Here is a 57090-nt window from a genome sequence, read left to right as displayed (position 1 = left end):
GGGGTGTAGGCGCCCGCCACACCGGTTCCGAGCAGGCCCGACGTGTCGTAGGTCTCGATGCCGCCGTCGGGGTCACCGGTCGTCCAGAGCGTCAGGTAGACGTAGTCGGGCGACGTGTCGAGGTCGCGCGAGACCTTCGCCCAGACTCCCTGGCACTCCGGCGACCACATCAGCCGCACCGCGACCGACCCGTCCGCCTCGGTCACCTGCTGAAGGATCTCGGCGTCGGCGTCGCATCCCATCTGGATGGGGTCCTTGCCCGAGCAGGCGGCCCGCCAGCAGCCGGTCGCGGCCGCCGGGGACGCCTGAATTCCCTGGAAAAATCCCGCCAGCAGCGTCAACGCGACCGCTGCCGGCGCCCCTCTACGTATGCCGTGCACACACATTCCCTTCACAATTCTTCGCGGCATTGCTCAGAAGGCGCCGCGAATGACGTGATCAACACGGTGAGAATACGCCAACACGTAGCGGAGCAAACCGCGTTGACGCCGCCTTGACCTGCGGTGATGCCGAAGGCGGACATGTCATGGCAGCACACCCCATCAGTGACACTCGCCCCCCAGAGCGGGATGTGTCAGGCGGCTTTTCCGCAGCGTGGAAAAGGGAAATTTGCCTGCTGCTTCGACCATTCGGAGCGGCGCGGCAGAATTGCTCCCCACAGGGCGGTTGCCATGTGCCCGAAATCCGGGCACGACTGTTCGGGTGGGGTGCGGGGACCACGGTCCCGGGCGTGGACGAGCGGACGGTCTGCTTCCAGGATGCCGAGCCGGGCAGGACGGTCGAGGGCCCGCAGTACGGGACCGTCCGTCTGAAGCCGGGCGCCGCCCGACGCCCCCCGTCACGAGTGGGCGTGCGCCACGCTGCGTCCCGCCCCGACGCCGTGGCGGAGGGCTCAGCCGGCGCCCGGCATCACGGCGCCGCCCTTGAGCCGTTCGATGTCGGAGGCGCGGACCTGGATCACGAAGAGGGCGACCAGGGCTCCGACGACGGCGAAGATCGCCGCCGTGACGAAGCCCGCGGAGACGCCGGAGGTGAGGACCTGGTCGCTCCACGGCGGTGGGAGCTGGCCGGTCCTGGCGAACTGGGCCTTCTCCAGCGGGCCGGCCTGGGAGAGGAAGGCGGGGACCTGCTTGTCCGCCTCGTTGCGGCTGGCCGTGCCGAAGACGGTCACCAGGATCGACAGGCCGAGCGAACCGCCCACCTGTTGCATGGCGTTCAGCAGGCCGGACGCGGCGCCGGATTCCCGTTGTTCGACGTTCGACAGCGCCATGATGGTCAGCGAGACGAACATCAGGCCCATGCCGAGGCCGAAGACGAGGATCGGTCCGAGGATGCTGCCCGCGTAGGTGGAGTTCACGTCGGTGAGCGTCAGCCAGGACAGGCCGGCCGCGGCGAGCACCGAGCCCGTCACCATGAAGGGCTTCGGGCCGTACCGGGGCAGCAGGTTGGACGTGAGGCCGGCGCCGACCGCGATGATCGCGCTGACCGGCAGGAACGCGAGGCCCGTCGTCAGGGGGCTGAAGCCCAGCACCTGCTGCACGAAGAGGGTGAGGAAGAAGAACATCCCGAAGATGGCCGCCGCCAGGCAGAGCATGATGACGTAGGTGCCCGAGCGGTTGCGGTCGGCGAACATGTGCAGGGGCGTGATGGGTTGCTGGGAGCGCCGCTCGATGAGGACGAACGCGACCAGGAGGACGACCGCGGCGGCGAACGAGCCGATCGTGTAGGGGTCGCTCCAGCCTTCCTGCGCGGCCCGGATGAACCCGTACACCAGCGCCACCATGCCGAGCGTCGAGGTCAGCGCGCCGGCGAGGTCGAAGTGGCCGGGGTGCCGCGCGGACTCCTTGACGTGGCGCGGGGTGAGCAGCGCGATCAGCAGGGCGATCGGGACGTTGACGAAGAAGATCCAGCGCCAGTCGAGCCATTGGACGAGCATGCCGCCGGCCACCAGTCCGATCGCGCCGCCACCGGCCGAGACGCCCGCGAAGACGCCGAAGGCCCGGTTGCGTTCCGGGCCTTCGTCGAACGTCGTGGTGATGAGGGAGAGCGAGGTCGGCGAGGCTATCGCGCCGCCGACGCCCTGGAGCGCCCGGGCCGCGAGGAGTTGCCACTCGCTCTGCGCGAGCCCGCAGAAGAGGGAGGCGAGTCCGAAGAGCAGCACGCCGAAGATGAAGACGCGTCGTCGGCCCAGGATGTCGCCGGTGCGCCCGCCGAGGAGCAGCAGGCCGCCGAAGGTCAGGGTGTAGGCGTTGACGACCCAGGACAGGCTGGTGGTCGAGAAGTCCAGCGCCGTCTGGATGTGCGGGAGCGCGATGTTCACGATGGTGATGTCGAGGACGACCATCAGCTGACAGGAGGCGATCACGAAGAGGGCGATGCCCTTGCCGTCACCCCCCTTCTTCGGGGTGGCGGTCTGTTCAGGTGTCGTCGGCTTGGGTGTACTCATGTGGCGCCTCGGACCTCGCCTGGTGAGTGAGCCGTGGGCCGGTCAGTCCACCTTTCGACCCTAAGCCCGGTCCGCGGGGGTGACCAGTTGATCAAGCGGGCGCGGGTTCGTCGAGGACCGCGAAGCCGTCGAGCTCCACCAGGGCCTGCTCGTCCCAGAGGCGTACGACTCCGATGACGGCCATCGCCGGGTAGTCGCGGCCCGCCAACCGGCGCCAGATCCGTCCCAGTTCGTGCGCGTGGTCGCGGTAGCCGGGGACGTCGGTGGTGTAGACGGTGACGCGGGCGAGGTCGGCGGGGGTGCCGCCGGCGTGCCGCAGGGCGGTGAGCAGATGGGCGAGGGCGGTGGTGAACTGCTCGGTGAGGCCCTCCCCCACCACTTCGCCCTCGGTGTCGAGGGCGGTCTGTCCGGCGAGGAAGACGAGCCGGGTTCCGGTGGCGGTGACGGCGTGGGAGAAGCCGGTGGGCGGGGAGAGTTCGGCGGGGTTGTGGCGGTGCAGGCTCATGCGGTGGCCCCCTTCGACTTCAGGGCGTACGGGCCCTCCGCGGGCCGTTGCCCGCCGGACGACGCCTCGGTGGGAGGCACCTCGGTGGACGGCGCCTCGCCGGGCGGCGCCTTCGCGTACAGCTCCTTCGCGATGATCGTGCGCTGCACCTCCGTCGCGCCCTCGTAGATCCGGGGTGCGCGGACCTCCCGGTAGAGGTGTTCCAGGAGGTGGCCGCGCTGGAGGGCGAGGGCGCCGTGCAGCTGGACGGCGGCGTCGACGACGTACTGGGCGGTCTCGGTGGCGAGGAGCTTGGCCATGGCGGAGCGGCGGGGGACGTCGGGGTCGCCCTCGTCGTACGCCACGGCCGCCGCGTACACCAGGAGGCGGGCGGCCTCGGTCCGGGTCGCCATCTCGGCGACGCGGTGCGAGACGGCCTGGAGGTCGGCGAGGACGCCGCCGAAGGCGGGGCGGGCGGCGGTGTGGGCGAGGGCCGCGTCGAGGGCGGCCTGGGCCATGCCGACGGCGAAGGCGCCGACGCTGGGCCGGAAGAGGTTGAGGGTGTTCATGGCGACGCGGAAGCCCCGGTCCGGCGCGCCGAGGAGGTCCTCGGGGCCGACGGGGACGCCGTCGAAGGTGAGGGTGCCGAGGGCGTGCGGGGCGAGCATGTCGAGCGGCTCCCCGCCGAGGCCCGGTCGGTCGGCGGGGACGAGGAAGGCGGTGACGCCGCGGGCTCCGGCGCCCCGGGTGGTGCGGGCGAAGACGGTGGCGAAGTCGGCCTCGGGAGCGTTGGAGATCCAGCGCTTCTCGCCGTGCAGGCGCCAGCCGCCGCGTCCGTCGGGGACGGCGTCGAGGGCGAGGGCGGCGGCGTCGGAGCCGGCGTCCGGCTCGGAGAGGGCGAAGGCGGCGACGGCGCGTCCGGCGGTGGCCTCGGGGAGCCAGCGGGCGCGCTGGGCGGGGGTGCCGAAGGCGGCGACGGGGTGGGTGCCGAGGCCCTGGAGGGCGAGGGCGGTCTCGGCCTCGGTGCAGGTGCGGGCGAGGGATTCGCGCAGGAGGCAGAGGTCGAGGGCACCGGCCTCGAAGAGGCGGGCGAGGAGGCCGAGCTCGCCGAGGGCGGCGACGAGGGGGCGGTTGACCCTGCCGGGTTCGCCCCGGTCGGCGAGGGGCTTGAGGCGCTCGGCGGCGAGGGCGCTGAGCTCCGCACACCAGGTGGTCTGGGCCGGATCGAGCGAGAATGCGGGCATGTGGGCCCTCTCCGACGCCCTCCGGCGCCCTTGTCGCGAACCGTTGACTGTCGTCACCGACACGATACGCTCGTGGAGCGATGGACGACCCCACCACGACAGGGGGACGGACTCATGGAGCTGACGCCCTCGGCCCACCTCGACACCTTCGCCCGTGACCGGCTGCCGCCGTCCGATCGCTGGCCGCGCCTCGTCTTCGACCTTCCCGAGCTCCGCTACCCCGACCGGCTCAACTGCGGCGCGGAACTCCTCGACCGCACGGTGGAGCGGTTCGGCGCCGACCGGCCCGCCTTCCACGACGGCGAGGGCGGGGTCTGGAGCTACGGGGAGCTGCGCGACCGGGTGGACCGCATCGCCCACGTCCTCACCACCGACCTGCGGGTGCTGCCCGGCAACCGGGTCCTCCTGCGCGGCCCCACCACCCCCTGGCTCGCCGCCTGCTGGCTCGCCGTGATGAAGGCCGGCGGCGTCGCCGTCACCGTCCTGGCCCAGCAGCGGGCCCCCGAACTGGCCGTGATGGCCGAAGCCGCCCGGTGCACCCACGCGCTCTGCGACGCCCGGGCGCTCGACGAGCTCCTCGCGGCCCGGATACCCGGGCTGCGGATCACCCCCTTCGGCGGGGACGGACCGGACGACCTGCTGGGCCTCGCCGACCGCCACCCCGGCCCGTACGAGGCGGTGGAGACCGCCGCCGACGACGTGGCCCTGATCGCCTTCACCTCCGGCACGACCGGGCGGCCCAAGGGCTGCGTCCACTTCCACCGGGACGTCCTGGCCGTCGCCGACACCTTCTCCGCGCACGTCCTGCGCCCGCTGCCCGACGACGTCTTCGCCGGTTCGCCGCCGCTCGCCTTCACCTTCGGCCTCGGCGGGCTCGTCGTCTTCCCCCTGCGGGCCGGGGCGAGCGCGGTCCTCCTCGAACAGGCCGGGCCCAAACAGCTGCTCGCGGCGATCGAGCGGCACCGGGTGACGGTGCTCTTCACCGCCCCGACGGCCTACCGGGTCATGCTGGAGGAGCTGACCCAGGGCACCGCCCCGGAGGTGGCCTCGCTGCGCCGCTGCGTCTCGGCCGGCGAGAACCTGCCGGAGGCGACCTGGACGGCCTGGTACGCGCGGACCGGGCTGCGCCTGATCAACGGCATCGGCGCCACCGAGCTGCTGCACATCTTCATCTCCGCCGCCGACGGCGACATCCGCCCCGGCACCACGGGCCGCCCCGTGCCCGGCTGGCAGGCCAGGATCGTCGACCGCGACGGCAAGGGCGTCCCGGACGGCGAGGAGGGGCTGCTCGCGGTGCGCGGCCCGGTGGGCTGCCGCTATCTGGCCGACCCCCGCCAGGAGGAGTACGTGCGGGACGGCTGGAACCTCACGGGCGACACGTACGTCCGCGAGCCCGACGGCTGGTTCCGCTACGTCTCACGGGCCGACGACATGATCATCTCGGCCGGCTACAACATCGCCGGGCCCCAGGTCGAGGAGGTCCTCCTCGACCACCCCGACGTGGTGGAGACGGCGGTGGTCGGCCGCCCGGACGAACTGCGCGGCCAGGTCGTCGTGGCGTACACGGTGGTGCGGGACGGGGTGCCGCGCGACGCGAGCACCGCCGCCGCGCTGCGGGCCTTCGTCCGCGCCCGCATCGCCCCGTACAAATCGCCCCGGGAGATCGTCTTCCTCGACGCGCTGCCGCGCACGGCGACGGGCAAGCTCCAGCGCTTCCTGCTGCGGGCCCCGGCGTGACCGGCATGACGTGTCCACCACCCCCTAAAGTGATCACGTGGTCGAGCAGCACACCCCCCGGTCCCTGATCGTCTCCTTCTACGGCGCCTACGGCCGTGCGTCCGACGGGTCGCCGGTGCCGGTGGCCGCGCTCGTCCGGCTGCTCGGCGCGCTCGGCGTCGACGCCCCCTCGGTGCGTTCCTCGGTGTCGCGGCTCAAGCGGCGCGGTCTGCTGCTGCCGGGCCGGACGGCGGGCGGCGCCGCCGGATACGCCCTCTCGGAGGACGCCCGGCGGCTCCTGGACGACGGCGACCGCCGGATCTACGCCCGTACGGAGCCGAAGCTGTCCGAGGGCTGGGTCCTGGCCGTCTTCTCGGTGCCCGAGGCCGAGCGGCACAAGCGGCACCTGCTGCGCTCCCGGCTCGCCCGGCTGGGCTTCGGCACGGCGGCGCCGGGCGTCTGGATCGCACCCGCCCGACTGCACGAGGAGACCCGGAACGCCCTGGAGCGCCTGGAGCTCTCCCCGTACGTGGACCTCTTCCGCGGCGACCACCTGGGGTACGCGGCGACGGCCGAGGCGGTGGCCCGCTGGTGGGACCTGCCGGCGATCGCCGGGCTCCACGAGGCGTTCCTCGCGGCGCACGAGCCGGTCCTGCGGGCCTGGCGGGCGGCCCCGGCGGGCGCCGGGGACGCCTACCGGGACTACCTCCTCGCCCTGGACTCCTGGCGCCGGCTGCCCTACGCGGACCCGGTGCTCCCGGCGGAGCTCCTGCCGGACGACTGGCCGGGCCGCCGCTCGGCGGAGGTCTTCGCGGCCCTGCACGAGCTGCTGCGGGACCGGGGCGCGCAGTACGTGGCCCCGGTCCTGTCGGACACTCCCTAGGACCGTACGGCCAGGGCCCGCACCAGGCAGGCGAGGCCCGCTGTGCCCAGGACCGCGCGGACGAGGTTCCACGCCACCCACGGCGTCTCGAAGGCGGCCCGGGCGGCGGACGGGTCCCGGGTCGCGGCGAGGGCGTCGTCGAGCGGCACGTTCGCCGCCGAGGTGACCACGAGGACCGCCACGCCGAGGACGAATCCGGCGAGCGTCCAGAGCCGGGCCCGGCCGGCGCGGTGCTGCCGGGCGGCCACCGCGGTGAGGACCGGCACCCCGAAGAACGGGGTGAGGAACACCGGGTTCTGGATCACGTCGTCGATGTTCCGCATCACCTCGACGTGGACCCGGTCGTCGCTGCGCGCCAGCGCCGGCATCACCGGGCAGACGTACGCGAACCACATCCCCGCGACCAGTCCGGTCGCCACCGTCGCCGCGCCGGGGACCACCCCGGCGCCCTTCCCGCCCCTGTTCTGCGTCATGCCCCCGTTCGAGGGCGGGGGCGGCGGGCGGACCATGGTCACGCGTCGCACCCGCATGCGCGAGCGTCCGGGGTCCTCAGTCCCGGCGGCCGGTGGGCGGGCGGCGGCTGCCCGCGCGGTACGGGGCGGGCCAGGGGGCGGCCGGGCCCGCGTACCCCTGTTCGGCCGCCGCGTGCAGGGTCCAGTGCGGGTCGTAGAGGTGCGGACGGGCGAGAGCGCAGAGGTCGGCGCGGCCCGCGAGGAGCAGGGAGTTGACGTCGTCCCAGGAGGAGATCGCGCCGACCGCGATCACCGGGACGCCGAGCTCGTTGCGGATGCGGTCGGCGTACGGGGTCTGGTACGAGCGGCCGTAGGCGGGCTCCTCGTCGGGGACGACCTGCCCGGTGGAGACGTCGATCGCGTCGGCGCCGTGGTCCGCGAAGGCGCGGGCGATCGCGACCGCGTCGGCGGCGGTCGTGCCGCCCTCGGCCCAGTCGGTGGCCGAGACGCGGACGGTCACGGGCCGGTCGGCCGGCCAGGCCTCGCGCACCGCGTCGAAGACTTCGAGGGGGTAGCGGAGCCGGGCCGTGAGGTCGCCGCCGTAGGCGTCGGTGCGGTGGTTGGTGAGCGGGGAGAGGAAGCCGGAGAGCAGGTAGCCGTGGGCGCAGTGCAGTTCGAGGAGGTCGAAGCCGCTGCGGGCGGCCCGGCGGGCGGCGGCGGTGAACTGCTCGCGCACGGCGGTGAGTCCGGCGCGGTCGAGGGCGGCCGGGGTCTGGTTGACGCCGGGGCGGTACGGGAGGGGCGAGGCGGCGACGAGCGGCCAGTTGCCCTCCGGGAGGGGCTGGTCGATGCCCTCCCACATGCGGCGGGTGGAGCCCTTGCGGCCCGAGTGGCCGAGCTGGACGCCCAGCGCGGTGCCGGGCGCCGAGGTGTGGACGAAGTCGGCGATCCGGGCCCAGGCGGCGGCCTGGTCGTCGGTCCAGAGGCCGGTGCAGCCGGGGGTGATGCGGCCCTCGGGGCTCACGCAGACCATCTCGGTCATGACGAGCCCGGCGCCGCCCAGGGCCCTGGAGCCGAGGTGGACGAGGTGGAAGTCGCCGGGGACGCCGTCCTCGGCGACGTACAGGTCCATGGGCGAGACGACGACCCGGTTCCGCAGGGTCAGTCCGCGCAGCCGGAAGGGGGTGAACATGGGCGGGGTGCCGGGCGGACAGCCGAAGTCCTCCTCCACGGCGGCGGTGAAGGCGGGGTCGCGCAGCCGCAGGTTGGCGTGGGTGACGCGGCGGCTGCGGGTGAGCAGGTCGAAGGCGAAGCGGCGGGGCGGGCGGTCGACGTGCCCGGCGAGCTCCTCGAACCAGCGGAGGCTGGCGCCGGCCGCGCGCTGGGTGGACTCGACGACGGGACGGCGCTCCGTCTCGTACGCGCTCAGCGCCTCGTCGAGGTCCGGGTGGGCGCCGACGGCGGCGACGAGGGCGACGGCGTCCTCGACGGCCAGTTTGGTGCCGGAGCCGATGGAGAAGTGGGCGGTGTGGGCGGCGTCGCCGATGAGCACGGTGTTGCCGTACGACCAGCGGGCGTTGGCGACGGTGCGGAAGGCGGTCCAGGCGGAGGCGTTCGAGCGGAGCTCCCGGCCGCCGAGCGCCTCGGCGAAGACCTTGGCGCAGCGGGCGGTGGACTCGGCCTCGTCGAGCTCGTGGAAGCCGGCGGCCCGCCAGACCTCTTCGCGCATCTCGACGATGACGGTGGAGGATCCGCTGGAGAAGGGGTAGGCGTGGAGCTGCATCACGCCGTGCTCGGTCTCGGCGATGTCGAAGCGGAAGGCCTCGAAGGGGAAGTCGGCGGCCAGCCAGATGTAACGGCAGCGGTGGGTGGTGATCCGGGGCCGGAAGTGCGCGGCGTGGGTCTCGCGGGTGCGGCTGTGGACCCCGTCGGCGGCGACGACCAGGTCGTGCTCGGCGGCGAGGACGGCGGCGGGCGGGGCCTCGGTGCGGAAGCGGAGCCGTACGCCGAGTTCGGCGCAGCGGGCGTGCAGGATCTCCAGGAGCCGGCGGCGGCCGAGGGCGGCGAAGCCGTGGCCGGTGGAGGTGGTGCGGTGGCCCCGGTGGACGACGTCGATGTCGTCCCAGCGGACGAGCTCGTCGCGGAGCGCCCCGTACACGACGGGGTCGGCGTCCCGGATGCCGCCGAGGGTCTCGTCGGAGAGGACGACGCCGAAGCCGAAGGTGTCGGAGGGGGCGTTCCGCTCCCAGACGGTGACCTCGCGGGCCGGGTCCTGCCGGACGAGGAGCGCGGCGGCGTAGAGCCCGCCGGGCCCGCCGCCGACGACGGCGACGCTCCGGGGGCCCCGGCCGGGCACGGTCAGCACCCCCGCCACTTCGGGGGGCGTTTCCCGGTGAAGGCGGCGTGGAACTCGGCGTAGTCCTCGCCGTTCATCAGGAGCGCCTGGGTGGCCGCGTCCAGTTCGACGGCGGCGGCGAGCGGCATGTCGAGCTCGGCGGTGAGCAGGGCCTTGGTCTGGGCGAGGGCGAGGGCGGGGCCGTCCGCGAGGCGGCGGGCGAGGGCTGCGGCCCGCTCCCCCGCCGCGCCCTCCTCGGTGAGTTCGCTGAGCAGGCCGATGCGCTCGGCCTCGGCGGCGTGGACGGGCTCGCCCAGCATGAGGAGACGGGTGGCGTGGCCGAGTCCGACGACCCGGGGCAGCAGGTAGGCGGCGCCCATGTCGCCGCCGGAGAGGCCGACCCGGGTGAAGAGGAAGGAGAAGCGGGTGGTGGGGTCGGCGATCCGGAAGTCGGCGGCGAGCGCGAGGACGGCTCCGGCGCCGGCGGCGACGCCGTGGAGGGCCGCGACGACGGGGAAGGGGCATTCCCGGAGGGCGCGGACCACCTGGCCGGTCATCCGGTTGAAGTCGAGGAGCCGGGCGGTGTCGAGGGCGAGGGTGGCGCCGATGATCTCGTCGACGTCGCCGCCCGAGCAGAAGCCGCGGCCTTCGCCGCCGAGGACGAGGGCGCGGACGGCACGCTCGCGGGAGAGCTCGGCGAGGAGGTCGCGCAGGTCGGCGTAGGCGCCGAAGGTGAGGGCGTTGAGTTTCGCGGGGCGGGCCAGGGTGACGGTGGCCACGCCCTGGTCGATGTCGAGGTGCAGGTGCTGCCAGCGTGCCGTGCGGGGCGCGGAGCCGGTAAAGGGGCTCATTCGAGGGGCCTCCTTCCTCCGCGAGGAGGGTATCACCGTACTGTGACTGTCGTCACGAGTGCGCGATAAGGCCGGGGGGTGCGGAGCCGACCCCCCTCAAGGTCCCGGACGGCCGATGACCGAGGTCCCCGCCACGAGGGCGGGGGTGCCCTGGGAAACGGATTTTGCACCTCGTAAGGTTGAAACCAGGACGTCTCGGGGCGCCCCACCCGTTCGTCCCGTCCGCCCCCGCCCGCCCCGACGGTGAAGGGAGCCCGCCGCACATGCTCGAAACCACCACCGGACCGGTCGCCTCCTGGCGCGTCCGGCTGCCCCACACCACCGCCGCCGTGCCGATCGCCCGCGCCCTCGTCCGCACCGCCTTCACCGACGCCGCCCCCGGGGCCGGGGGCCGCCCCGACGGCGACACGGCGGAGCTCCTCACCGCGGAGCTCGTCGCCAACGCCGTCGAGCACACCGCCGGCACCGGCCCCATCGAGCTGGTCGTCGAACTGCTCCCCGCGCCGGGCGGCTGCCGGATCGAGGTCCACGACTCCCGACCCGCCCGCCCCGGCGACCTCGTCTGCCCCGACCCGGCGGTCGGGGTCGACCCCTGGCAGGAGCACGGCCGCGGCCTCCTCCTGCTCCGGGCGCTCAGCAGCGACTGCGGCCACCGCCCCACCGCGCACGGCAAGGCGGTCTGGTTCACGCTCCCGGGGATACCGGCCCAGCGGCGACGCCGGGCGAGCTGACGGGCGGGGGCGCCGCCCCTTCGCGCGGCGGGAGGGAGGTGTCGTCCCCGCCGGACGGGAGGGAGGTGCTACTCCCCCGCCGGGCGGCCCAGCGTCGCGACCAGCACCGCCTTGATGGTGTGCATCCGGTTCTCGGCCTCGTCGAAGACGACCGAGTGCACCGACTCGAAGACCTCGTCCGAGACCTCCAGCTCGGTCAGGCCGTGCCGGGCGTGGATGTCCCGGCCGACCGCCGTGCCCAGGTCGTGGAAGGCGGGCAGACAGTGCAGGAACTTGACGTCCGGGTTCCCCGTGGCGCGCAGCACGTCCATCGTCACCGCGTACGGGGCGAGGGCGGCGATCCGCTCGTCCCAGACCTCCTTGGGCTCGCCCATCGAGACCCAGACGTCGGTGACGACGAAGTCGGCGCCCGCGACGCCCTCGGACACGTCCTCGGTGAGCGTGATCCTGGCGCCGCTGGTCTCGGCGAGCTTGCGGGCCGCGGCGACGACGTCCTCGGCCGGCCAGTACGCCTCGGGGGCGACGATCCGGACGTCCATGCCGAGCAGGGCGCCGGTGACCAGGTAGGAGTTGCCCATGTTGAAGCGGGCGTCGCCCAGGTAGGCGAAGGCGACCTCTTCGAGCGGCTTGTCCGTGTGCTCGGTCATGGTGAGCACGTCGGCCAGCATCTGGGTGGGGTGCCAGTCGTCGGTGAGCCCGTTGAAGACCGGCACGCCCGCGAAGGCGGCGAGCTCCTCGACCGCGGCCTGGCTGTCCCCGCGGTACTCGATGCCGTCGAACATCCGGCCGAGGACGCGGGCGGTGTCCTTGACCGACTCCTTGTGGCCGATCTGGGAGCCCGAGGGGTCGAGGTAGGTGGTGGAGGCGCCCTGGTCGGCGGCGGCGACCTCGAAGGCGCAGCGGGTGCGGGTCGAGGTCTTCTCGAAGATCAGGGCGACGTTCCTGCCGCGCAGCCGCTGCACCTCGGTGCCCGCCTTCTTGGCGGCCTTGAGCTCGGCGGCGAGCGCGATCAGGCCGCGGAACTCCTCGGCGGTGAAGTCCAGCTCCTTGAGGAAGTGGCGGCCGATGAGGTCTGTGGCCATGGGACGCGCTCCTGTGGGTACGGTCGGGGGACGACGGTCGGGACTCTGGAAGTGTATACGCAGCCCAACATTTCTATACAGCCCCCTCTCCCGTGACCTTCGCCCCTCGGACGGCCCGGCCCGTACTCCTCGGGCGGCGCCCCGGCCGTGGGCCCCGGCCGTGCTCCTCAGGAGGCGTCCCGCTCCACCGGGCAGCTCATGCAGCGCGGGCCGCCCCGCCCCCGCCCCAGCTCGCTGCCGGGGATCTCGATCACCTCGATGCCCTGCTTGCGCAGGTGCGTGTTCGTCGTGACGTTCCGCTCGTACGCGACGACCACCCCCGGCTCCACGGCCAGCACGTTGCACCCGTCGTCCCACTGCTCGCGCTCGGCCGCGTGCACGTCCTGGGTCGCCGTGAGCACCCGGATGTCCTGGAGCCCGAGGGCCGCCGCGATGGCGTGGTGCATCCGCTCCGGCGGATGGTCGGTGACCCGGAGGGACTGCCCCGCGTCCCCCGGCTCGATCGTGTACGAACGGAGCATGCCGAGGCCCGCGTACTGCGTGAAGGTGTCCTGGTCGACCATGGTCATCACCGTGTCCAGGTGCATGAACGCCCGTCGCTTCGGCATGTCCAGGGCGACGATCGCGCGCGCCGAGCCCGCCGCGAACATCCCCCGCGCCAGCATCTCCACCGCCTGCGGCGTCGTCCGCTCGCTCATCCCGATCAGCACCGCGCCGTTGCCGATGACCAGGACGTCCCCGCCCTCGATCGTCGACGGATAGTCCGCCTGCCCCTCCGACCAGTGGTGGAAGGGACCCGCCTCCGCGCCCGTGAACAGCGGATGGTGCTTGTAGATCGCCTCGAAGTGCACCGTCTCCCGCTGCCGCGCCGGCCAGCGCATGGCGTTGATGGACACGCCGTCGTAGATCCAGGCCGAGGTGTCCCGGGTGAACAGGTGGTTCGGCAGCGGGCCGAGGAGGAAGTCGTCCAGGTCCATGGTGTGGAAGCGGACCGAGGTCGGCTCCCGGTGCGCCGCCAGGAACTCCCGCTTCGTCATCCCGCCGACGAGCGCCTCGCCGAGCGCGGCCGCGTCCAGCGAGTCGAAGGCCGCGCGGAGGTGGTCGGCGGCGAGCGGCCCGTACTCCTTCTCGTCGAAGACCCGGTCGAGGACCAGCGCGCGGGCCGTCGGCACCTCCAGGGCCTCGCGCAGCAGGTCGCCGAAGAGGTGCACCTCCACCCCCCGGTCGCGCAGCACGTCGGCGAAGCCGTCGTGCTCCTGCCGGGCCCGCCGCACCCACAGCACGTCGTCGAAGAGGAGGGCGTCCTTGTTGGACGGAGTGAGCCGCTTCAGCTCCAGATCGGGCCGGTGCAGGATGACGCGGCGCAGCCGCCCGGTCTCGGAGTCGACATGGAATCCCATGCGTCCATCCTGACGGAGCCGGGCGGCCCCGGCCCGCCTTTCGCCGTGCTCTCCCCGGCTCCCCTCGCGGTCAGGTGACCCACTGGGCCACCCCGATCAGCACGATCGCGACCAGCAGACCCCCGATCAGGAACGCGGCCCGGCGCAGGAAACGGCGGGTGTAGCCGTTGCCGGGGTCGTCCGGGTGGGCGGGCGCGGGGCCCGGGGGGACCGGGGCGGCCGGGCGGGGCGCGGTGCGCGGCAGGCCGTACGCCTCCTTCAGGAGCGTCAGCCAGACCGCGTCCGGCAGCCCCGGGCTCTCCCCGTCGACGATCAGCCAGAACGCCTCCCGGGCGGACGGCTCCGGGCTCGTACGCAGCCGCGACAGCAGCTCGGCGACCGTGCCGGCCGGGGCGTCGCCGCCGCCGAGCAGGGGGCGGACCGCCCAGCGGTGCAGCTCGGCGGCGTTCGCCGCGCGCTGCTCCTCCGGCGGCTCGGAGGGATCGTCCCGCGCGGTGGGCGGCGGGGCGGCCCACAGCTCCCGGGCGATCGCCACCTCGCAGAGCTCCCGGCGCATCGGGTGCCCCCAGGACGGCAGGCGCCGGGCGACCTCCCGGAGCAGGACGGTGACGACGGCGTAGGCCTGGGGCCGGCGCAGCGCGTCGAGGAGCTCCCGGTCGCCGCCCCTCACGACGAGCTCCCGCGCCTCCTCCACGCTCCGTGCGGTCGGCAGCTTGTGCACGAGCGAGGTCGCGGCCTCCCGCCCCCGCCCCCGGGGCCGTCGCCGCACGCCCTTGCCGGGCCCGGTCCACTGCGGCCCGACGGCCGGGAGCACGGGCCGGGGGCAGGCGGCGGCACCGGCCGCCTGCGGCTCGTCGACGGGCCGAGGGACGGGCGGGGACACGGGGGTGGGCGGAGGCGCGGGGGCGGGCGGGGGCCCGGGGGCGGGCGAGGGTACGGGGGCGGGCGGGGGTACGGGGGCGGGCGGGGGTACGGGGGCGGGCGGGGGTACGGGCGGGGGCGGAAGCTCGTGGGTGTACGCGGACGTGGCCCGGGGCGCCGGACCGGGCTCCGCGGCCGACGGCCCCGGGGAGTCCGAGGAGCCCTGGCCCCAGGGGTCCCGTACGTCCTCGTCCCGAGCGTTCGGGACCCGCTCGTCCCGCACGCTCGGCGCGTGCCGGTCCCCGACGTACCGGGGGTCCTCGTACCGGGGGTCCTCGTACCGGGAGTCCTCGCGCCGAGGGGGCCGGGCCCGCTCGTCCCGGGGGGTCCGGTCCCCGGTGCTGTGCGTGGTCTCGGCGCGGGGGGCCGGAGCGGGGGGCGGGGTCGGACGGTGGGTCCGGCGGGGGGCGGACGTGCGGGGGTCGACGGCGTCCAGGCGGTCGGCGGCCCGGGACGCCGTCTCCAGGAGGGCGTCCCGGTGGGCGCCGGCGGCGGTGCGGAGGGTCCTGCCGATCACGTGGTCGCGGCCCTTCCCCTCCTCGACCTCCCACAGGTGGTGGCGGACGAGCCGGGCCGCGACCTCCTCCGCCCGGTCGCCGCACCGCTCGCGCGGGTCGACGCGGCGCCGCTCGGTGTTGCGGCTCGCCGCGCCGGACCAGCGGCCGACGAACACGAAGCGGAGCGAGGACAGTTCGGCCGTGTCGTGGGTGGCGAAGGTCAACGGGCGTCTGGTGAGCGCGCCGAGCATGCCGTGCAGTCCCCACAGCACCGGGCAGGCGGTGTCGCCCCGTTCGTCGAGGACGGTGAACAGGCCGTCGGGGTGGCGCAGGAACTCCGCGACCACGCCGACGAGTTCCTCGCCCGCGTGCGGCAGGAGCCGGTCGAGCTCCGTCGGTCCCCCGCGGTTCGCGGCGGGGAGGAGGGCCTCCGCCGGGACCACCGGCAGCGGCCCGCGGGCCTCGGCGGCGCGCGCGGTGGCGGCGCCGTCCCAGTCCCAGCCGTGGAGCCCGAGGCAGACGGCGGGGCCGAGGAGGGCGGGCGCGCCGACGAGGGCGTGGCAGAGCACGGACGTCCTGCCGTCGGCGTCCGTGAAGGGCGCACGCCGGACGAGCATCACGTGGTCGCGCCGCCGGAGCCGGATCAGGGCCGGCCGGGTCTCGTCCCCGCTGGCCCGCAGGACGGGGCCGGAGAGCTGGAAGAGGCTCTCGGTCTCGTCGCGGGGCCCGGACCAGGCGACGGGCCCGAAGCCGGTGTTGCCGGTGAGGTTCTCGCTGTCCCAGCGGAAGACGATCTGGTCGGCCTCGTTCTCCGTCCGCGTCATCGGACGATCCCCTCCCTGGGTTCCGCCCCGGGCAGCAGCCCGCACAGGGCGAAGAGCGACAGCAGCGGCGCGAGGACCCGGCGCGGCCGGGCCCCGTGCGGGAACCGGTCGCCGCGTGCCTGCCCACCGGTCGCGGCGACGAAGTGCAGGGTGCACTCGGCGCAGTCGTCGAAGGGTTTGAGCCAGGCGGCGCCGGCGTGGTGGGCGAGGAAGGCGTACGCGTCCCGGCTCTCCTCGCGGAGCGCGGCGGGGTCGTGGCGGCCGGGCAGCGCCCGGCCGAGCCAGCGGTCGACGACCGGTTCGAAGCGGACGAGGTCGCTCTTGTTGACGGCGAGTGCGGCGGGCGCGGCGACGAGTCCGCCGCGCTGCCGGGGGATGCGGTTGAGCACGGTGGCGAAGGCCTCGTCGCCGAGGTCGCGCCGCCGCAGCCCGCTCTGTTCGCGCACCGGGTCGAGTCCGGGCAGCCGGAGGGCGCGCAGCGGGTCCAGGACGAAGACGAAGGCGTCGACGCCCATGAGGAAGCGGCCGACCTCCCCGTCCTGGGCGAGGTCCTCGCCGGCGAGGTCGAAGAAGACGACGGGGCGGGCCGGCGCGCCGCCCGCCGAGACGAGCAGGCCGTCGGCGAACCGCGCGAAGGTCTGCTGTCCGGTGCGGCCGAGCTGCCGCCCCTCCTTGAGCCTCTGGACCCGTTCGCGCACGAAGGTCCGGTGCGCCTCGGGGTTGAGCGGCCGGCATTTGAGTCCGTACGGTTCGAGGCCGCCGAGCTCGACCTCGCCGAGCATGGCGGCGAGGAGGTGGGTCTTGCCGACGGAGGAGCTGCCGACGAGGGCGACGGAGAGCGGTTCGCCGTTGGTGAGGTAGGGGACGGGCAGTTCGTGCTCCTCGTCGCCGTCCACGGTGTGCGGGCACAGGTGGTAGGCCTTGCGCAGGGCGTCCGCGACGTGGCCGGGACGGCGCTCGGCGCTGAGGTCGAGCGGGATCCGGTTGCCCTTGGCGTCGATGGTGACGAGCAGCCGTTCGTCGTACTCGACGGGGAGCAGGCAGTGCGGGCACATGCGGCCGCGCGGCGGGGGCGGCGCCGGTTCGGGCGTCGCGGCGGGGGCGGCGGGCCGGAAGGCGTCGCCTCCGCCGCCGAAGATCCGGTCGCGGAGGGAGGGGCGCGCCGGCCGGGGGGCCGACGGGGGCGGTTCCTCCCCGTCCCGGTGGGGCCCGCCGGGCGGGACGCCGCCGGAGACCGCGCGTTTCCTGGCGATCTGGTGGTCGTACTCGGTGCGCCACCGGTCGAGCGGGTCGGCCGCCCCGACGCCGGTGGCGAGCGGGTCGGGGACGTGCAGCAGCCGCATGAGTTCGGCCGGGCGGGGCCGGTCCGCCGCGCGCGCGGCGAAGAGTCCGCTCTGTCCGAGGGCGGCGAGGCGGCGGTAGTCGGCGAGGTCGGCCGGGGGCCCCTCGCCCCGGTCGGGGCGGCCGGCGAGGAGGTAGTAGGCGAGTTCGGCGACGGACCACAGGTCGTCGCGCGGATCGGCGGCGCCCCGGCCCGCGCGCTGTTCGGGCGAGGCCCAGGGGGCGCCGCCGAAGGGTTCGCGGGCCTCCCCGGCGCGCTGGGCGGCGTACGGTTCGCAGAGCCGGACCCGGACGCCGTCCCACCGTACGGTGTCGGGCGCGATGGCCCGGTGCACGAGGTCGGCCTCGGCCAGGAGCCTCACGGCCATGGCGAGTTGGCCGGTGACGCGCTCCTGGTCCTCGGCGCCGAGCCGGCCGGCCCACTCGGACAGCGGGCGTCCGGTCGGCGGCCGGTAGAGCACGAAGGGCTCGGCGGCGGTCAGGTCGAAGCCGACGATCCTGGCGAAGACCGCGCCGAACCTCGCTCCGCCGTAGCGGCGTTCGAGGGCGACGGCGGCCGCCGTCTCCCGTTCGAGGAGGGCGTGGGCGTGCGGGTCGCCCTGCGCGGACGACGGCAGCCGGTACTGGAGGACGTGCGAGCCCGCGCCCAGGGTCGCCCGGCGCGCGAGGACGCCGGGGCGGCCGGGCGGCCGGTGGTCCTCGCCGTAGCGCACGGCGAAGCGCACCGGCGCCTCGCGGACGGTGAGGAACTCCAGCTCCTGGTAGTACGGATGGGTCGGCGGGGTCGGCTCGCTCAGGTGGTCGGGGTGGTCCGGCCCGATCGGATGGTCCGGGCCGGTCGGATGGTCCGGGCCGGTCGGATGGTCCGGGCCGGTCGGGTCGCTCGGGTGGCTCGGGTCGGTCACGGCTCTCCCGCCTCCTCGGCGCGGACGGTGTGCACGACGTCCGCGCGCAGCGGTACGAGACGGAGGATGCCGGCGTGCCGCCCCGCGCCGGTCCACACCACGTCCTCGGCGGTGCCCCGCCAGATGTCGTCCCCGGCGGCGCCGCGCCGCATCGCCTCGGGCACGAAGCGGACCTGACGGGCGGCGAGCGGATCGTGGGAGAGCAGCCGCAGGTGCTCGGGACCGCACAGCGCGACCGTGCGGCCGGGGTCGTCCTCCGCCAGGAGCAGCCGGGCCACCGCGTCGGCGGCGACGCCGGTGAGGCGGGCCGCGTCGGGCCGGTCGGAACGGTCGGTGGACATCGCGAGGGAGGTGAGCGCGTCGGGGTCGCCGAGGCCCTCGTACCGGGGCGGCGGCGAGGCGGCCACGTCCCGCTCCAGACGGAGCCGGGTCTCGTCCAGGAGCTCGGAGAGCCGCTGCTCGTGACCGGCGCGCGCGAGGGCGCCGGGATCGCGCTCGACGCCCGCCCAGCACCGGTCGAGGATCAGGACGGTCCCGGCGACCAGGTCGCCGACCAGGGTGTCGACGAGCGCGGGGCCCCCGTCCCCGTACCGCCGCTCCAGCCAGCTCGGCGCGGGGCCGGACGGGGATCCGTCGACGGGCCCCCCGGCGTCCCGGCCGGGCGGGTCGTACGGCGACGGGGGCGGGGGCTCGGGGGCGGCGGGCCCGGACGCCTCCCCGGCCGGGCCGGACCAGAGGCCGTCCTCCGCGCCGTCCCCCCAGGCCTCCGTCCCCTCCCCCCAGTCGTCCCCGTCGTCCCGCCAGTCCTCCCAGCTCCAGGACGCCGCCCCGGTCTCCCGGGCCTGCGGCGGCCCGGCCTCCGGACGGTCGCCCTTCCGCACCGCGTGCGGCTGCCCGTGCGCGTCGGCGGTCTCCGCGAGGCCCCGCAGCAGCCCGGCGACGGCTCCCGCCCCGGCCGAGCAGTGGTGCCGCACCTCGGCGAAGAGCCAGTCGTGGACGGCGGTCGTGGCCACCAGGTCCTGGATCTCCCGCAGGATCCGCCAGGCCTCCTCCGGGTCCGCGCGCGCCCACCACTCGTCCACGGCCCGGGTCCAGTCGCGCAGCGCGAGGAGCACGACGGCCGTCACGGACACGACCGCCGCCACCGCCCCCGCCCAGACGGGTGGGTCCAGGAACGACCCGAGGCCCGCCCCGACGAGGCCGCCGAGCAGTCCGCCGAGAAGCCGGGGCGCCGCGCCCGTGGCACCGCCGCCGTCGATCCGCCCGTCGGCCGAACGGTTGGGCCTGCGCCGCAGCATCAGGTGCGCCAGCCCGGCGGCGAGGACGCCGACGGCCGGACCGAGGAACCAGCCGAGCACCGGCCAGACCCCGGCGAGCAGCGCGAGGAGCCCGGTGACGGCGAAGGCCACGGGGCGCGGGCCGCCCGCCGTGAAGGGGTACCGGGCGCCGAGCCGCCGCAGCCGCTCGGGACCGCAGATCGCGTCGAGCCGGGCGAGGCGGGCCGCGCTGCCCACGGGCGCGGTGCGCGCGGACAGCGCGGACAGCCGGGCCGCCACGGACCGCAGCGGCAGCCCCTTGCCGATCAGGTCGTGGGTGAGGTCGCGCAGCGCCGGCACGATCCCGGCCCGGGAGATCTCCCGGGGCAGCTCCGGCAGTTCGACGCCCCGGTCGCGCAGCACCCCCCGGTGCTCGGCCGTGAGCCGGGTGCCGCCCGCCGCGCCGAACGCGTCCGCGACGGCGGTGCGGAACCGCTCCAGCTCCTCCGTCACCCGCTCCAGGGCCGCCGGCAGGTCGACGCTCCGGCCGGCCCCGGTGAGGAGGCCGGCCGGCCCGCGGACCCGGTGGTGGCCCTCGACGGCCTCGCCGACCGCCGCGTCGCAGGCGGCGAGCCCGGCTCCCGCCCGGCCCCGGGGCGGCAGCCACCGGTGCCCGGACAGGGAGCGCGGCACGCCCTCGTCGAGGAGGAGCGCGAGCGCGCCGGGCACCTGCTCGGCGGAGACGGCCCCGGCCGGGACGTCCGGTCCGGCCAGTCCCTCCACGGCCTGCCGCCAGGCCCGGGCCCTGGCCTCGTCGGTGAGGTCGTGCTCCAGGACCCGCGCGGCGGGCACGGCGACGCCGTGCACCACTTCGCCGAGGGCGCGCAGGACGGCGTCGAAGACCTCCGGCGTGGACAGGACGTCGACGAGCGGGCGCAGCACCGCCTCGCCCGGCACGCCGTCCTCCGCGGAGTCGAAGACCCACAGGACGCCGGCGGCGGGCGGGCGGAGGGTGAGGGAGCGGCTCAGGGTCCGTTCGCCCCGGGCGCCGACCGCCAGGCAGACGACGTGTGCGGGCCCGTAGGAGGAGAGGCGCTCGTAGAGCAGCTGGTGGGCGACGAGCCGGTCGGCCCCGTCGACGACGAGGAAGCGCCGCTCGCCGCCGGGCTGGGGGACGTCCAGGGCGGCACGGACGGCGGCCTCGGCGTCGTGCGTCCCCGAGGGCGGTGTCCGCAGGTCGAGGCAGACGGCGTGGCCGGGCAGCGGCCGTTCGGGCAGGACGGGAAGGACGCGTGGGCTCACTCCGCCTCACCGGCCCGGGCACGGCGGTACGGCTCGTCGTCGGCCCCGAAGTCCGGGCCGTGGTCCACCTCGTACGCGGGTCCGTAGTCCTCTTCGTACGCGGGTCCGCAGTCCTCTTCGTACGCGGGTCCGTAGTCCTCCTCGTACGCGGGTCCGTAGTCCTCCTCGTACGACGGGTCGTGGTCCGGCTCGGGCTCCAGCTCCCAGTCGCCCTCGTAGGGGGACGACGCCGAGGGGGCGGGGCGGTACGCGTGCCCGGCTCCCTCCCCGCGCCGACGCCAGGACGCGTAACCGTCGTCGTCCCGGGTCCGGGGCCCGTGGCGGGTCCCCTCCTCGTGTCGGGTGCGCGGCTCGTGGCCCGGGCGCGGTTCGGGTCCGGTGCGCGGCCCGGGCTCCTGGCGGGCCCGCGGGAGGGGGCCGGGCCGCCGGCCCTGCGGACGGTCCGGGGGCTGTCCCTCGCCCCGGCGCGGTGCGTGGCGGTCGTAGAGGGCGCGGAGGTTCGCCCGGGTCGCGTGGGCCGCGCTCGGGAAGCGCATGCCGAGGGCGCCCGGATAGGTGACCTGCCAGAAGTGGCGGAGCGGGGCCAGCCATTCGCCGTCCGCCGGGCCGTACTCGGCGGCCATCCGGTCGATCAGGCGGAGCTGGCGCGGGGCGACGTCCTCGACGAAGTGGGTGAAGAGCCGTGACGGGGGCTCCGGGACGTGGGCGAGGCCCTTGGGCAGGGCGCGCATGAGCCGTTCGCAGAACTGCTCGATGATCTGCCCGTCGTCGAGCAGCGCCGAGCGCTCGTACGCGCGCAGCAGCCCCGCCCAGCTGGAGAGCGAGCCGTCGAAGCCCTCCAGGCGCAGCGACATGGTCGCGGACTCGCCGTCCTGGAGGCTGATCCGGACGAGGCGGGGCGAGTCGGCCGGGCCCTCGGTGGCGATGTGGCCGTTCCACATCGCGCAGAGCAGCCGGTGGAGGATGCGCTGCCGGTCCGGTTCGGTGGAGACGAGCCAGTCGTCCCGGTAGCCGAGCCGCTGGCGCCAGTGCAGGAAGTCGTCCTCGCCGCCCGAGTCGCGGGCCTCGGACCAGAGGCTGAGCACGCCGCGGACCTCGGAGATGTCGGTGAGGTTCATGCCGCTGCGGAAGAAGACGACGGTGATGGAGTCGGTGTCGACGGCCCGGCACTCGGGGAACACCCGGGCGGGCAGGTTGAGTTCCTGCGCGAGGAAGTCGGCGGCCCGGCCGTCCGACTCGCTCGCCGGGTGCACGATGAGGATCTTGAGCGGGCCGCTGCCGTCCGGGATGAAGCCGACGGGGAGGAGCCCGGCGAGCCGGGAACGGAACTGGTCCAGCCAGCGCGGGTCGACCTTCGCCTCGGCGGTCTCGTCGCCCGCGGCGGCCCGCAGCAGCAGCTCCATGGAGGGCAGCAGCGGTCGGGCGAAGACGTCCTCGTTGGCCTCGCCGAAGAGGCGCTTGACCCGCCGCTCGACGACCTGCTTGATCTCCTTCACCGCCGCCCCGGAGGAGCGGCGGACCGCGTCGAGGGCGCGCCGCCAGTCGTCGGGACCGACGAGCCGGTCGAGGAGCGTCGCGGCGTCGGTGGTCTCGGGGAGGCCCTCGCTCTGGGCGAGCCGGTCGACGACGTCGTCGTAGAAGGCGCGCAGGGTGTTCTGCGGGGGCAGCAGGTAGGCGATGCCCGCGCGGTCGTCGCGGTAGAGCTCGCGGCGGCGGTCGGCGAAGGACTTCGCCTCGTCCTGCTCGTGGGCCCGGAGCACCTTGGCGAGTTCGGCGACCTCGTTGGTGACGCGGTTGAGGGAGGGCCTCCACTGGGCCTCGCCGGCCTGCCAGCCGCGGTGCCACAGGACGCGGGCGCGCCATTGGTACCAGGCCTGTTGCGCGGCGAGCGTGTCCTGGACGTCGGGGTCGGTCCACCGCGCCGGTACGACTCCGCCGACGCTGCGCCTGATGTGGGGGATGTGGGGGGCGGCGGTCTGGACGTTCGGGGGCCGTTCGGGGTCGTTGCGCCGGTTGTCGAGCATGCCGGTGAAGCCCTCCCTGGCCACCCGGTCGGGGTGGCCGGGAAGTCCGGCGAGGACGGTTTCGAGCTGGAACGGGCCGATCAGGCCGAGGAGTTCACGGGCTCCCGCCCCCGGTCTGAAGTCCTCGGTGAGGCGGGGGACCTCGCGGGAGAGGTGGACGTCGAGGCGCTGGAGGGAGTCCTCCATGTCGCCGAGGCGCCGCCGGAGTTCCTGGGTGATGTCACGGCTGCCCCGGGGCAGTTGTTCGGGCAGGGGCACGTCCGGCGCCTCGCGGCTCCACAGGCGGCCGATGCCGGAGCGGGTGAAGAGGTCCCGGACGAGGTCCTGTCCGTCCCGGGCGGGGCGCCGGGCGCGTTCGGACATGCCGCGGACGGCCTGGGCGAGGAGCCGGGCGGCGACGATCTCGGCGAGGTCGTCGACGGGGACGGTGAGGGAGGCGGCGAGGCTGGTGGACATGCCCCGGTAGCCGATGCCGGTACGGGCCGGGGTCGCGCGCTCCACGCTCTTGTTGATGAAGCTGGCGGCGAAGGACTGGTAGTCGTCCTCCGCGCGGTTCACCGAGCCGCTGTCCTCGCCGAGTTCGGTGCCGATGAGCGACATCACCATGGCGGTGATGGAGCGGCGGAGGTCCTCGGTGCCGATGACGGCCGGCTTGGAGAAGAGGAAGGCGGTCTGCATGGTGGCGGGGCGCAGGGCGACGACCCCGTCGCCCGGGTAGGTGACGCTGAGCCGGCCGTGCTCCTCGACGTCGCCGACGGTGTCGAGGGCGTCGGGCACGTTCTGGTCGTCGACGAGCCGCGAGAGGTCCACGAGGGCCCGGGCGGCGTTGAGTTCGGCCTCGCGGCCGCCGCCGGCCTCGGGCGGGAAGGCGGAGGGCATGACGACGAGCGGGTAGATCTTGACGCCGGGCACCTTGGCGTTGCGGAACTCGTGTCCGATGAGGTGGATGAAGTCGTAGAAGATGCCGGCGCCGGTGCCGCCGGCGACGGAGAAGGCGACGAAGACGTCGCAGCCCCGGATGCGGCCGCCGCCGACCCGCTTGAGGTCGCCGGCCGCCTGTCCGATGGCGCCGATCGCCTCGCGGAGCTGCCGCAGGACGGGTTCGAGGCCGGAGCGCACGGTCGCGAAGAGCGCGGCGCGCCCGACGGTCGGCAGCTGCCCGGCGCCGCTGTTGAGGGGGGCGACGCGCGGCTGGCGGGCCTGGGGCGGCAGCCAGTGCCGGGTCTCCTCGGGGACGGAGACGCGCAGCATCCGGGTCACCTCGGGCGAGGAGTCGAAGTCGGTGGGCAGCAGGTCGCGGACCATGCGGGAGGTGCGGGCGAAGGCGGCGCCCTCGGCGCCCTTGGCCCGGAACTGGGGCTGGCCCAGCAGTTCGCCCTCGCTGAAGTCGGCGTAGACGAACTGGAGGCAGTCGGGCAGTTGGAAGGGCAGCCGGCGGCCGCCGTCGACGAGGTCGGTGCCGTCGGGTCCGCACAGCTCCCGGCGCAGCTGCCGTTCGAGTTCGCTGCCGATCCTGCCGCCGGTGCCGCCGAGGCCGACGAAGAGCATGGGCTGGTAGATCTTCATGTCGTCTCTCCTCGGTGCCCGTTCAGAAGTTCACGTCGTAGGCGTCGGCCCCGTCGGCGGCTCCGGTGGTCCCGGGTGCGGATCCGGCCCCGGCCTCCCTGCCCGCGTCCGTGCCCCGCCCGGTGGCCGCGCCCCGCCCGGTGCCGGTGCCGGGCCGCCGGGCGGCCCGGGGGCGCCGGGACCACGGGAGGTCGCGGGCCCCCGGGGAGGGCGTCCGTCCGCCCCGTACCACGAGTTCGTGCTCGCCCAGGCCGATCGGCTCCCCGCCCCGCACCGGCACCTGGCCGCCGCCCCGGGGCCGCAGCAGCAGTTCGCCGGAGCCGGTGCGGCGCAGCACGTGGGCGGTGGCGGCGGCGGTGCCGCGGACGCCGCGGAGCGTCGGCGGTCCCCCGTACGGCTCGTCGACGGTGAAGGCGAAGGTCCCGCCCTCGCTCTGCCCCCTGCGGATGACCAGGTCGTACAGGGACCGGCCGTCGTCGCGCAGTTCCAGCGTGACCCCGGTGAGGTCGCGGCGGCGGCGCCGGGCGGCGAGCCGGATGCCGGTGAGGGCGGCGAGGACGAGGAGGGCGACGGCGCCGCCGGTGACGACCTTCCACCAGCGGTCCCACCAGGTGGGCGGCGCAGTCACGAGGACGTCCAGGAAGGCGGTGTCGAGGACGGTGTCGCCGTCGCCGGTGTCCACGACCGCGATCCGGCCGCCCAGTTCGCCGAGGGCCGTGCCCGCGGCGAGGGTCACCGTGAAGGGGATGCGGGTGGTCTTGCCCGCGGACGCGGTCACCGGGGTCGGGGCGACGGTGAGCTCGGCGCCGGGCGCCCGGTCCTGGAGGGCGAGCCGCAGGGTGTGCGGCGCGGAGTCGTTGTTGGTGACGTCGAGGGTGCCCCGGACGGTGCCGCCCGGGTGCACGGTGGCGCGGTCGACGACGAGGCCCGCGGTCAGCACCGGCACGTCCGGGCCGCGCTGGGCGTGCACCGGGCGCCGGTCGGAGGTGATGCCGGGCGCCGCCATGCGCGTGACGAGCTCCAGGTCGCCGGTGGCCCCGGCGGGCAGGGTGAACGTGCCGGTGAACCGGACGTCCCCGGCCTTCGCGTCGGGGGCCCGGCCGTCGTCGGCGAGCCGGAAGGCGAAGGGCGCGAAGCCCGCCCCGGCCACCTCGGCCGAGGCCGTGAGACCGGCCAGCTGCGCGGGGTCCGTGATGACGACCCCGCGCCGGGTCTGCATCCGCACCTGCACGGTGACCTTCTCCCCCGCGCGCGGGGACGCCGGGTCGAGGGTGACGTCGGAGCGGAGGCGGCCCTGCCAGATGGCCCGGACGGCGACCTCCCGGTCGCCGTGGCCCTCGGGCGCCTCGATGTGCACGCGCCAGCGGCCGGGCAGCGGGTCCTTCACGCGCAGCGCCTCGACCGGTCCGTCCTGGCCGCTCACCTCGAAGGTCGAGCCGTCGAACCCGCCCCGCACGGGCACCTTGCGGCCCGCCGGGTCGTAGTACGTGACCCGCACCTTCGGGTCGTGCTTGGCGACCGTGAGGGAGCCGTCGGTGGCGATCGGCGGGATGGTCACGGTCAGGTCGGCGGGCGGCTTCCCGACGGTGCCCGGGGCGATCCGGGCGCAGCGGGCGGCGGCGAAGGTCTCCTGGAGCGCCTTGTCGATCTCGGCGGAGGTGCCGACGACGCGCATGCGGGGGACGGAGCCGGGGACGTCGGAGCAGGCGCCCCGGTAGCCGCCCTCGGCCATCGCGGTCAGCGCGGAGCGGTCGATCTCGCCGCCGAAGCCGAGCGGCCAGATCTGGACGCCGGCCGCCCGGGCGCGGGCGAGCTCCTCGGTGAGCCGCCGCGCCCCGTTGGACTGGCGGGTGTCCCGGTCGGCGCCGTACTCGGGGCTGTCGACGACGTCCAGCCTGCCGTCGGTGAGCAGGAAGACGACCTTCGGCGCGGCCGGGGCCTTCGCGGTGGCGGGCCGGGCCTCCGTGAGGCGGGTGACGGCCTGCCGGATCGCGGCCGGGAAGTCGGTGCCCGGGCCCGTGCGGGCGGCGTCGCGGTGGCCCAGCCGCTGGACGCACGCGCTGAGGCGCTCGCGGCCCGCCGCGTCGGCGACGGTGAGCGGGCAGACCTCGTTCACGGGCGACTGGCCGGGCTTCTCGGAGCTGCCGAAGCCGATGACGGCGGCGCGGGAGCGGTCCGATATCTCGCCCTGGCTGAGCAGCGCGGCCGCCTCCGTCTCGCGCGCCAGGTCCTTCTCGGCCAGGCTCGCCGACTGGTCGACGACGACGGCGAAGTCGAGCGGGTCGGGGCCCTCGGCGGGGTCGGCGGCGGTACGGGCGGGGCCGGGCGCCCCGGCGGCGGTGTCGGCGGCGGCCGTGGCGGGGGGCGCCGTGAGCGGGCCGGGGAGCGCGAGGAGCGCTCCGGCGAGGAGCAGGGCGCTCCCCTTGCTGGTCCAGTGCATCGTCTCTCTCACCACAGTTCGCTGAAGAGGGCCAGGAGGGCGCCGAGCGCGAGCGCGGACACGCCCAGGCGCAGCCACCGGTACTTCGCCGCGAGCACGAGTCCGTGCACCCCGGCCTGTTCGAGGAGCCAGTCGGTGGCGTCCGCGCCGGACGCGCCGAGCTGTTCCCGCAGCACGGTCGCGGACGGGCCGGCCGTCAGCCCGCGCAGGAACGTGCGGTCCGCGCCGATCCGGGTGCGCGGCAGGACTACCGAGACGAGCATCAGGACACCGGCCGTCCACAGCGCGCCCGCCGCGAGGAGGAGCGCGAGTCCGGTGCCGGCCGTGGGCAGCGGGGCGCGGTCCCCGGAGAACACGACCGCCAGGAAGGCGAGGGCGCCGGAGAGCAGGATGGCGGCCTTGGTGTCGGCCCGGCCGATGTCCTCCCGCACGGTGGCGAGGAGCCGCTCGGCCATGAACCGCATCTCTCCGGCCGGCACGGGGACGGGGATCCGGTCGGGGGCGGGGACGGGGGCGGGCACGGGGATCCGGTCGGGGGCGGGCGCGGAGGCCCGGCCGGGCCCTGGGGCGGAGACGCGGTCCGGTCCGGGGGCCGGGACGTGGTCGGGGGGCCGGTTCGGGGTGCTCATTCGTCGTCCCAGTCGTCGAACTCGGAGCTGGGCCGGGCGGGCCCGGCGTCCCGGCGCGGCCGGTCGCGGCCCTCGCGGTCGTACGGGTCGTCCCGGTCGTACCGGTCGTTCCGCTCGTAGGAGTCCGGCTCGTACCGGTCGCGGCCGTCGTCGAACCCGTCGTCGTGACGGCCCCGCGACCGCCCCCGTCCCCTCTCGCGCTCCCGTTCCCGTGCGCGCTCCCGCTCCCGTTCCCGCTCGGAGCCCGACTCGACGCGGGTCGGCTCGTAGACCCGGGCGTCGCGCGGGGCCTCCCCGTGCTCCTCGTCCCGGCGGCCGCGCGGGGCGTCCCGGTGGTCCTCGTCCCAGTCCGGGTCGCTCGGCTCGGGGACGGCCTCCTCCAGGGCGCGCCGGCGCCGCGAGGTGTCGCCCGAGGGGTTGAGGACCCGGTCGGTGATGCCGCCGAGGACGCTGCCGGTCTGGGACCGCAGGTACATCAGCACCTGGTACATCTGCTCGCCGATGTCGTGCCGTTCCAGGACGCCGGTGTCCAGGAGCCGGCTGAAGACCCTCAGGTAGTCCTCCTGGCCCTCGCGCCGCTCCCGCTGGAGCTGGGTGCGTATCTCCCACTGCTTGTCGGGGTGCATCGCCATGTGGTGCGCGATCTGGGCGAGGTCCCCGCGCCGGAAGAGGGCCTCCATCTCGCGGGCGCGCTCGGCGACCCGGGCGCGGTCCGCCTCCTCCCTGCGCCGCTCGGCCTCGGCGGCGCGCGCGTCGGCCTCCATCGTGACGTCGATCCGGTCGCGTCGGGAGACCTCGGCCTTGACGGAGGCGTCGAGGTCGATGAAGACGAGGACCCGGGTCCGCAGCCCGATGTCCCGGCCGAAGTCGAGGCGCCCGGCGGCGAGTTCCTCGCGCACGGCCTCGTCGGCGCGCTGCGCCTCGGTGATCCGGAAGCGCCGGGAGAGCCTGCGCAGGCCGTCGAGGAGTTCGTCGTGGAGCAGCTCGGCGACGTCCTCGACCTGTTCCTGGACGACGAGGTGCGGGTCGGTCACCACCCACTGGACCTTGGCGACGGCGTCGAAGAAGACGCCGTCCCCGGCGGCCGGCAGCTGGAGCCGGAACTCGGTGGTGTTGCGGCCGAGCCGTACCTCGAAGACGGTGTACGGGGAGCCGAACACGGGCTTGTTGACGTCCTCGACGCGGTCCGGCCAGACCACCCGGTGGCCGCCGTTGCGGTAGAGGAGGACGGCGGCGACCCGGCCGCTCCGGCGGCGGTACGGGGGCGCGTACTCGCCGATGAGGGGACCTCGGTGCCGTTCGGCGGCCGGGGCCCCGCCGGTGGCCGCCGGGCGCTGCCGCCCGCGCGCCCGGTCCGCCTCCTCGTCCGGCGCGCGGTCGGGGTCGAGGTCCGGGTCCTCGTCCGCGTCGCGGACGCCGGGGCGCTGCCCGCCGTTCTGTCCCGCGTACCGCTGCCGCTCGCGGCCGTCCTGCCCGTCGTCCCGCTGCCGCTCGCGGCCGTCCCGGCCCTCGTACCGCTGCCGCTCCCGCCGGTCCTGCCCGTCGTGCCGCTGCCGCTCCCGGCCGTCCCGGCCCCCGTACCGCTGCCGCTCGTCGTCCCGGTCGTCCCGGTCGTCCCGCCGCGCCCGCTCGTCCGGCCGCGCGTTCCTGTTCTGCTCGGGCCCGGTCATCGGTTCGCTCCTTCCGTCACGGCGTCCCACATCCGGCGCGCCGCGCTCCTGTCCAGGGGCCGGTCGCGGTCCCGGACCAGTTCGTTCAGCAGTCCCCTGAGCCGGTCCCGGTCGCGGCGCTCCACCGCGAGGCGCGGCAGGAAGGCGCAGACGTGTCCGAGCGCCCCGGGGTCCTTCGCGGCGCGCCGGAGCATGCCGCCGAGGGCTTCGAGGGCGGCCTCGCCGGAGCGGGCCGTGGCGAGCGTGTGCCGCAGCAGCCGCGCGAGTTCGGGTGCGAGGGCGGGCCGGGTAGCGAGCAGCGCGACGAGCAGGGGGCGGGCCGCGTGCTCGTCGAGTTCGGGCACCTCGCGCAGCCCCCACAGGTGGGTGGTCCGGGTGCCGAGGGCGCTGATGACGGCGAGGTGGACCAGGTTGGCGAGGTTGATCCGGCCGTCCTCGAGCCACTGGTGGAGCCGTCGGACGACGGGTTCCGGTTCTCCGGAGGCGAGCAGCCGGGTCACGCTGAAGGAGGCGGGCACGAGCACGTCGCCGTCGGCGGGCTCGCACGTCCTGACGACCCGGGCGAGGGCGTCGAGCGAGCCGGACACGTCCCCGGCGGCCAGGACGAAGCCGTGGGCGAGCAGGGCGGTCCCGACGAGCGCGGAGTCGTCGGAGACGGCCCAGTCCTTGAGCACGGAGGCGACGGCCGGCCTGATCCGGGGATCGCGGGCGGACTCGGCGAGCGCGGTGGCGGCCGCCAGCCGGGTGACGGGCGCGTCCGTCACCGCGAGGGGCACGATCAGCTCCCGGAAGCCGTGGATCCAGTCCCAGGAGCAGAGCACGCCCGCGGCGACCGAGGCCCGCACCCACACCTCCGCGCGCGGGTCGTCGCAGAGGGCGCGCAGCCAGCGGGCCACCGGCCCGCGGACGTTGTGGTAGCCGTGCCAGATCTCGCCGAGGACGGCGGCGGCGAGGGCCTCGCCCCGGAAGCGCACGGCCCGCACCGGCACCTTCGCCGGACCGAGGTCCAGTTCGCCGTCCTCCAGGACGGCGCGCGCCCGCGTCGGGCGGTGCTCGGCGTGGGTGCCGAACAGGCGGCGTCCCGGGGCCTGTTCGGGGTCGAGCGTGACGGCGAGTTCCCAGGCGAGGAGCTCGGCGGCCTCGGCGGCGAGGCTGTAGGCGGACCCGTCGAAGACGGCGACGGCGATCCGGAACGCTCCGGCGTTCAGGGCGGGGAGCGCCTCGGGGAGCACGCCGGGACGATCGGCTCCCGCGAACCACTCACGGGCCTGGGCCGCCACGAATCCGGCGCAGTCGGACAGGAGCCGTCCGTCCGTCACCTCTCCGCGCCAGTGCCGGGCGAGGTGGTCGGCGAGCCGGGCGGCCTCGCGGGGCCGCAGCTCCTCCAGGCCGAGGGCCCGGACGACGTCGGGGCGCGCGGCGAGCGCCCGCGCGGCGCCGAGGGCTTCGGCGGGCTCCCCGCGCAGCCGTTCCCGCAGGTGCCTCCGGAGCACCTCGTCGGCGGGCGGCGGCGCGCAGTACATCCCGTACCGTCCGCGCAGCAGCCGGTCGGCGGGCTCGCCGCTCTCGACGAGGACGATCCCGTACGCGTCACGGCTGTGCAGCAGTTCCCCGAAGCGGTCGAGGTGCAGTTCGGAGAGGCGGGTGGCGGGGCGCCGCGCGCCACCGGCGCCCGGTCCGGAGCGGGTCCGCGACTCGCCCTCGGTCCTGACGTCCTCCGTGAGCAGCTCCATGAGGTGGCCGCCGCCCTCCTGGAGGGCCTCGTCCGTGATCTCGTCGACGCCGTGGCGGGGGTCGAGGCGGAAGACCCTGCCGCCGGTGACCTCGTCGAGGAGGGCGAGCGCGGTGGCCTTGCGCCCGCTGCCGGGCTCTCCGCACAGGACGAGGACCCGGCTGTCGCGGAGCCGCTCCTTCATCCGCTGGTAGCCGGCGATCTCGCAGTACACCTGGGCGAGGTGGGCGAGCGTCTCGGGCGGGACGGGCCCCCGGACGAAGCGCGAGGAGTCGCCGAAGCCGTGCACGGAGAAGAACTGGTTGCCCTCGAAGAAGGCGCCGTCGCCCTGGACGTGGGTGTGGCGGTCGCCCGCGGTGCTCGCCCAGGTGCGCAGCGCGCGGCGCGCCGTGGCGGCGCCTCCGGTGTCGCCGCCGGCGAGCGGCCCCCGGTCGGCGGCCGCGAAGACGTTCGCCTCGCGCGGCTGTTCACCGGCGCCGTCGCCCCGCTCGCCGTCCCGGTCACCCCGGTCGCCCCGGTCACCGCGGTCATTCCGGTCCCCGCGGCCGCCGCGGCCGCCCTGACCGCCTCGATCCCCCCGGTCGCCGCGGTCGCCGCGGTCGCCGCGGTCGCCGCGGTCGTGCGCGTCCTCCCGGCCTCCCCGGCCGCCGCCGTCGCTCCGGTCGTCCCGGGCGTGGCCGGAGTCCGGGGCGTCGGTCCCCGTCCCCGCCTCGTCCTGGTCGCTCACTCCGGCTCACCCGCCCCCGCCGGAGTGTCCTTGCGGATGCCCGTGAAGTCGCCGTGGAACGTGTTCCCGTGGACGTCGAGCACGTCTCCCCCGATGTGGTACGTGCGGTTCCCGTCCCCGGTCCGGGGCGTTGGGCCGTCCCCCCGCGACGGCCCAACGCCGGTCCGTGAACCCCGCTCCCCCTCGGCGGCCGACGGTTCCCCCTCGGCTCCGGTCAGGGGCGGGGCGCTCCTGCGCGGCACGTGGAACCACGCGGTCTCGTCGGTCTCCTTGGACCGGACGCGAACCGGCCGGTAGTGGGCCGGTTCGACGTACCGCCCGCCCTCGGCGACCACGTTCCCGTACAGCCAGTCGGAGACGACGACCAGGAGGTCGACCTCCTGGCTCTCCGTCATGATCCGCTTCGCGGGGGCGCTGTCGCAGAGCCGGGCGGCGAGGTCCACCGCCCGCCCGACGAGCCCGTGCCCGTCTTGGGCGACGAGCCCCGCGTTCATGCCGATCCGCAGCCGAAGGCGCCGGTCCCGGCCCGTGTTGTGGGCGCGCAGGCTCTCGTAGAGGGTGTCGATCCAGCGTCCGACCATGAGCGTCGGCGGCACGTCGGGGCGCAGGGCGGCGAGGATGCCGTCCCCCCGGTCCTCCTGGTGGAAGGTGCCCGGCTCGACGCCGACGGAGCCGTACGCCTCGTCGAAGGCGGTGTACATCGCGGCCCGGTGCAGCTCCTTCTCGGCCATGCCCAGGGTTCCGGAACCGCAGATGTCGCCGAAGACGACGAACCGGTGGATCCCGCCCGCTGCCCCGTTCGCTTCCGCACTGCTCACTCTCGGACTCCCTGTGTGTGGTGCCGTGGTGGCGCGTGTGTCGCACGTCCAGACTGGCCGCCCGCCGCGGCCGGCGATGTAGCCGTTTACACACCCGGCGGAGATTCGTCCGCCGGGTTCCCGCCGGGGCGTGCGCGCCCCTGGGCGAGCAGCACCAGGACCGGCATGTCGAGGACGACGACGGTGCGGTTCGCGGTGCGGACGACGTCCTGCTCCCGGAGCAGGCGCAGCGCCTTGGCCACCGCCTCCCGGGTGGCTCCGATGGCCGCCGCCAGGTCGTGCTGGGGCAGCGGGAGTTCGAGCACGGTCCCGCCGTCGGCCCGCCGCCCGGCGCGCTCGGCCAGTTCGACGAGCCGGGCGGCGAGGCGCTGGAGGACCGTCTCGGAGGCGAGCGCGCGGCGCTCGACGTCGGCGCTGCGCAGCCGGGTGGCGAGCTGGCGCATGATCAGCGCGGTCGCGTGCGGCCGGGCGGCGAGGAAGCGCCGGAACCGGTCGCCGGAGACGGCCACCGCCTCGACCCTGCCGAGGGCGGTGACGCTGGCGCTGCGCGGGCCCCGGTCGACGGCGGCGAGGTCGCCGACGACCTCTCCGGCGCCGCGCAGGGCGAGGATGAGCCGCGATCCGCGCTCGGTGCCGACGGAGACGACGGACCAGCCGGAGAGGAGCGCCAGGACGTAGGCGCTGGTGTCGCGTTCGCGGATCATCACCTCCCCGGGTTCGTAGACGCGCCGGACGCCCTCGGCGAGCAGCGACCGCCGGTCGGCCGCGGGAAGGGCGTGGAGGAAGGAGCGGTCCTGGCCGAAGAGACTCATCACCGCTCACCCCCGTACCGTCCGCGGGCCCTCCGGGGAAGACCGTCCGTCGGTGGCCGACCGGCGCTTTCGCGCGTGTGTTCCCACCTCATGTCGCTTGCTCAGTAACACTATTGACGTTCCGTCACGTCATGGGGTGAAGAACGCTAGAGGGTGCGGAAGAAACGCGTCAACGAGCACGGGGGGCGCAGGGGAGCGCCGGTGCCGGCTCCTCTGCGCCCCCCGTGGGAGCGCCCCGGGGCGTGTGCGCGAAGCCTCCGTGAAGCCTTCGCGCACACGCCCCGGAATCCACGCTTCGCGGCCGTCCCGTCAGAGTCTCGGGTCGACCGGCTCCGACTCCAGGGCCAGGACCGCGAAGACCGCCTCGTGGACCCGCCAGAGCGGTTCGCCCCCGGCGAGCCGGTCGAGGGCCTCCAGGCCGAGCGCGTACTCGCGCAGCGCGAGCGACCGCTTGTGGCCCAGGAAGCGCTGCCGCAGCCGCTCCAGGTTCTCCGGCCGGGTGTACTCGGGGCCGTAGACGATCCGCAGGTACTCCCGGCCGCGCACCTTCACGCCCGGCTGCCCGAGTCGGCCCTTCGCGTCGCGGACGAGCGCCGCCAGCGGCTTGACGACCATGCCCTCGCCGCCCGCCCCGGTCAGCTCCAGCCACCAGTCGGTGCCCGCGCGGACCGAGGCCTCGTCGCCGGTGTCGACGACGAGCCGGCGGGTGACCTGGAGCAGCCCGGTCGGATCGTGCTCCACGAGCCGGTCGAGCCGGGCCAGCTGCTCGTCGTGCGGCACCGCCGCGAGCGAGCGCCCGCGCGTCGCGAGCAGCTGGAAGGGCGCGAACCGCACGCCCTCCAGGCCCTCGGTCGGCCAGCAGTACCTGCGGTACGCCTCGGTGAAGGCCGCCGCGTCCACGGCCCGCTCCCGCTGCCGGGCGAGCAGCCCGTCGATCCCCTCGACCCCGCGTCCCACCGCCCGCTCCAGGGCGTCGATCGCCCCGGGGAGGACGGCGCCGGAAGCGGCGCCGACCGCGGCGTACTGCGCGCGGAGCAGCCCGGCGGACTTGAGCGACCACGGCATCAGCTCGCCGTCGAGCAGCAGCCAGTCGCCCGCCCCGGGGACGCTGTCGGCCGCGGCGAGCTCCTCCCAGAGGCCCGCCGCGCCGATCGCCGTCCGCAGCCGGCCGAGGACCTCCTCGGTGACGTCGGAATCGTCGAAGAAGGGCCGCCCGGTACGGGTGTACAGGGCGCCCGTCACCCCGGTGACACCGAAGTGCTCGCGGGCCGCCTCCTCGTCGCGGCAGACCAGGGCCACGGCCCGGGAGCCCATGTGCTTCTCCTCGCACACGACCCGCTCGACGCCGTCGGCCCGGTACTGGGCGAAGGCCTCGGCCGGGTGCTCCAGGTAGCCCTCCTCCTTCGAGGTGGCGGTGGGCGCCATCGTCGGCGGCAGGTAGGCGAGCAGGCGCGGGTCGACCGCGAACCGGCTCATGACCTCCAGCGCCGCCGCGGCGTTCTCCTCGCGCACCGCGACGTTCCCGAGGTGACGGGTCTCCACGGTCCGCCGCCCGTGCACGTCGCCCAGGTCCAGGGGGCGCCCCTGGTGTCCGCCGGGCGCCTCGGTGGCGAGCGGCCGGGCCGGCTCGTACCAGACCCGCTCGGCCGGTACGTCGACGAGCTCGCGCTCGGGCCAGCGCAGCGCGGTCATCCGCCCGCCGAAGACGGCCCCGGTGTCGAGGCAGATGGTGTTGTTGATCCAGGAGGTGTCGGGCACGGGGGTGTGCCCGTACACGACCGTGGCCCGGCCCCGGTACTCCTCCGCCCACGGGTAGCGCACCGGCAGCCCGAACTCGTCGGTCTCGCCCGTGGTGTCCCCGTACAGCGCGTGCGAGCGCACCCGCCCGGAGGTCCGACCGTGGTACTTCTCCGGCAGACCGGCGTGGCAGACGACGAGGTTCCCGCCGTCGAGGACGTAGTGGCTCACGAGGCCGTCGACGAACGCCGCCACCTCCGTGCGGAACTCCTCGCTCTCGCGCCCCAACTGCTCGATGGTCTCGGCCAGTCCGTGCGTCTCCTGCACCTTCCGGCCCTTGAGCCACCGGCCCAGCTTGTTCTCGTGGTTGCCGGGGACGCACAGCGCGTCGCCCGCGGCGACCATCGCCATGACCCGGCGCAGGACGCCCGGCGAGTCCGGGCCCCGGTCGACGAGGTCGCCGACGAAGACGGCCGTCCGCCCCTCGGGGTGGTGCCCGTCGACGTATCCGAGCTTCGCGAGCAGGGCCTCCAGTTCGGAGCGGCAGCCGTGGACGTCACCGATGACGTCGAACGGTCCGGTGAGGTGCCGCAGGTCGTTGAAGCGGCGCTCCAGGACGACCTCGGCCTCCTCGACCTCCTCCACGGAGCGCAGCACGTGCACCTTGCGGAAGCCCTCGCGCTCCAGGCCGCGCAGCGAACGGCGCAGCTCCCGCCGGTGGCGCTGGATGACGTGCGCCGGCATGTCCGCCCGGTCGGGCCGGGCGGCGTTCCGGCTGCGGCACACCTCCTCGGGCAGGTCGAGGACGATCGCGATCGGCAGCACGTCGTGCTCCCTGGCCAGCCGGACGAGCTGACGCCGGGCCTCCTGCTGCACGTTGGTGGCGTCGACGACGGTCAGCCGCCCCGCCGCCAGGCGCTTGCCCGCGATGTAGTGGAGGACGTCGAAGGCGTCCCTGCTCGCGGACTGGTCGTTCTCGTCGTCGGCGACGAGCCCGCGGCAGAAGTCGGAGGAGACGATCTCGGTCGGCCTGAAGTGGCGCCGGGCGAAGGTGGACTTGCCGGAACCGGTGGCACCGACGAGCACCACGAGGGACAGATCGGTGACGGGCAGGGTGCGGGTCATCCCGGGACCCCCTTCGAGGTCTCGTCGGTACGGCTGTCGTCGCCGCTCTCGGTACGGGCTTCGGTGCGGGCTTCGGTGCGGCTGAAGACGGCCATCTGGGTCGGCGGCCCGACCTCCGGGTCGTCCGGTCCCACGGGGAGGAACTCGACCCCGTAGCCGTACCGCCCCGCGACGTCGGCGGCCCAGGCGCGGAACTCCTCGCGGGTCCACTCGAACCGGTGGTCGCCGTGCCGGACGTGCCCGGCCGGAAGCGACTCCCAGCGCACGTTGTACTCGACGTTCGGCGTGGTCACGACGGCCGTACGGGGCCGGGCCGAGCCGAACACCGCGTACTCCAGGGCCGGTAGCCTCGGCAGGTCCAGGTGCTCGATCACCTCGCTGAGCACGGCCGCGTCATAGCCCGCCAGCCGCTTGTCGGTGTACGCGAGGGAGCCCTGCGTCAGCTTCACGCGGGCGGCCTGCCGCTCCCCCATCCGGTCGAGCCGGAGCCGGCGCGCGGCGACGCCCAGGGCCCGCGCGGACACGTCCACACCGACGACCTCGGTGAAGCGCGGGTCCTTGAGCAGGGCCTGCACCAACTGTCCCTGCCCACAGCCGAGGTCGAGCACGCGCGTCGCGCCGGCGCCCTTCAGGACGGCGAGGATCGCCTCCCGCCGCTGCTCGGCGAGCGGCACCGGGCGCTCCTCCGTGTCGGTGGTCTCGTCGACGGCGTTGTCGACGTCCTCGACGTCCAGGCCCTCGGCCTCGGCGAGCCGCACCAGTTCGAGCCGCTCCGTCGCCTCGCGGGCCAGGCCCCAGCGGCGCGCGAGGTAGCGGGCGGTGATCAGCTTCCGCTCGGGGTGGCCGGCCAGCCAGCCGTCACCGGCGCGCAGCAGCTTGTCGACCTCGTCGGGCGCGACCCAGTAGTGCTTGGCGTCGTCGAGGACCGGCAGCAGGACGTACAGCTGGTTGAGGGCGTCCGCGAGCCGCAGCTCGCCCTCCAGGACAAGCCGCACGTACCGCGAGTCGCCCCACTCGGGGAACTCCCCGTCCAGGGCCACCGGTTCGGCGTCCACCGTGTCCCAGCCCAACGGCCCGAACAGCGCCCGCACCAGCTCCGCGCCGCCCCGGGCGGGGAGCGCGGGGACCTCGACGCGCAGCGGCAGCGGCGCGGCTGCCCGCTCGGGCATCGCCCTGCACTCGCCGTGCAGCGCGGTCTTGAAGACCTTGGCGAGCGCGACGGCCAGCAGCGACGACGCCGCGTAGGGGCGGTCGTTGACGTACTGCGCGAGCGCCGAGTCCGGGGCGCCGCCCCGTCCCTTGCCCTTGCCGCGGCGCACCAGCGCCACGGGGTCCACCTCCAGGAGGAGTGCCGCCGTGCACCGCTCGGCACTCGCCTCGGGGTAGAGGACGTGCGCCGTGCCGTGCGAGGTCGAGAACGTCTGCGCCCGCTCGGGATGCTTGTGCAGCAGAAAACCGAGATCGGTCGCGGGACGCTCCTGGTTGCCGTAGGTACTGATCGTCAGGAACACACGCTCGAGTATGGGCGCCTCCCGCCCCGCCGACCAGGCATTTTCCGACCGCCCCCACATGGCGGAGCCCGTCCGCGCACCCCACTCCGGGCAGCCCCGCCGGGCGCTCCGGACGCCCCGGGCGGGGCGCCCGGAGCGGCGGCGCGCCGTGCCGGGCTCCGGGGCGCGGCTCAGCCCGTGTCGGCGTCGCCCTCCGCCGACAGGGCCTCGGCGAGCGCGGCGATCGCCTTCGGGCCGACGCGGCAGCAGCCGCCGACGAGGCGGGCTCCCGCCCCGGCCCAGGCGGCGGCCCGGACCGGGTCGAAGGCCGTGTCCCCGCGCCAGCCCCGCGCCCGGGCGTCCCACCGCTCCCCGCTGTTCGGATAGACGACGGCCGGCTTCCCGGTCACGGCCACGGCGAGCTCCACGGCGCCCTCCGCCTCCGCCGGGTCGCAGCAGTTCACCCCGACCGCCACGACCTGCTCGTTCCCCGCGGCGACCGCGAAGGCCTCCGCCAGGTCCTGCCCGGCCCGGGTCCGCCCGCCCGCGACCGTGTACGACAGCCAGACCGGCACCCCGCACCCCTCGGCCGCCCGCAGCAGCGCCTCGGCCTCCTCCGCGTCCGGCACCGTCTCCAGGGACAGGACGTCCGGCGCCGCCCCGGCGAGCACCTCGATGCGCGGCCGGTGGAACCCCTCCAGCTCCCCCACGGACAACCCGTACCGTCCCCGGTACTCGCTGCCGTCCGCCCGCATCGCCCCGTACGGCCCGACGGACGCGGCGACCCACACCTCCTCCCCGCCCGCCTCCGCCGCCCTCCGGGCGAGCTCCACGCTCCGGCCGAGCAGCCGCACCGCCTCCTCCCGGCCCGTGCCCCGCCGGGCGAAGCCCTCGAACGTGGCCTGGTAGCTGGAGGTGATCAGCACCCGTGCCCCGGCCCGCACGTACGCCGTGTGGGCCGCTTCGATCTGCTCGGGCCCGTCGGCGAGGAGCCGCGCGGACCAGAGCGCGTCCGAGAGGTCGCAGCCCTGCGCCTCCAGTTGGTTGGACAGCCCGCCGTCGAGGACGAGGGGCCCCGTCCCGAGGGCTTCGGCGAGCGTACGGACCGGTCTCATCGGCTCGCCCCGCTCATCCCAGCTGCGACTGGACCCGGGAGGAGATCAGCTCCAGGTGGTCCAGGTCCTCCAGGTCCAGGACCTGGAGGTAGACCCGGGAGGAGCCGATCGCCGCGTAACGCCCGAGCTTGTCGACGACCTCGGCGGGCGAGCCCGCCAGCCCGTTCGCCTTGAGCTCGTCCACGTCCCGGCCGATGGCGGCAGCCCTGCGGGCCACCTCGGCGTCGTCCTTGCCGACGCAGACGACCAGCGCGTTCGAGTACACCAGGTCGCCGGCCGGCCTCCCGGCCGCCTCGGCGGCGGCCCGGACCCGGCCGAACTGCCGCTCGCTGTCCTCCACCGACGCGAACGGGATGTTGAACTCGTCCGCGTACCGCGCGGCCAGCCTCGGCGTCCGGCTCGCGCCGTGCCCTCCGATCAGCACCGGGACCCTGGCCTGGGCCGGCTTGGGAAGCGCGGGCGAGTCGGTGAGCCGGTAGTGCTCCCCGTGGTAACTGAAGGTCTTCCCGACCTCGGTCTCCCACAGACCGGTGACGATCGCCAACTGTTCTTCCAGGCGGCCGAACCTCTCCTTCGGGAAGGGGATGCCGTAGGCCCGGTGCTCCTCCTCGAACCAGCCGGCGCCCAGGCCGAGCTCGACCCGGCCGCCGGACATCCGGTCCACCTGGGCGACCTGGATGGCGAGGACCCCGGGGAGCCGGAAGGTGCCGGCCGTCATCAGCGTGCCGAGCCGGATCCGCTTCGTCTCCCTGGCCAGGCCCGCCAGGGTGATCCAGGCGTCCGTCGGGCCGGGCAGCCCGTCGCCGGACCCCATGCCGAGATAGTGGTCGGAGCGGAAGAACGCGTCGAATCCGAGCTCCTCGGTGGCCCGTGCCACCGTGAGGAGGGTGTCGTAGTCGGCCCCCTGCTGGGGTTCGGTGAAAATGCGAAGATCCATGCCTCCATCCTGCACCGCCGGGTGCCTGTCAACCTCGCCGTCAGCTCCCCGGCCGCTCCGGCTCGGTCGGGTGAACATCCGGCCTCCTGGCGGGCCGCGTCCGCCCTGGCCAGTGACCGGGGCGCGGCACCCGTCGTTGGCTCGGGCGGAGCCGGACCGCCCGGCCCGCGTGCCGGCGGCCGCTGCCGGTGCGTCCCTCTCGTGGTCCCGTCCTCGGCGACGGGGCCCGGGCCGAGGAGGCCGCCATGTCCCAGGAAGCCGCACCGGAGCGGGCCGTGCCCGAACGGCCGGTGTCGCAGTCCGTGCCCGAGCAGAAGGGCGCCGGCGCCCCCAAGGGCCTGCTCCAGCAGATGGAGGAGCTGATGGCGGCGCTCTCCGCCGACCTCTCCCAGCTGGACGCCGACCTCCAGTCCACGTCCGAGCGCCTCAGCTCCGACTCCGAGCCGCGATTCCCGTCCGAGTCGCAATCCCAGCCCCGCCCTCAGGACCGCTCCCGAGGCTGAGACCAGAGCCAGGGCCGGGACCAGGGCCAGGCCCGAGGCCGGGACCAGGACAGGAACCGGGGTCAGGGCCGGAACCAGAGCCGGGGCCAGGTGAAGCCGCAGCCCTCGTCCCCGTTCCAGTCCTCGCCCCAGTCCCCTCCGGGCCCAGCGCGAGCGCCCCCGGCACCGACCGGCGCCGACCCGGGCAGCAGCACCGCGAGGAACGGCAGCTCTCCGCGCACCCCTACCACGACGGGCCCCGCCCCGGGCCCGCTCGGCCTCGGGCGGGGTCGGGCGGGCGGGCGCGCTCCCCGTCGCGCACGGCGAGGCGCCGCAGCATCCCGCGCACCCGGTCGCTCGACTCGTCGGCGGCGTCGATCGCCTCGATGCACTGCCAGTAGAGCCCCTCCTCGTCGGTGGCGCAGGCCACTCCCACGAGCGCGATCCCCACCTCTCCGAGAAGTTCTCCCAGTGCGGTCAACGCCCCCCACGGGTCGGCGACTTCGGTCAGCCGCCCCGCGCGCGGCCCACCGGAGCCCCAGGCGGGGTACTCCCCGGTCTCGCTCAGCCCCCGCGCCTCGCCGCGCAGCTCCAGCGGTCCGCAGAGCGCGAGGTGACTCCCTATCGCCTGGGCGAGCGCCTGGGACTGCCAGGCCTCCGCCACGATGTCCTGTGCCGTGCCGCTCTCCGCCAGCGCCTGCCGGCCGAGCGCGATGAGCCGCTCCGCGTCCATCAACGCCGCCCCCGTTCGTACGACTTACTGCCCACTCACTCACTACCCAGAGTGAGGCCGACTGAGCCACGACGCCAGAGGAAATCGGAAATCTGGGGACAGGAGGCCGGACGGGGACAAGTCGATCACTCCGAAGAGTGACGATCTTCCTCCGGAGCGCCGTCCGCGGCTCCGCTTTCACCCCCTCCACCCCGCCTCCGGACGGGAAATCGGACCTCGTTCCGATCGATCTTGGCCGCGAGCGCCGCCAGCGGGTCGACCCCGAGCACCTGACAGAACTGCAGGAGGTAGGCGAGCACGTCCGCCACCTCGTCGGCGACCCGGTGCGCCGCGTCCGGGTCGTCCATCACCCGCTCCGCCTGCTCCGGCGTCAACCACTGGAAGATCTCCAGGAGTTCGGCCGCCTCCACGCTGAGGGCCGCGGCCAGGTTCTTGGGCGTGTGGTAGGGCTGCCAGTCGCGGGCCGCCGCGAATGCGACCAGCCTGCGCTGGAGCCCCGCCACGTCGTTGTCGTCCGTCATCCGCCCAGGTCTACCACCGTCACCCCGGGCGTCCGCCGCGCCTCCCCCGCCGCCAGCTCCCCGACGGTGCCCGCCACCCGGATGTGTCCGTCGGCGGCGATGCCCGTCGCGAGCCGGAGGAGTTCCCCCACCTGGCGTCCGTCGAGCCCCCGGTCCAGGCCGTCGGCCAGCAGCGTCAGGCTCTGCATGGCGTCCGGCACCTCGGCGATCCGGTCCATCTCCAGGACTCCGGGGCCGGTGAGCAGCGTGAGGGCGAGGGCCAGATAGCGGAGTTCGCCGTCGCCGAGGCGGCCGAGCGGGGTCGCGGGCCGACCGCCTCGTTCGAGGACCGCGCGGACGGTGCCCTCCGGGAGCTCCTGCACGCCGACTCCGGTGACCGGCCCCGCACAGCCCGCTCCGGCGACGGCGGCCAGGCGGTGGTGACGGCGCGGGCAGTCCGTGTGGGTGCGGTGCAGGACCTCGGCGAGGTTGCCGCAGCCGCGCCGCAGCCGTCCCTCGCCCGGCGGCACGGGGGCCCGCATCCGTTCAGGCCGGGGGTCGCAGGCGAAGACGGACCGGAGCCCGATGAGCACCTGCTCGGCGGCGGCCAGGACCTCCAGCTGCCCCCGGGTCTTGCCCGCGACCCGCAGCGGCAGCAGGGCCGTGCCGAGCAGGTCGTCGGGGAACGGGGCGCGGGTGACGGGGGTGGTGCCGGCCGTGTGCCACTCGGCCTGCACGGTGCTGCGGCCGGGGTCGCGGAGCGCGGTGGCGAGCAGGGTGCGACCCCGGCCGGTGAGCCGTTCGCCGACGATCCGGAGCCGGGGCTCGGCCTGTACGGCGAGGTCCAGGTGGACGGGGCCCTCGGGACCGTCCACCGTGCAGCCGATCCGGAAGCCGCGCCGGCCCTGGGCGTCGGGCCGGGCGCGCTCGGGGACGCAGTCGGCGGCGTCGGGGAACACCTCGTCGAGCGGGTCGCCCGCACAGAGCCCGGCGAGGGCCTCGTACGCCCGCAGGGCGGTGGACTTGCCGCTGCCGCTGGGGCCGGCGAAGAGGGTGACCGGTCCGAGCGCGTGCGCGGCGGAACGGTGACCGGCGAACGCGGACAGCCGCAGCTCGGTGACGGCGGGCCGGGCGGCGGGCGGCCCGCCCCGGCCCTCCGCCGCGACCGGGCCCCGCGCCTCGGGGACGGAGACGCGGGGCCCCACACGGTGTCCCGAACCGCCGGCACTCGAACCACCGGCCCCCGAAGCACGGGCAGCGGAAGCGGGCGCGGCACGAGGAGGGCCGACCACGGAGGAGCCGACCACGGGCATGCCGGGCACGGGGATTCCGGCCACGGGCGTGTCGGCCACGGGGACGTCCACCCCGGAGGTGACGGCCGACGAAAGGCCGACCGGGACAGGGCCGACCGGGGCGGAGCCGACCGGGGCAAGGCCGACAGGAGCGGAGCCGCCCACGGACGGGCCGACCGGGGCGGAGCCGGCCACGGACGAGCCCACCGAGGCGGAACCGACCGAGGACGGGCGAACCGAGGGGGGAGGAACCGAGGACGGGTGAACCGAGGAGGGAACGACGTCGGAGGGGTGGGCGTCTGACGTGCGGGCGAGCGCGGAGCCGCCGGTGAGGTCCATGCCCGGACCGTACGCAGATCGTTCCCTGACGAACCGTTACGGCGAGGTGGCCTTCCTACGATCGGGGGACGCCGGCGGTCCGGCCGCCCACGACGTCCTCCTCGTCCTCGCCCTCCGCCCCCTCGACCTCCGTACCGGCCGGGGCCAGCAGGAAGACGTTCCGGTCGACGCGGTGCATCCCGCTGCCGAGACCGAAGACGACGCCGCTGCTGAAGTCGAGGATCCGCTTGGCGACCTCGGTGTCGGCGCTCGTCAGGTCGAGGAGCACCGGGATCTGGGCGATGAGGTACTCGGCGACCTCACGGGCGTCGGCGAAGACCTGCACGCGGAGCACGACCATGCGGCGCTGCTCGGCGGATTCGTACTGCTCGGGGATCGTGCGGTGGTCGACCCTGGACGGCCATTCGTCACGGCCGCGCAGGGGCACGACCTGGGCGAGGCCCTCCCACTGCTCGTCGGTGACGTCGTACCTCTCGTACCTACTCATGGACCCATCCTCCCGCTCCTCACCCGTTCGGCCCAACAACGACACGAGGTGATGACGCGAGGGGGCGGTCGGCGCTCGGCTGCGGGTCAGCCGGTCCCCCGACCCGCGACCGCCGGCGGGACGGAGTACGTGACGGTGGCGGAGGCCGCCAGATCGCCCGTCTCGTCCCTGAGTTCGGCGAGGACCACGCAGAGGCGGCGCCCGAACTTGGCCATGCGTGCGTGCGTCCGGAGCAGTCCGGGCCGGGGGCGGTTGAGGTAGCTGATCTGGAGCGAGGTGGTGAGCGCCATCGGCGTGGGGCGCCCGAGGCGGGCGTTGACGAGGAGGAAGGCCGCGAGGTCGACGAGTCCGGCCTGTTCGGGGCCCGAGATCGTGCCGCCGGGCCGGGTGCGGAGCCGGGCCCCGTCCGCCTCCATGAGCAGGTGCGTCCCGCTCGCGTCGGTGACGCGGCAGGCCGCGTAGTCCGGAAACTGCCGCTGGACGAGCGCGTTCAGCTCGTCCGGCGACAGCGTGCCGGCGGCCGGAGGGGGCACCTGCGTGCGGGTCGTGGGGCTCCCGGCGTCCGCCATCAGACGAAGCTCTTCGCCAGCCGGCGGAGCCCTTCCCTGATCTCGTCGGCCGAGTGCGTCGTGAACGACAACCGCATCGCGCCCGGGTCCGGCTCGCCGCAGAAGAACGGCGCCCCCGGCACGTACGCCACCTCGTGGCCGACGGCGGTCTTCAGGAGGGCCGTCGCGTCGTGACCGACGGGGAGGGTCGCCCAGATGAACATGCCGCCCTCCGGCCTGTTCCACCGGCTGCCCTCGGGCAGCGCGCCCGGCAGGCCTTCGAGCATCGCGTCCCTGCGCTCCTGGTAGGCGGCGCGGATCACGGCGACGTGGGCGTCGAGGTCGCTGTCGCGCAGATAGCGCGCGGCCGCGGCCTGGTCGATGGTCGAGGTGTGCAGGTCCGCGGCCTGCTTGGCGATCACGCAGGCGCGCCGCAGCCCGGCGGGGGCGCGCAAGTGGCCGAGCCGGAGGCCGGGGGCCATCACCTTGGAGAAGGAGCCGAGCAGGACCGTGCGGTCGGCCGCGGCGGGGTCGGCGGCGATGCAGGGCACGCGCTCGCCGTCGTAGCGCAGTTCGCCGTACGGGTCGTCCTCGACGATCCAGAATCCGTGCCGCGCGGCGGCCTCGGCGACGGCGTGGCGGCGCTCGGCGGGGAGCGTGCGGCCGGTGGGGTTCTGGAAGGTGGGGACGATGTAGAGGAGGGTGGCCTTCTCGCGGGCCGCGATCTCCTCCAGGGCCTCGGGGACGATCCCCTGGTCGTCGGTGGGGACGGGGACGACGCGGGCGCCCGCGAAGCCGAAGGTCTGGAGGGCGGCCAGGTAGCAGGGGTCCTCGACGAGGACGACGCCGCCCGGTTCGACGAGCGCGGTGGTGAGGAGCGTCAGGGCCTGCTGCGAGCCGGTGGTGACGAGGAGGTCGTCGGCGTCCGTGGGCAGTCCGCGCGCGGTGAGCCGGTCGGCGATGGCGGTGCGGAGTTCCGGGTCGCCCTCGGTCGTCGAGTACTGGAGGACGTGCTGCGGGTTCTCCGCGAGGACCCGGTCGTACGCCGCGCGGATCCCTGCGATGTCGAACAGTTCGGGGGCGGGCAGGCCTCCGGCGAACGAGATCACCTCGGGCCGTGCCGTGAGCGCCAGGATCTCCCGTACCGGCGACGAGCCGACGCCGGCCAGCCGGGAGGCGGTGGCCGGCGCGGGCGCGGAGGGGGTGGAGGGGGTGGCGTTCGCGGGCACGGAGGCGGCAGAAAGCATGGCGCCAGCATATAGAGATTCAAGGCGGTGTCCAGGTCGTTCGATTGCCGCCGGGCGTGGCCGAGTTGACGCTCTTCGGCCCCCGTGCGGAGCGAATTCCCTTCCCGTCGGGGGCTTGCTCGGGCCTGCTCCGGGTTCGGCCCGGTTTTGGTCCGGTTTCGGTCTCGGTTCGGTCCGGACCCGCGCCCGATCCGCGCCGGATCCGATTCGGCCACTCTGCGGGCCGTGGAAATCCGGCCTCGGGCGGTGAATTCGGAGGGCCTTCCTCCCCCTTCCTTTCCCGCTGGTCGATCCCGGAAAGGGTGGGCGGGCGATCTTCCTCCGCCTTGTCCGACGCGCCGCAGACGGTTCTCGGCCGGGTTCTCCGCACACCGTGGACGGCTCGGGGAAATCGGCCATTCCGGTTCTCGGACTCATTGATGGACGGTTGCGCCGTGGATAGCGTTCGACCGCTCCACCACCGCGATGTCAGCGGTCTTTCGGGTCGAAGTCGAACGAGCGAGGCGAGTGGATCACCATGGCATCTTCCGTTCCCGTCGACGAGGCGGTCGTCGTCCGCACCCCCGAGGAATTCCTCGCCATGCCCGAGGACTACCGCGAGATCGCCGTACGGGGAATGATCGTCAACACCGAGGGCGAACTGTCCGGCGCCGACGACTACATCCAGGTGTTCCTGCCGCTCGCACCGAACGCCGAGGAACGGCAGGTGTGCGCCGAACGCGCCGTCGAGGAGTACGACCACTACAAGATCGGCAAGAGGATCCTGGCCGACATCGGCGTGGACACCGGATACATGGAGCAGCAGCGGCTCGCCGACCGTGATCTCTTCGCCGGTCACGAGTTCCACACCTGCACCACCTGGGCGGAACGCGGAATCTTCTCGTACATCGGCGAGGAGACCGCGATGGTGATGATCTCCGAATTCGCGCAGAGCAGTTACAAGCCGTGGGCCGAGGCGGTGCGCACGATCATTCTCGACGAGAAGGTGCACATCGCGCACGGCGCGCGGGTCTGCCGGAATCTCGCCCGCACCGGGGAAGGCCGTGAGGAACTCCAACGGGGTCTCGACCGATTGTGGCCGGGATTCAACCGGATCTTCGGCAGCGCGCATTCGGAGAGGGCGAAGCTCGCGGTCCGCTTCGGTCTCCGACGGACCACCAACGGAGAGGCGCGCGACATCTGGCGGGCGAAGGTCACGCCGAGGATCGAGAACCTCGGCCTGAAGGTCCCCGAGTAGCCCGGCGCGGCGAGGCGCCCGTACGCCGCCCGGCCCCCGCCCCGTACGGCGCTCGTACGGCGCCCGTACGGCCGGAGGGCGCGAGCGCGAGAGAGACACCGAGCAGCAGTCCGACCGAGGAGTCCGCAGTCCATGGCCACCCCCCTGACCATCACCCCGCGCCCGCTCGGCCGCCGCGAGGCGAAGGAGCGCACCGCCGCCCTCCTGGCCGAACGTCCCGATCTCGCCGAGCGCCTGCACAGGCTGCGCCGTCTCGGCCGGGAGGTGCGCTCGTGCGAGGTCCACCTCACCAACACCTGCAACATCCGCTGCAAGGGCTGCTGGTACTTCGAGGGCGGGTTCGACACCGCCGTGCGCGAGCTCTCGGACGTCGGGAAGATCCGCGCCTTCGCCCGCCGGCTGCGGGACGAGGGGGTCAACCAGGCCACGCTGATCGGCGGTGAGCCGACCCTGGTGCTGCGCCGGGTGGAGGCCTTCGTCGAGGAGCTGCCGTACATCACGATCTCGACCAACGGCCTGCGTCCGATGCCCGTGCAGGGCTTCGAGCACATCGCCGTGGCCGTCAGCATCTTCGGCGGCGGGCCGCTCGACGACGACCTGCGGGCCGTCCGGGTCAACGGCTCGAAGTTCACCGGCCTGTTCGACACGGCGCTCTCGCACTACGAGGACGACCCGCGCGTCCTGTTCGTCTTCGCGCTCTCCGAGGCCGGGCTGCCGTACCTCGAACCGACCGTGCGCAGGATCGCCGACAACGGAAACCTCGTCACCTTCAACTTCTACAGCGAGCACGGCTCGGACAACCCGATCCAGATCGCGAACGAGCGCCGTGTCCTCGAAGAGGCCCTGCGGGTCAAGGCGGCCTACCCCGAGGCCGTGGTCAGCCATCCGTACTTCATCCGCGCCCTCGTCACCGGGCGGTCCCACTGGGGGGCACGCTTCGGATACGACGTCTGCCCGAGCCTCAGCGTCGACCATCCCGACCACGAGGAGCGGGTCGCCAACGGCAACCCGGTGATCCCGGGCTTCGCCGCCTGGGGCGCCGACTACGAGTCGCTGCAGTTCTGCTGCACGTCCGGGGACTGCGGCGGCTGCCGCGACAGCCAGGCCGTCTACAGCTGGCTGGTGGTCAGCGCCTCCCGCTTCCTGGACAGCGCCGCGCGCCTGGAGGAGTGGGTGGACATCGCGGAGAGCTACTGGCGCCAGTGGCACTGGTCGCCGTACCACGCCTCGAAGCTCACCAGCCCCTGATCACCGCCCCGGCCGCGAGCCCGACCACAGCCTTGACCGCGACCCCGAGCACGATCCTGATCACAGCCCCCGAGCACAGCCCCGGTCCCCATCACCGCACGGGAGAGTCATGTCCGAGACATCCGCGACGTCCACGACACCGGACCGCGCCGCCATCGAGCGGTTCATCACCGACGCCCTCGTCGAACTGGGCGTCGACGAGGGCGACGTCCGGCCGGGGGCCGCGCTCGACGACCTGGAGATCGACTCGCTGGACATGGTCGAGCTCGCACAGTCCGTCAAGCGGGACCTCGGCGTACCGATCCGCACGAAGGACTTCGACGGCGTCGAGACCGTCGGCCAGATCCTCGAACTGTGCTGGGCGAAGGCCGGAGTTGAGTGACCCGCGGCGGGGCCGGGAGGTCGTCGTCACCGGTTTCGGCGCGGTCACCCCGCTCGGCGTCGGTGCCGACGTGCTCCACGAGCGCGCCGTCGCCGGGGACACGGCGCCGGCGGGCTCCCATCCGGCCGTCCGGCACGCGGACTTCACCGCCGGCGACCATCTGCCGCGGAACCTGGTGCGCCGCACCGACCGGTTCACCCAGCTGGCCCTGGTCGCGGCCGAGGAGGCCCTGACCCGGGCCGGGCACCGGGCGGGCGCCCCGTCCCCCTGGCTCCCCGAGCGCGTCGCCTGTGTCATCGGCTGCGGGCTCGGCGGCACGGCCTCCTTCGAGGCGCAGCGGGAGGTGTACGAGAGGGAGGGCGCCGGGTTCGTCTCGCCGCTGATGATCCCGCAGACGATGGCCAACGCGGCCGCCGCCCACCTCTCCATGCGGTACGGCTTCCGCGGCGAGAGCCTGTGCGTCGCGTCCGCGTGCAGCAGCGGCGCGCAGGCCGTCGGCGCGGGGATGCGGCTCCTGGCCGCGGGGGCGGCCGACGCCGTCGTGGTGGGCGGCGCGGAGGCCTCCTCCTCGGACCTGGTGGCGGCCGCCTTCGCGAACGCCGGCGCCCTCTCGCCGAGCGGTTCCGCCCGCCCCTTCGACCGGGACCGCGACGGCTTCGTGATCGGCGAGGGCGCCGGGATCCTCGTCCTGGAGACGGCGGCGGGCGCCGCCCGGCGCGGGGCCGGGGTCCTCGGAACCGTACGGGGGTACGCGGCGACCTCCGACGCCCATCACGTCACCGCGCCCGCCCCCGGCGGCGGGCCCGCGGCCCGGGCGGTCACGCTCGCGCTGCGGGAGGCCTCGGTGGCGCCCGGGGAGCTGGCGTACGTCAACGCCCACGGGACCGGCACCGCCCTCAACGACCGGCTGGAGTGCGAGGCCCTGCGGGGCGCCCTCGGGGCCGACGTCCTCGCGGAGCTGCCGCTCTCCTCCGGCAAGGGCGCCCTCGGGCACCTCTTCGGGGCGGCGGGCGCGGTCGAGGCCGTCGCCACCCTCCAGGCGCTGCGGCACGGGGTGGCGCCCCCGACGGCGGGGCTGCGCCGTCCGGACCCGGCGCTCGGGCCACTCGACCTGGTCCGGGCGCCGAGGAAGCTCACCGCGCGGGCGGGCACGGGCCGGCTGTCCGGACTCTCCACCTCCTTCGGCTTCGGCGGACACAACGCGGCCCTGGTCCTGGCCGTGGAAGGACGGTCCTGATGCGCGCGTCCCGCGACCCCCACGGCATCCCCGACCTCCTCGGCTTCTCGGGGCGCCGCTATCTGGTGACCGGCGTCCTCAACGACGACTCGATCGCCTGGCACACCGCGCGGGCGCTCCAGGAGGCGGGCGCGGAGGTCCTGCTGACGGGCTTCGGGCGGACCCGGCGGATCACGGAGGCGGCGGCCTCCGGCCTGCCGTACCCGGCGGACGTCCTGGAACTCGACGTGACGCGCCCCGAGGACCTGGACGCGCTCACGAAGGAGCTGGAGCGCCGCTGGGGCGCGGTCGACGGCGTCCTGCACGCGATCGCCGCCGCCCCGCAGTCCGCGCTGAGCGGGAACTTCCTCTCCACGCCCGTCGAGGACGCGGCGCTCGCCCTGCGCACGGCGGCGTTCTCACTGCACTCGCTGACCACCGCACTCGCCCCGCTGCTGCACGAGGGCGGTGGCGCCGGCGCGGCCAGGGGCAGCGTCGTCGGACTCGACTTCGACGCGTCCGGGGCCTGGCCGGGGTACGACTGGATGGGGGTCGGCAAGGCCACGCTCGGCGCGGTCTGCCGCTATCTCGCGCTCTATCTGGGGCACTCCGGCATCCGCGTCAACCTCGTCGCCGCCGGCCCGGTCGAGACCGTGGCCGGGCGGGCCGTCAGCACCTTCGACCGGATCGCCGACCGCTGGGAGCAGGAGGCGCCGCTCGGCTGGAACCGCGCCGATCCGGCCCGGCTCGTCGGTCCCGTCCTGTTCCTGCTCTCGGACCTGGCGGCCACCGTCACCGGGGAGATCGTGCACGCGGACGGCGGGATGCACGCCGTCCGCATGGGGGTCGGCGCCGTCGGCGAGCCCTCGGGCATCGGCGTCCCGCCCCGCGCCGGCAAGGAGGACCGCTCGTGAAAGAGGGCTGCTCGTGAAAGACGACCGCTCGTGAAAGAGGACCGCTCGTGAAGGAGGACCGCTCATGACCGCGGCGATCGTCGGCATCGGCTCCGCCCTGCCCGAACGGGCCGTGCCCAACAGCCACTTCGCCGCCATCGGCTCCTCCGACGAGTGGATCGTCAAGCGGACCGGGATCCGGCAGCGCCACTTCCTGCCGGAGGACGGGCACCTCGCCGACCTCGCCCTGGCCGCCTCCCGGACGGCCCTCGCCCAGGCGGGCCGCACCGCGCGCGAGGTGGGGCACGTCGTCGTGGCGACCACGACCCCCGACCGGACGACCCCGGGCCTGGCCGTGGAGGTGGCCGCCCGGCTCGGCGCGGACCGGGCCGCCGCGTTCGACCTGCACGCGGCCTGCGCCGGGTTCGTGTACGCCCTGGACCACGCCGTCGCCCTGATCGAGTCGGGCCGGGCGGGCGCCGTGCTGGTATGCGGCGCCGAGGCGCTGACCCGGATCACCGACCACGAGGACCGGTCGACGGCGGTGCTGCTCGGCGACGGCGCCGGGGCGGTGGTCGTGGCGGACGTGGACCCGGGACCCTCCGTCGGGCCCGCGTTCCGGCTCGGCTCGGACGGGGAGCTGATCCCGCTGCTCTACGCCGACCGGTACGACCGGAAGCTCCGGATGGACGGGCCCGAGATCTTCGTCCAGGCCGTGGAGCGGATGAGCGAGGCGGCCCGGGACGTCCTCGCGCGGCGGGAGCTGACCGCCGACGACGTCGACCTGTTCGTCGCCCACCAGGCCAACGCGCGCATCGTACGGGCGGTGGGCAAGGAGCTCGGCGTCGCGCCGGAGCGGCTCTACCTCAACGTCGACCGGGTCGCCAACACCTCCTCCGCCTCCATCCCCCTCGCCCTGCACCAGGCTTGGCGGGAGGGCCTCCTCGGCCCGACGGGCCTGCTCGGGGTGGCGGCGTTCGGCGCGGGCGTCACCTGGGGCGCGGGGGTGATCGGCTGGCGCCTGGCGGGTCCGGGGGCCGGTCCCGTGGGAGCGGGATGAGCGCCTCCCCCTTTCCCGTGCTCGCCGAGCTCACCGCCCCGGACGGCGCCGTGCTCGTGGTGCGGGTCCACGCGCGCGTGGAGCCGACCGCCCCGGTCGTGGTCGTCCTCCCCGCGATGGGCACCGCCGCCCGCCACTACGCCCCGCTGGCAAGGGCGCTGCACCGGCGGGGCGCGACCGTGGTGACGGCGGACCCGCGCGGCCACGGCGAGAGCACCCCGGTCCCGGCGCGCGGGATCCGCTTCGGCTACCGCGAGCTCGTCGAGCACGACATCGGCGCGGTCCTCGGCGCCGTCGAGCGCGCCTTCCCGGAGGCGCCGAGGCTGCTGCTCGGGCACAGCCTCGGCGGCCAGCTCGGCCTGGTGCACTGCGGGCTGTTCCGGCCGCGCCTCGCGGGGGTCGTCCTGGTGGCGAGCGGTTCGGCGTGGTGGCGCGCGCTCGGCACGGGGGCGGACCTCCGGCCGGGTGCGCGGTGGCTCGCGCGGAGCCTGCTGTGCGTGGCCGGCGCGGAGCTGCTCGGGTACTGGCCGGGGCACCGGTTCGGCTTCGGCGGACGCGAGTCCGTGGGCGTGATGCGGGACTGGGCGCGGCAGATGCGGACCGGGCGGTACGGTGCCGGGGGCGCCGCCGCCGACTACGAGGCGGCGCTGGGACGCGTCGACGTGCCCGTGCTGGCCGTCGACGTCGAGGGCGACGCGCTGGCGCCTCCCCGGGCCGTGGACCACCTGTGCGCGAAGCTTCCCCCGGCCCGGGTCCGGCGCTGGACCTACCGGTCGTCGGACGCCGGCGGCCGGGGGCTCGACCACTTCCGCTGGATCCGGCACAACACGGGGCTGGTCGAGCGGATCGCGGCGTGGGCGGAGTTCCCGACGGCGACCGCGACCGGACCCGGCACCGCCGCGGTCGGCGCGGGCGGACGACAGGGCACCGCTTCGACGGACACGTCCGGCACCGCCCCGGCGTGTACGGCCGGATCCGGCACCGCCCCGCCGGGCGCGACCGGATCCGGCGCCCCGTCCGGCGCGGCCGGGCCCGGCAGCGTGTCTCCGGTCCCGGCCGCGGGCCGCGGCGGCGCGCCGTCGGGCGCCCGGGCGTGAGCGTGCGGAGCGGGGAGGGCCTCCTGCTCGGCGCGCTGCTGCCCGAACGGGTGCGCTGGGCCGAGGAGACCGGCCGGCACGAGTCGGCGGGCGAGCCCGACCCCCCGTGGCTCTTCCCCGAGGAGGAGGCCCTGATGGCACGTGCCACGCCCGGCAGACGGCGGGAGTTCGCGACGGCCCGGCTCTGCGCCCACCGGGCGCTCGCGGCCCTCGGGGTCGGGGCGGCCCCGCTCCTGAGGGGGCGGCGCGGGGCGCCGGCGTGGCCCGTGGGCACCGTCGGCAGCATCACGCACTGCGCGGGGTACCGGGGCGCGGCGGTGGCCCCGGCCGCCCGTTTCCTCGGCCTCGGCATCGACGCCGAACCGCACGCTCCGCTGCCGCCCGGGGTCCGCGAGGAGGTGGTCCTCGGCCCGGAGGAGGCGCGGCTGCGCGACCTGTCCGCCCGGCGGCCGGACGTCGCCTGGGACCGGCTGCTGTTCAGCGCCAAGGAGTCCGTCTACAAGGCCTGGAGCGGGTACGGAGGCGCCTGGCTCGGCTTCGAGGACGCCGAGGTGTCGTGGCGGCTCGACACGACCGGCGGCCCGTGCCCGCCCGCACGCGCGCGTGACGACCACCCGCACCCGCCCGCACGCGCGCGTGCGGAGGAGCGTCCCCGGACCGTCGGCCGGTTCCGGGCGCGGCTCCTGGTTCCGGCGCCCGCGGGGCCCGGTCCCTTCCCGCGCGTGCTGCACGGCCGCTGGCTGGTCCGCGAGGGCCTGCTGCTGACCGCGGTCGCCGTCCCCCGTCCCGTACCGCGTCCTCCGCACCGCACGGCCCCGAAGGAGCATCGCCGATGAGCGTCGACGACGGCACCGTTCCCGCACTCCTCGCCCGGAGCGCGGCCGTGTGCCCCGACAGGACCGCGCTGCGGCTCGGCGACGAGTCGCTGACGTACGGCGTGCTCGACGACCTCGCCCACCGCGCCGCCGCGCTGCTCCGTGCGCGCGGGGTCGGACCCGGCGACCGGGTGGCCCTCGTGCTGCCGAACGGCACGCTGTTCGCCGTGCTCTACTACGGCGTCCTGCGGGCGGGCGCGATCGTCGTCCCGCTCAACCCGCTGCTGCGGGCGGGCGAGGTCCGCCACTGTCTGGCGGACGCCGGGGCCGCGCTGCTCCTGTCCCCGCACCGGGACGGCGAGGAGGCGGCGGAGGGCGCCCGGCTGGCGGGCACCCCGCACCTGGCGGTCGAACCGGCCGCGTTCACCGCGCTGTTGGCGGGCCACGCGCGCGTGGCGCCCGTTCCCCGTGCCCCGGAGGACACGGCCGTCGTGCTCTACACCTCCGGCACGACCGGGGCCCCCAAGGGCGCCGAGCTCACCCACCGCAACATCCGGCGCAACGTCGACGAAGGCGTGCGGGTGCTGGGGCTCGGCCCCTCGGACACGGTCTTCGGCGGGCTGCCGCTCTTCCACTCCTTCGGGCAGGTGATGGGGCTCAACTGCGCGGTGTCGGTGGGCGCCTGTCTGACGCTCATGGTCCGCTTCGACCCGGCGGGCGCGCTCGCGCTCGTCGCCCGGGACCGGGTCACGGTCTTCCTCGGCGTCCCCACCATGTACGGGCTGCTGCTGCGGCATCCGGACCGGGCGGACCACGACGTCTCCTCGCTGCGGGTCTGTCTGTGCGGCGGCTCGCCCCTCCCGGTCGCGGTGCTCACCGGTTTCGAGTCCGGCTTCGGCTGCGCGGTGCTGGAGGGGTACGGGCTGTCCGAGTCGTCCCCGCTGGCCTGTGTGAACCGGATCGACCGGCCGCGCTCCCCCGGCACGATCGGCGTCCCGATCGAGGGCGTGGAGATGCGGGTGGTGGACCGGGACGGCAAGGAGGTCCCCGACGGCGGGGTCGGCGAGCTCGTCATCCGGGGACACAACGTCATGAAGGGGTACTGGCGCCGCCCGGAGGCCACGGCGGAGACGGTGCGGGACGGCTGGCTGCACACCGGCGACCTCGGCACCCGGGACGCGTCCGGCGACTTCCGGGTGGTCGACCGCGTCAAGGACGTCGTGATCCGGGGCGGGTTCAACGTGTACCCGAGGGAGGTGGAGGAGGTCCTCCACCTCCACCCGTGCGTGGCGGAGGCCGCCGTCCTCGGCGTCCCGCACCCGGTGCACGGGCAGGAGGTCGCCGCCGCGGTCGTCCTGCGGCCCGGCGGCCGGGTCTCCCCCGCCGAGCTGCGCGCCCACGTGCGGGAGCGGCTCGCCCCGTACAAGTACCCGCGCCGGATCTGGCTCACGGACGCCCTTCCGAAGGGCCCGACGGGGAAGGTCCTCAAGCGGGCGATCGTCCCGCCGGACGGCTCGTGACCGGACGTCGTGACCGGACGGCTCGTGACCGGACGGCTCGTGAGGGGATTCCGCCGGTCAGGACGGACCGTCTGCGGCCTCCGGTTCGTCGCCCGCCTCGGGGGCGGCCCACAGGGAGCGCACATGGCCGAGGTGGCGACGGGCGCACGCCTCGGCGCCGGGCACGTCCCCGGCGATCATCAGGTCGAGGAGTTCGAGGTGTTCCTCGGCGGAGGAGACGAGCTTGCCGGCCTCGTCGAGGCCGGTCAGGCCGTAGAGCCGGGAGCGCTTGCGCAGCTCGCCCACGGTCTCGACGAGCCGTTCGTTCCCGGAGAGGGCGAGCAGCGCGAGGTGGAAGCGCCGGTCCGCCTCCAGATAGCCGATGAGGTCGTGCTCACGGGCGCGCGAGACGATCTCCTCGGCGACCGGGCGCAGCTCCTCCAGTCGCTCCCGGGCGGCGGTGCGGGTGACCCGGCCGATGGTGGGGACCTCGATGAGGGTCCGCAGCTCCGTGTACTGGTCCAGGTCCCGCTCGCTGACCTCGGTGATGCGGAAGCCCTTGTTGCGGACGGGCTCGACCAGGCCCTCGCGGGCCAGGTCGAGCATGGCCTCGCGGACCGGGGTCGCGGAGACGCCGAGGTCGCTCGCGAGGCCGGGGGCCGAGTAGACCTGGCCGGGGCGCAGTTCCCCGGCGATCAGGGCGGCGCGGAGGGCGTGGCCGACCTGGTCGCGGAGCCGTTCCTGGGCTCTGACGAGGCCGTACTGTTTCAGGTCACCCATCGTGCGTCCTCCGAGAAGTCACGGAGGAGCATCGTACAATGTCACGTTTCTCCGACCGGCCCGAGTGACCCAGAGCCCTCCGAGTCCCCCGAGCGGCCCGAGCGGTCCGACCGGCCCGACCGGCCCGACCGGCCCCGAGGGGCTCAGAGCAGGAATCCGGCGGGGAAGGGGTCGTCGGGGTCGAGGAAGTACTGGGCCGTGCCGGTGATCCAGGCGCGGCCGGTGACGGTGGGGACGACGGCGGGCAGCCCGCCCACGGTCGTCTCGTCGACGATGCGCCCGGTGAACTCGGTGCCGATGAAGGACTCGTTGACGAAGTCGGTGTGCGGGGCGAGGAGTCCGCGCGCGTGCAGCTGGGCCATGCGGGCACTGGTGCCCGTGCCGCACGGGGAGCGGTCGAACCAGCCGGGGTGGATGGCCATGGCGTGGCGCGAGCGGGTCGCGTCGGAGCCGGGCGCGGTCAGGTAGACGTGCTTCACTCCGGCGAAGGCCGGGTTCTCGGGGTGGACGGGCCGGTCGGGACCGGCGTTGACGGCGTCCATGATCGCGAGCCCGGCGGCGAGCAGCTCCTCCTTGTGGGCGCGGTCGAACGGCAGGCCCAGCGAGTCGAGGTCGACGAAGGCGTAGAAGTTCCCCCCGTACGCGAGGTCGTAGGTGACCGTGCCGTACCCGGGCACGTCCGCCTTCAGGTCGAGGCCGACGGAGAAGGCGGGCACGTTGGTGAGGGTCACGGAGCGGGCCCGGCCGTCCTCGACGCGGACGTCGACGCTCACGAGCCCGGCGGGGGTGTCGAGCCGGACGGTGGTGACCGGTTCGACGACCGGCACCATGCCCGTCTCGACGAGGACGGTGGCGACGCCGATGGTGCCGTGGCCGCACATCGGCAACAGGCCGGACACCTCGATGTAGAGGACGCCGTAGTCGGCGTCGGGGCGGGTGGGCGGCTGGAGGATCGCGCCGCTCATCGCCGCGTGACCGCGCGGTTCGTACATGAGGAGGGTGCGGACGTGGTCGAGGTGCTCGGCGAAGTGGAGCCGCCGCTCGGCCATGGTGGCGCCGGGGACGACGCCGAAGCCGCCGGTGACGACGCGGGTGGGCATGCCTTCGGTGTGGGAGTCCACCGCGTGGTAGACGTGGCGGGTGCGCATGGGAACCCCTTCCGGTGAGTGGGTGACGGGCTCTACGCGTGGCCCTCGGCGAGGGCCTTCTCCGTGGCGGCGCGCACGACGGCTTCCTGTTCGGGCGTGAGCGGGTGGCGGGGCGGTCGGGTGGGGCCGCCGGTGCGGCCGGCGAGGTCCGTGGAGAGCTTGATCGCCTGGACGAACTCGGTCTTGGAGTCCCAGCGGAAGAGCGGGTGCAGCGAGCGGTAGAGCGGCAGCGCGGTCGCCAGGTCGCCGGCGACCGCGGCGCGGTACAGCGCGGCGCAGCTCGCGGGGAGGGCGTTGGGGTAGCCGGCGATCCAGCCGACCGCGCCCGCCACCGCCAGCTCCAGAAGGACGTCGTCGGCGCCGATCAGCAGGTCGAGCTCGGGGGCGAGTTCGGCGAGCTCGTAGGCGCGGCGGACGTCGCCGCTGAACTCCTTGACGGCGACGATGTCGCCGTCGGCGTGGAGGCGGGCGATCAGGCCGGGGGTGAGGTCGACCTTGGTGTCGTACGGGTTGTTGTAGGCGACGACGGGCAGTCCGGCACCGGCCACCTCGGCGTAGTGGGCGCGTACGGACCGCTCGTCGGCGCGGTAGGTGT

General features: G+C 75.0%; 45 protein-coding genes (1 of these 45 only partly in view). 13 read left to right on the top strand and 32 right to left on the bottom strand.

From position 1 onward, the window contains the following. The 4 genes from ACZ66Z_RS23895 to ACZ66Z_RS23880 all read right to left on the bottom strand — a co-directional run. A protein-coding gene (locus ACZ66Z_RS23895; protein ID WP_469937092.1) for a DUF2690 domain-containing protein crosses the window boundary here: on the bottom strand, positions 1 to 380 show its 5' portion. Its footprint begins 169 nt before the window's first position; 380 of the gene's 549 nt are visible here — the first part of the coding sequence; its start codon is at positions 378 to 380; its stop codon lies off the left edge, out of view. A 512-nt stretch (positions 381 to 892) separates the two neighbouring features. Beyond that, positions 893 to 2446 carry an MFS transporter gene (locus ACZ66Z_RS23890; RefSeq protein ID WP_469937090.1) on the bottom strand — a complete coding sequence of 518 codons (1554 nt, stop codon included), beginning with the start codon at positions 2444 to 2446 and terminating at the stop codon, positions 893 to 895. Between the two features lie 91 nt (positions 2447 to 2537). Continuing rightward, the gene (locus tag ACZ66Z_RS23885; RefSeq protein ID WP_469937088.1) at positions 2538 to 2951 is read right to left on the bottom strand and encodes a RidA family protein; all 414 of its coding nucleotides are present in this window, start codon (positions 2949 to 2951) and stop codon (positions 2538 to 2540) included. Continuing rightward, positions 2948 to 4174 carry an acyl-CoA dehydrogenase family protein gene (locus tag ACZ66Z_RS23880; RefSeq protein WP_469937086.1) on the bottom strand — a complete coding sequence of 409 codons (1227 nt, stop codon included), beginning with the start codon at positions 4172 to 4174 and terminating at the stop codon, positions 2948 to 2950. The genes ACZ66Z_RS23885 and ACZ66Z_RS23880 overlap by 4 nt, the downstream gene beginning before the upstream one ends. A 114-nt stretch (positions 4175 to 4288) precedes the next feature. Here ACZ66Z_RS23880 and ACZ66Z_RS23875 point away from each other — a divergent pair, with 114 nt between their 5' ends. Both ACZ66Z_RS23875 and ACZ66Z_RS23870 read left to right on the top strand, forming a co-directional pair. Further along, positions 4289 to 5911: an AMP-binding protein gene (locus ACZ66Z_RS23875; RefSeq protein ID WP_469937325.1), complete on the top strand. Its 1623-nt coding sequence runs from the start codon at positions 4289 to 4291 to the stop codon at positions 5909 to 5911. 37 nt (positions 5912 to 5948) lie between these two features. After that, positions 5949 to 6773 carry a PaaX family transcriptional regulator gene (locus ACZ66Z_RS23870; RefSeq protein ID WP_469937084.1) on the top strand — a complete coding sequence of 275 codons (825 nt, stop codon included), beginning with the start codon at positions 5949 to 5951 and terminating at the stop codon, positions 6771 to 6773. Here the strand turns inward: ACZ66Z_RS23870 and ACZ66Z_RS23865 are convergent. The 3 genes from ACZ66Z_RS23865 to ACZ66Z_RS23855 all read right to left on the bottom strand — a co-directional run bounded on the left by ACZ66Z_RS23865 (position 6770) and on the right by ACZ66Z_RS23855 (position 10411). Continuing rightward, entirely contained in the window at positions 6770 to 7246 is a 477-nt protein-coding gene (locus ACZ66Z_RS23865) for an anthrone oxygenase family protein (RefSeq protein WP_469937082.1), read from the bottom strand. The two genes, ACZ66Z_RS23870 and ACZ66Z_RS23865, sit on opposite strands and share 4 nt — an antisense overlap. A gap of 76 nt (positions 7247 to 7322) precedes the next feature. Continuing rightward, positions 7323 to 9587, bottom strand: a complete 2265-nt coding sequence (locus ACZ66Z_RS23860; RefSeq protein ID WP_469937323.1) for a bifunctional salicylyl-CoA 5-hydroxylase/oxidoreductase — start codon at positions 9585 to 9587, stop codon at positions 7323 to 7325. Beyond that, positions 9584 to 10411 (bottom strand): enoyl-CoA hydratase family protein, encoded by an 828-nt coding sequence (locus ACZ66Z_RS23855; protein WP_469937080.1) that lies wholly within the window; start codon positions 10409 to 10411, stop codon positions 9584 to 9586. Before ACZ66Z_RS23855 ends, ACZ66Z_RS23860 begins: the two co-directional genes overlap by 4 nt. 263 nt (positions 10412 to 10674) lie before the next feature. Between ACZ66Z_RS23855 and ACZ66Z_RS23850 the strand changes: the two genes are divergently transcribed. Next, a complete protein-coding gene (locus ACZ66Z_RS23850; protein ID WP_469937078.1) occupies positions 10675 to 11142 on the top strand; it encodes an ATP-binding protein in 468 nt (155 codons plus the stop codon). 68 nt (positions 11143 to 11210) lie between these two features. Here the strand turns inward: ACZ66Z_RS23850 and argF are convergent, their stop codons facing one another. From argF to ACZ66Z_RS23770, 16 genes are all read right to left on the bottom strand, one after another. Continuing rightward, positions 11211 to 12224, bottom strand: a complete 1014-nt coding sequence (argF, locus tag ACZ66Z_RS23845) for an ornithine carbamoyltransferase (protein ID WP_469937076.1) — start codon at positions 12222 to 12224, stop codon at positions 11211 to 11213. Positions 12225 to 12391: 167 nt separating this feature from the next. Beyond that, positions 12392 to 13624: an arginine deiminase gene (locus ACZ66Z_RS23840; RefSeq protein WP_469937074.1), complete on the bottom strand. Its 1233-nt coding sequence runs from the start codon at positions 13622 to 13624 to the stop codon at positions 12392 to 12394. A 70-nt stretch (positions 13625 to 13694) separates the two neighbouring features. Next, positions 13695 to 15866, bottom strand: a complete 2172-nt coding sequence (locus tag ACZ66Z_RS23835) for a hypothetical protein (protein WP_469937072.1) — start codon at positions 15864 to 15866, stop codon at positions 13695 to 13697. After that, the gene (locus tag ACZ66Z_RS23830; protein ID WP_469937070.1) at positions 15863 to 18112 is read right to left on the bottom strand and encodes a hypothetical protein; all 2250 of its coding nucleotides are present in this window, start codon (positions 18110 to 18112) and stop codon (positions 15863 to 15865) included. The genes ACZ66Z_RS23835 and ACZ66Z_RS23830 overlap by 4 nt, the downstream gene beginning before the upstream one ends. Further along, positions 18109 to 20670 (bottom strand): hypothetical protein, encoded by a 2562-nt coding sequence (locus ACZ66Z_RS23825; protein ID WP_469937068.1) that lies wholly within the window; start codon positions 20668 to 20670, stop codon positions 18109 to 18111. The genes ACZ66Z_RS23830 and ACZ66Z_RS23825 overlap by 4 nt, the downstream gene beginning before the upstream one ends. Then, positions 20667 to 24260, bottom strand: coding sequence for a tubulin-like doman-containing protein (locus ACZ66Z_RS23820; RefSeq protein WP_469937066.1), 3594 nt, complete (start codon positions 24258 to 24260; stop codon positions 20667 to 20669). The genes ACZ66Z_RS23825 and ACZ66Z_RS23820 overlap by 4 nt, the downstream gene beginning before the upstream one ends. Positions 24261 to 24282: 22 nt before the next feature. Beyond that, positions 24283 to 26700, bottom strand: a complete 2418-nt coding sequence (locus ACZ66Z_RS23815; RefSeq protein ID WP_469937064.1) for a VWA domain-containing protein — start codon at positions 26698 to 26700, stop codon at positions 24283 to 24285. Between the two features lie 8 nt (positions 26701 to 26708). Then, complete coding sequence (locus tag ACZ66Z_RS23810; RefSeq protein ID WP_469937062.1) at positions 26709 to 27329, bottom strand: Pycsar system effector family protein; 621 nt, start codon at positions 27327 to 27329, stop codon at positions 26709 to 26711. Next, entirely contained in the window at positions 27326 to 28999 is a 1674-nt protein-coding gene (locus ACZ66Z_RS23805) for a hypothetical protein (RefSeq protein ID WP_469937060.1), read from the bottom strand. The genes ACZ66Z_RS23810 and ACZ66Z_RS23805 overlap by 4 nt, the downstream gene beginning before the upstream one ends. Then, positions 28996 to 31458: a hypothetical protein gene (locus ACZ66Z_RS23800; RefSeq protein ID WP_469937058.1), complete on the bottom strand. Its 2463-nt coding sequence runs from the start codon at positions 31456 to 31458 to the stop codon at positions 28996 to 28998. Before ACZ66Z_RS23800 ends, ACZ66Z_RS23805 begins: the two co-directional genes overlap by 4 nt. After that, on the bottom strand, positions 31455 to 32276 hold the full coding sequence (locus ACZ66Z_RS23795) for a nucleotidyl cyclase domain-containing protein (RefSeq protein ID WP_469937056.1): 822 nt from the start codon (positions 32274 to 32276) through the stop codon (positions 31455 to 31457). The genes ACZ66Z_RS23800 and ACZ66Z_RS23795 overlap by 4 nt, the downstream gene beginning before the upstream one ends. 86 nt (positions 32277 to 32362) lie before the next feature. Beyond that, positions 32363 to 33088, bottom strand: a complete 726-nt coding sequence (locus ACZ66Z_RS23790; RefSeq protein ID WP_469937054.1) for a Crp/Fnr family transcriptional regulator — start codon at positions 33086 to 33088, stop codon at positions 32363 to 32365. Positions 33089 to 33397: 309 nt separating this feature from the next. Beyond that, positions 33398 to 35950, bottom strand: a complete 2553-nt coding sequence (locus ACZ66Z_RS23785) for a polynucleotide kinase-phosphatase (protein WP_469937053.1) — start codon at positions 35948 to 35950, stop codon at positions 33398 to 33400. Then, positions 35947 to 37461 (bottom strand): 3' terminal RNA ribose 2'-O-methyltransferase Hen1, encoded by a 1515-nt coding sequence (locus ACZ66Z_RS23780; protein WP_469937052.1) that lies wholly within the window; start codon positions 37459 to 37461, stop codon positions 35947 to 35949. The genes ACZ66Z_RS23785 and ACZ66Z_RS23780 overlap by 4 nt, the downstream gene beginning before the upstream one ends. 170 nt (positions 37462 to 37631) lie before the next feature. Beyond that, positions 37632 to 38555 (bottom strand): homocysteine S-methyltransferase, encoded by a 924-nt coding sequence (gene mmuM / locus ACZ66Z_RS23775; RefSeq protein WP_469937051.1) that lies wholly within the window; start codon positions 38553 to 38555, stop codon positions 37632 to 37634. A gap of 13 nt (positions 38556 to 38568) precedes the next feature. Further along, positions 38569 to 39492, bottom strand: a complete 924-nt coding sequence (locus tag ACZ66Z_RS23770; RefSeq protein WP_469937049.1) for an LLM class F420-dependent oxidoreductase — start codon at positions 39490 to 39492, stop codon at positions 38569 to 38571. Between the two features lie 245 nt (positions 39493 to 39737). Here ACZ66Z_RS23770 and ACZ66Z_RS23765 point away from each other — a divergent pair, with 245 nt between their 5' ends. Further along, entirely contained in the window at positions 39738 to 39995 is a 258-nt protein-coding gene (locus ACZ66Z_RS23765) for a hypothetical protein (protein WP_469937047.1), read from the top strand. 223 nt (positions 39996 to 40218) lie between these two features. Here the strand turns inward: ACZ66Z_RS23765 and ACZ66Z_RS23760 are convergent, their stop codons facing one another. The 6 genes from ACZ66Z_RS23760 to ACZ66Z_RS23735 form a co-directional block, all read right to left on the bottom strand. Beyond that, positions 40219 to 40707: a DUF6099 family protein gene (locus ACZ66Z_RS23760; protein WP_469937045.1), complete on the bottom strand. Its 489-nt coding sequence runs from the start codon at positions 40705 to 40707 to the stop codon at positions 40219 to 40221. Between the two features lie 125 nt (positions 40708 to 40832). Continuing rightward, on the bottom strand, positions 40833 to 41228 hold the full coding sequence (locus ACZ66Z_RS23755; RefSeq protein ID WP_469937043.1) for a nucleotide pyrophosphohydrolase: 396 nt from the start codon (positions 41226 to 41228) through the stop codon (positions 40833 to 40835). Continuing rightward, on the bottom strand, positions 41225 to 42520 hold the full coding sequence (locus tag ACZ66Z_RS23750) for an AAA family ATPase (protein ID WP_469937321.1): 1296 nt from the start codon (positions 42518 to 42520) through the stop codon (positions 41225 to 41227). The genes ACZ66Z_RS23755 and ACZ66Z_RS23750 overlap by 4 nt, the downstream gene beginning before the upstream one ends. A gap of 373 nt (positions 42521 to 42893) precedes the next feature. Next, positions 42894 to 43325, bottom strand: coding sequence for a cell division protein SepF (locus ACZ66Z_RS23745; protein ID WP_123455883.1), 432 nt, complete (start codon positions 43323 to 43325; stop codon positions 42894 to 42896). Positions 43326 to 43411: 86 nt separating this feature from the next. After that, a complete protein-coding gene (locus tag ACZ66Z_RS23740) occupies positions 43412 to 43894 on the bottom strand; it encodes a PaaI family thioesterase (RefSeq protein WP_469937041.1) in 483 nt (160 codons plus the stop codon). Beyond that, positions 43894 to 45120, bottom strand: a complete 1227-nt coding sequence (locus tag ACZ66Z_RS23735; RefSeq protein WP_469937039.1) for an aminotransferase-like domain-containing protein — start codon at positions 45118 to 45120, stop codon at positions 43894 to 43896. Before ACZ66Z_RS23735 ends, ACZ66Z_RS23740 begins: the two co-directional genes overlap by 1 nt. Positions 45121 to 45637: 517 nt before the next feature. On the opposite strand from ACZ66Z_RS23735, the gene ACZ66Z_RS23730 reads away from it, so the two are divergent. The 9 genes from ACZ66Z_RS23730 to ACZ66Z_RS23690 all read left to right on the top strand — a co-directional run bounded on the left by ACZ66Z_RS23730 (position 45638) and on the right by ACZ66Z_RS23690 (position 54588). Then, positions 45638 to 46357, top strand: coding sequence for a Phenylacetic acid catabolic protein (locus ACZ66Z_RS23730; protein WP_469937037.1), 720 nt, complete (start codon positions 45638 to 45640; stop codon positions 46355 to 46357). Between the two features lie 132 nt (positions 46358 to 46489). Then, positions 46490 to 47605, top strand: coding sequence for a radical SAM protein (locus tag ACZ66Z_RS23725; protein WP_469937035.1), 1116 nt, complete (start codon positions 46490 to 46492; stop codon positions 47603 to 47605). Positions 47606 to 47714: 109 nt separating this feature from the next. Further along, entirely contained in the window at positions 47715 to 47987 is a 273-nt protein-coding gene (locus tag ACZ66Z_RS23720; RefSeq protein ID WP_469937033.1) for an acyl carrier protein, read from the top strand. Beyond that, the gene (locus ACZ66Z_RS23715) at positions 47980 to 49224 is read left to right on the top strand and encodes a beta-ketoacyl-[acyl-carrier-protein] synthase family protein (RefSeq protein WP_469937031.1); all 1245 of its coding nucleotides are present in this window, start codon (positions 47980 to 47982) and stop codon (positions 49222 to 49224) included. Before ACZ66Z_RS23720 ends, ACZ66Z_RS23715 begins: the two co-directional genes overlap by 8 nt. Next, positions 49224 to 50117 carry an enoyl-ACP reductase FabI gene (gene fabI, locus ACZ66Z_RS23710; protein WP_469937029.1) on the top strand — a complete coding sequence of 298 codons (894 nt, stop codon included), beginning with the start codon at positions 49224 to 49226 and terminating at the stop codon, positions 50115 to 50117. The genes ACZ66Z_RS23715 and fabI overlap by 1 nt, the downstream gene beginning before the upstream one ends. Positions 50118 to 50181: 64 nt before the next feature. Next, a complete protein-coding gene (locus tag ACZ66Z_RS23705; protein ID WP_469937027.1) occupies positions 50182 to 51156 on the top strand; it encodes a beta-ketoacyl-ACP synthase 3 in 975 nt (324 codons plus the stop codon). Next, entirely contained in the window at positions 51153 to 52253 is a 1101-nt protein-coding gene (locus tag ACZ66Z_RS23700; RefSeq protein ID WP_469937025.1) for an alpha/beta hydrolase family protein, read from the top strand. Before ACZ66Z_RS23705 ends, ACZ66Z_RS23700 begins: the two co-directional genes overlap by 4 nt. Beyond that, positions 52250 to 53089 carry a 4'-phosphopantetheinyl transferase family protein gene (locus ACZ66Z_RS23695; RefSeq protein ID WP_469937023.1) on the top strand — a complete coding sequence of 280 codons (840 nt, stop codon included), beginning with the start codon at positions 52250 to 52252 and terminating at the stop codon, positions 53087 to 53089. Before ACZ66Z_RS23700 ends, ACZ66Z_RS23695 begins: the two co-directional genes overlap by 4 nt. Beyond that, positions 53086 to 54588, top strand: coding sequence for a long-chain-fatty-acid--CoA ligase (locus tag ACZ66Z_RS23690; RefSeq protein ID WP_469937021.1), 1503 nt, complete (start codon positions 53086 to 53088; stop codon positions 54586 to 54588). Before ACZ66Z_RS23695 ends, ACZ66Z_RS23690 begins: the two co-directional genes overlap by 4 nt. 57 nt (positions 54589 to 54645) lie before the next feature. Here the strand turns inward: ACZ66Z_RS23690 and ACZ66Z_RS23685 are convergent, their stop codons facing one another. The 3 genes from ACZ66Z_RS23685 to ACZ66Z_RS23675 all read right to left on the bottom strand — a co-directional run. After that, entirely contained in the window at positions 54646 to 55347 is a 702-nt protein-coding gene (locus tag ACZ66Z_RS23685) for a GntR family transcriptional regulator (protein WP_469937019.1), read from the bottom strand. A gap of 143 nt (positions 55348 to 55490) precedes the next feature. Further along, positions 55491 to 56495 (bottom strand): proline racemase family protein, encoded by a 1005-nt coding sequence (locus ACZ66Z_RS23680; protein ID WP_469937017.1) that lies wholly within the window; start codon positions 56493 to 56495, stop codon positions 55491 to 55493. Between the two features lie 32 nt (positions 56496 to 56527). Continuing rightward, on the bottom strand, positions 56528 to 57090 hold a 563-nt coding region (locus tag ACZ66Z_RS23675; protein ID WP_469937015.1), incomplete at its 5' end, for a dihydrodipicolinate synthase family protein.

The organism is Streptomyces sp. NPDC107498, from assembly GCF_055582805.1.
The sequence above is the reverse complement of the archived record's forward strand: the minus strand, read 5'-3'. Positions and strand labels throughout refer to the sequence as shown.

Coding starts and splice junctions, on each gene's coding strand:
- ACZ66Z_RS23690 (WP_469937021.1), top strand. CDS start 53,086: ATGAGCGTCGACGACGGCACCGTTCCCGCACTCCTCGCCCGGAGCGCG.
- ACZ66Z_RS23680 (WP_469937017.1), bottom strand. CDS start 56,495: ATGCGCACCCGCCACGTCTACCACGCGGTGGACTCCCACACCGAAGGC.
- ACZ66Z_RS23735 (WP_469937039.1), bottom strand. CDS start 45,120: ATGCTTTCTGCCGCCTCCGTGCCCGCGAACGCCACCCCCTCCACCCCC.
- ACZ66Z_RS23820 (WP_469937066.1), bottom strand. CDS start 24,260: ATGAAGATCTACCAGCCCATGCTCTTCGTCGGCCTCGGCGGCACCGGC.
- ACZ66Z_RS23740 (WP_469937041.1), bottom strand. CDS start 43,894: ATGGCGGACGCCGGGAGCCCCACGACCCGCACGCAGGTGCCCCCTCCG.
- ACZ66Z_RS23815 (WP_469937064.1), bottom strand. CDS start 26,700: ATGCACTGGACCAGCAAGGGGAGCGCCCTGCTCCTCGCCGGAGCGCTC.
- ACZ66Z_RS23875 (WP_469937325.1), top strand. CDS start 4,289: ATGGAGCTGACGCCCTCGGCCCACCTCGACACCTTCGCCCGTGACCGG.
- ACZ66Z_RS23810 (WP_469937062.1), bottom strand. CDS start 27,329: ATGAGCACCCCGAACCGGCCCCCCGACCACGTCCCGGCCCCCGGACCG.
- ACZ66Z_RS23770 (WP_469937049.1), bottom strand. CDS start 39,492: ATGGATCTTCGCATTTTCACCGAACCCCAGCAGGGGGCCGACTACGAC.
- ACZ66Z_RS23755 (WP_469937043.1), bottom strand. CDS start 41,228: ATGACGGACGACAACGACGTGGCGGGGCTCCAGCGCAGGCTGGTCGCA.
- ACZ66Z_RS23685 (WP_469937019.1), bottom strand. CDS start 55,347: ATGGGTGACCTGAAACAGTACGGCCTCGTCAGAGCCCAGGAACGGCTC.
- ACZ66Z_RS23700 (WP_469937025.1), top strand. CDS start 51,153: ATGAGCGCCTCCCCCTTTCCCGTGCTCGCCGAGCTCACCGCCCCGGAC.
- ACZ66Z_RS23840 (WP_469937074.1), bottom strand. CDS start 13,624: ATGGGATTCCATGTCGACTCCGAGACCGGGCGGCTGCGCCGCGTCATC.
- mmuM (WP_469937051.1), bottom strand. CDS start 38,555: ATGAGACCGGTCCGTACGCTCGCCGAAGCCCTCGGGACGGGGCCCCTC.
- ACZ66Z_RS23705 (WP_469937027.1), top strand. CDS start 50,182: ATGACCGCGGCGATCGTCGGCATCGGCTCCGCCCTGCCCGAACGGGCC.
- ACZ66Z_RS23880 (WP_469937086.1), bottom strand. CDS start 4,174: ATGCCCGCATTCTCGCTCGATCCGGCCCAGACCACCTGGTGTGCGGAG.
- ACZ66Z_RS23745 (WP_123455883.1), bottom strand. CDS start 43,325: ATGAGTAGGTACGAGAGGTACGACGTCACCGACGAGCAGTGGGAGGGC.
- ACZ66Z_RS23750 (WP_469937321.1), bottom strand. CDS start 42,520: ATGCCCGTGGTCGGCTCCTCCGTGGTCGGCCCTCCTCGTGCCGCGCCC.
- ACZ66Z_RS23785 (WP_469937053.1), bottom strand. CDS start 35,950: ATGACCCGCACCCTGCCCGTCACCGATCTGTCCCTCGTGGTGCTCGTC.
- ACZ66Z_RS23885 (WP_469937088.1), bottom strand. CDS start 2,951: ATGAGCCTGCACCGCCACAACCCCGCCGAACTCTCCCCGCCCACCGGC.
- ACZ66Z_RS23865 (WP_469937082.1), bottom strand. CDS start 7,246: ATGACGCAGAACAGGGGCGGGAAGGGCGCCGGGGTGGTCCCCGGCGCG.
- ACZ66Z_RS23730 (WP_469937037.1), top strand. CDS start 45,638: ATGGCATCTTCCGTTCCCGTCGACGAGGCGGTCGTCGTCCGCACCCCC.
- ACZ66Z_RS23850 (WP_469937078.1), top strand. CDS start 10,675: ATGCTCGAAACCACCACCGGACCGGTCGCCTCCTGGCGCGTCCGGCTG.
- ACZ66Z_RS23720 (WP_469937033.1), top strand. CDS start 47,715: ATGTCCGAGACATCCGCGACGTCCACGACACCGGACCGCGCCGCCATC.
- ACZ66Z_RS23805 (WP_469937060.1), bottom strand. CDS start 28,999: ATGACCGGGCCCGAGCAGAACAGGAACGCGCGGCCGGACGAGCGGGCG.
- ACZ66Z_RS23790 (WP_469937054.1), bottom strand. CDS start 33,088: ATGAGTCTCTTCGGCCAGGACCGCTCCTTCCTCCACGCCCTTCCCGCG.
- argF (WP_469937076.1), bottom strand. CDS start 12,224: ATGGCCACAGACCTCATCGGCCGCCACTTCCTCAAGGAGCTGGACTTC.
- ACZ66Z_RS23760 (WP_469937045.1), bottom strand. CDS start 40,707: ATGGACGCGGAGCGGCTCATCGCGCTCGGCCGGCAGGCGCTGGCGGAG.
- ACZ66Z_RS23765 (WP_469937047.1), top strand. CDS start 39,738: ATGTCCCAGGAAGCCGCACCGGAGCGGGCCGTGCCCGAACGGCCGGTG.
- ACZ66Z_RS23725 (WP_469937035.1), top strand. CDS start 46,490: ATGGCCACCCCCCTGACCATCACCCCGCGCCCGCTCGGCCGCCGCGAG.
- ACZ66Z_RS23890 (WP_469937090.1), bottom strand. CDS start 2,446: ATGAGTACACCCAAGCCGACGACACCTGAACAGACCGCCACCCCGAAG.
- ACZ66Z_RS23855 (WP_469937080.1), bottom strand. CDS start 10,411: ATGAGCCCCTTTACCGGCTCCGCGCCCCGCACGGCACGCTGGCAGCAC.
- ACZ66Z_RS23835 (WP_469937072.1), bottom strand. CDS start 15,866: ATGACGCGGACGGAGAACGAGGCCGACCAGATCGTCTTCCGCTGGGAC.
- fabI (WP_469937029.1), top strand. CDS start 49,224: ATGCGCGCGTCCCGCGACCCCCACGGCATCCCCGACCTCCTCGGCTTC.